The sequence below is a fragment of the Butyrivibrio sp. INlla14 genome (assembly GCF_900102515.1).
Lineage (GTDB): Bacteria > Bacillota > Clostridia > Lachnospirales > Lachnospiraceae > Butyrivibrio.
In genome coordinates, this window is sequence record NZ_FMVS01000018.1 from 16,842 (window position 1) to 74,512 (window position 57,671).

At 41.5% G+C, this 57,671-nt stretch carries 42 protein-coding genes and 2 pseudogenes (1 of these 44 only partly in view); 7 read left to right on the forward strand and 37 right to left on the reverse strand.

Translation table 11 applies throughout. The annotated features are described in order from the left end of the window. Positions 1-211: 211 nt before the first annotated feature. The 5 genes from mfd to BLO53_RS12220 form a co-directional block, all read right to left on the reverse strand. Positions 212-3,793 carry a transcription-repair coupling factor gene (gene mfd, locus BLO53_RS12200; protein WP_092062037.1) on the reverse strand — a complete coding sequence of 1,194 codons (3,582 nt, stop codon included), beginning with the start codon at positions 3,791-3,793 and terminating at the stop codon, positions 212-214. Positions 3,794-3,909: 116 nt separating this feature from the next. Continuing rightward, on the reverse strand, positions 3,910-4,485 hold the full coding sequence (gene pth, locus BLO53_RS12205; protein WP_026489947.1) for an aminoacyl-tRNA hydrolase: 576 nt from the start codon (positions 4,483-4,485) through the stop codon (positions 3,910-3,912). A 248-nt stretch (positions 4,486-4,733) separates the two neighbouring features. Then, a complete protein-coding gene (gene spoVG, locus BLO53_RS12210) occupies positions 4,734-5,024 on the reverse strand; it encodes a septation regulator SpoVG (RefSeq protein ID WP_026489948.1) in 291 nt (96 codons plus the stop codon). A 57-nt stretch (positions 5,025-5,081) separates the two neighbouring features. Continuing rightward, a complete protein-coding gene (gene glgD, locus BLO53_RS12215) occupies positions 5,082-6,200 on the reverse strand; it encodes a glucose-1-phosphate adenylyltransferase subunit GlgD (protein WP_026489949.1) in 1,119 nt (372 codons plus the stop codon). A gap of 1 nt (position 6,201) precedes the next feature. Continuing rightward, on the reverse strand, positions 6,202-7,470 hold the full coding sequence (locus BLO53_RS12220) for a glucose-1-phosphate adenylyltransferase (protein WP_092062039.1): 1,269 nt from the start codon (positions 7,468-7,470) through the stop codon (positions 6,202-6,204). A 210-nt stretch (positions 7,471-7,680) separates the two neighbouring features. Here BLO53_RS12220 and murC point away from each other — a divergent pair, with 210 nt between their 5' ends. The 4 genes from murC to BLO53_RS12240 all read left to right on the forward strand — a co-directional run bounded on the left by murC (position 7,681) and on the right by BLO53_RS12240 (position 12,880). Continuing rightward, positions 7,681-9,075 (forward strand): UDP-N-acetylmuramate--L-alanine ligase, encoded by a 1,395-nt coding sequence (gene murC / locus BLO53_RS12225; protein ID WP_092062042.1) that lies wholly within the window; start codon positions 7,681-7,683, stop codon positions 9,073-9,075. Positions 9,076-9,437: 362 nt separating this feature from the next. Next, positions 9,438-10,544: a DnaD domain protein gene (locus tag BLO53_RS12230; protein ID WP_051197271.1), complete on the forward strand. Its 1,107-nt coding sequence runs from the start codon at positions 9,438-9,440 to the stop codon at positions 10,542-10,544. Between the two features lie 135 nt (positions 10,545-10,679). Then, positions 10,680-11,663: an ATP-binding protein gene (locus BLO53_RS12235; RefSeq protein WP_092062045.1), complete on the forward strand. Its 984-nt coding sequence runs from the start codon at positions 10,680-10,682 to the stop codon at positions 11,661-11,663. Further along, complete coding sequence (locus tag BLO53_RS12240; protein WP_026489954.1) at positions 11,663-12,880, forward strand: ribose-phosphate pyrophosphokinase; 1,218 nt, start codon at positions 11,663-11,665, stop codon at positions 12,878-12,880. The genes BLO53_RS12235 and BLO53_RS12240 overlap by 1 nt, the downstream gene beginning before the upstream one ends. A gap of 114 nt (positions 12,881-12,994) precedes the next feature. Here BLO53_RS12240 and BLO53_RS12245 read toward each other — a convergent pair whose 3' ends face one another. The 5 genes from BLO53_RS12245 to BLO53_RS12265 form a co-directional block, all read right to left on the reverse strand. Beyond that, on the reverse strand, positions 12,995-13,645 hold the full coding sequence (locus BLO53_RS12245) for an HAD family hydrolase (protein WP_092062048.1): 651 nt from the start codon (positions 13,643-13,645) through the stop codon (positions 12,995-12,997). After that, positions 13,633-14,580 (reverse strand): CPBP family intramembrane glutamic endopeptidase, encoded by a 948-nt coding sequence (locus BLO53_RS12250; protein WP_092062051.1) that lies wholly within the window; start codon positions 14,578-14,580, stop codon positions 13,633-13,635. Before BLO53_RS12250 ends, BLO53_RS12245 begins: the two co-directional genes overlap by 13 nt. A gap of 68 nt (positions 14,581-14,648) precedes the next feature. After that, complete coding sequence (locus BLO53_RS12255) at positions 14,649-15,287, reverse strand: lactate utilization protein (RefSeq protein ID WP_092062055.1); 639 nt, start codon at positions 15,285-15,287, stop codon at positions 14,649-14,651. A 32-nt stretch (positions 15,288-15,319) separates the two neighbouring features. Further along, positions 15,320-18,454, reverse strand: coding sequence for a glycoside hydrolase family 2 TIM barrel-domain containing protein (locus BLO53_RS12260; RefSeq protein WP_092062058.1), 3,135 nt, complete (start codon positions 18,452-18,454; stop codon positions 15,320-15,322). Continuing rightward, positions 18,455-21,019 (reverse strand): hypothetical protein, encoded by a 2,565-nt coding sequence (locus BLO53_RS12265; protein WP_092062060.1) that lies wholly within the window; start codon positions 21,017-21,019, stop codon positions 18,455-18,457. Between the two features lie 81 nt (positions 21,020-21,100). On the opposite strand from BLO53_RS12265, the gene BLO53_RS12270 reads away from it, so the two are divergent. Further along, a complete protein-coding gene (locus tag BLO53_RS12270; RefSeq protein WP_092062063.1) occupies positions 21,101-21,589 on the forward strand; it encodes a DUF402 domain-containing protein in 489 nt (162 codons plus the stop codon). 1 nt (position 21,590) lies between these two features. Here BLO53_RS12270 and BLO53_RS12275 read toward each other — a convergent pair whose 3' ends face one another. The 6 genes from BLO53_RS12275 to BLO53_RS12300 all read right to left on the reverse strand — a co-directional run bounded on the left by BLO53_RS12275 (position 21,591) and on the right by BLO53_RS12300 (position 27,495). After that, complete coding sequence (locus BLO53_RS12275; RefSeq protein ID WP_092062067.1) at positions 21,591-22,790, reverse strand: cell wall hydrolase; 1,200 nt, start codon at positions 22,788-22,790, stop codon at positions 21,591-21,593. 7 nt (positions 22,791-22,797) lie between these two features. Next, positions 22,798-23,280 carry a deoxycytidylate deaminase gene (locus BLO53_RS12280; protein WP_026489962.1) on the reverse strand — a complete coding sequence of 161 codons (483 nt, stop codon included), beginning with the start codon at positions 23,278-23,280 and terminating at the stop codon, positions 22,798-22,800. 264 nt (positions 23,281-23,544) lie between these two features. Then, positions 23,545-24,174, reverse strand: coding sequence for a uracil phosphoribosyltransferase (upp, locus tag BLO53_RS12285; protein ID WP_026489963.1), 630 nt, complete (start codon positions 24,172-24,174; stop codon positions 23,545-23,547). A gap of 62 nt (positions 24,175-24,236) precedes the next feature. Then, positions 24,237-24,674, reverse strand: a complete 438-nt coding sequence (gene rpiB, locus BLO53_RS12290; protein ID WP_092062070.1) for a ribose 5-phosphate isomerase B — start codon at positions 24,672-24,674, stop codon at positions 24,237-24,239. Positions 24,675-24,717: 43 nt separating this feature from the next. Beyond that, positions 24,718-25,776: an L-threonylcarbamoyladenylate synthase gene (locus BLO53_RS12295; protein WP_092062073.1), complete on the reverse strand. Its 1,059-nt coding sequence runs from the start codon at positions 25,774-25,776 to the stop codon at positions 24,718-24,720. A gap of 3 nt (positions 25,777-25,779) precedes the next feature. Further along, positions 25,780-27,495 (reverse strand): glycosyl hydrolase family 18 protein, encoded by a 1,716-nt coding sequence (locus BLO53_RS12300; RefSeq protein WP_092062076.1) that lies wholly within the window; start codon positions 27,493-27,495, stop codon positions 25,780-25,782. Between the two features lie 754 nt (positions 27,496-28,249). Here BLO53_RS12300 and BLO53_RS12305 point away from each other — a divergent pair. Continuing rightward, positions 28,250-29,047 carry an adaptor protein MecA gene (locus BLO53_RS12305; protein ID WP_092062079.1) on the forward strand — a complete coding sequence of 266 codons (798 nt, stop codon included), beginning with the start codon at positions 28,250-28,252 and terminating at the stop codon, positions 29,045-29,047. A gap of 116 nt (positions 29,048-29,163) precedes the next feature. Here the strand turns inward: BLO53_RS12305 and nifJ are convergent, their stop codons facing one another. Continuing rightward, positions 29,164-32,694, reverse strand: a complete 3,531-nt coding sequence (gene nifJ, locus BLO53_RS12310; protein WP_092062082.1) for a pyruvate:ferredoxin (flavodoxin) oxidoreductase — start codon at positions 32,692-32,694, stop codon at positions 29,164-29,166. A gap of 422 nt (positions 32,695-33,116) precedes the next feature. On the opposite strand from nifJ, the gene BLO53_RS12315 reads away from it, so the two are divergent. After that, positions 33,117-33,287 (forward strand): DUF362 domain-containing protein, encoded by a 171-nt coding sequence (locus BLO53_RS12315; RefSeq protein WP_092062085.1) that lies wholly within the window; start codon positions 33,117-33,119, stop codon positions 33,285-33,287. An 88-nt stretch (positions 33,288-33,375) separates the two neighbouring features. Here the strand turns inward: BLO53_RS12315 and dnaB are convergent, their stop codons facing one another. The 20 genes and pseudogenes from dnaB to BLO53_RS12410 all read right to left on the reverse strand — a co-directional run. Then, entirely contained in the window at positions 33,376-34,719 is a 1,344-nt protein-coding gene (gene dnaB, locus BLO53_RS12320) for a replicative DNA helicase (protein WP_026489970.1), read from the reverse strand. 1 nt (position 34,720) lies between these two features. Beyond that, positions 34,721-35,167, reverse strand: a complete 447-nt coding sequence (rplI, locus tag BLO53_RS12325) for a 50S ribosomal protein L9 (RefSeq protein ID WP_026489971.1) — start codon at positions 35,165-35,167, stop codon at positions 34,721-34,723. Positions 35,168-35,170: 3 nt separating this feature from the next. Continuing rightward, positions 35,171-37,222, reverse strand: coding sequence for a DHH family phosphoesterase (locus BLO53_RS12330; RefSeq protein WP_092062087.1), 2,052 nt, complete (start codon positions 37,220-37,222; stop codon positions 35,171-35,173). Positions 37,223-37,351: 129 nt separating this feature from the next. Continuing rightward, positions 37,352-42,574 carry a CehA/McbA family metallohydrolase gene (locus BLO53_RS12335; RefSeq protein ID WP_092062090.1) on the reverse strand — a complete coding sequence of 1,741 codons (5,223 nt, stop codon included), beginning with the start codon at positions 42,572-42,574 and terminating at the stop codon, positions 37,352-37,354. A 28-nt stretch (positions 42,575-42,602) separates the two neighbouring features. Next, positions 42,603-43,766 (reverse strand): YibE/F family protein, encoded by a 1,164-nt coding sequence (locus BLO53_RS12340; RefSeq protein ID WP_092062093.1) that lies wholly within the window; start codon positions 43,764-43,766, stop codon positions 42,603-42,605. A gap of 128 nt (positions 43,767-43,894) precedes the next feature. Next, entirely contained in the window at positions 43,895-44,380 is a 486-nt protein-coding gene (locus BLO53_RS12345) for a hypothetical protein (protein WP_092062096.1), read from the reverse strand. Between the two features lie 9 nt (positions 44,381-44,389). Further along, on the reverse strand, positions 44,390-47,941 hold the full coding sequence (locus tag BLO53_RS12350; RefSeq protein WP_092062099.1) for an MFS transporter: 3,552 nt from the start codon (positions 47,939-47,941) through the stop codon (positions 44,390-44,392). Positions 47,942-47,946: 5 nt separating this feature from the next. Then, positions 47,947-48,978 carry a ligand-binding sensor domain-containing protein gene (locus tag BLO53_RS12355; RefSeq protein WP_092062103.1) on the reverse strand — a complete coding sequence of 344 codons (1,032 nt, stop codon included), beginning with the start codon at positions 48,976-48,978 and terminating at the stop codon, positions 47,947-47,949. Then, positions 48,975-49,580 (reverse strand): ATP-binding cassette domain-containing protein, encoded by a 606-nt coding sequence (locus BLO53_RS12360; RefSeq protein ID WP_092062106.1) that lies wholly within the window; start codon positions 49,578-49,580, stop codon positions 48,975-48,977. Before BLO53_RS12360 ends, BLO53_RS12355 begins: the two co-directional genes overlap by 4 nt. Then, positions 49,577-51,103, reverse strand: coding sequence for an ABC transporter permease (locus BLO53_RS12365; RefSeq protein WP_092062109.1), 1,527 nt, complete (start codon positions 51,101-51,103; stop codon positions 49,577-49,579). Before BLO53_RS12365 ends, BLO53_RS12360 begins: the two co-directional genes overlap by 4 nt. A 1-nt stretch (position 51,104) precedes the next feature. Next, positions 51,105-52,115 carry an extracellular solute-binding protein gene (locus BLO53_RS12370; RefSeq protein WP_176757269.1) on the reverse strand — a complete coding sequence of 337 codons (1,011 nt, stop codon included), beginning with the start codon at positions 52,113-52,115 and terminating at the stop codon, positions 51,105-51,107. 58 nt (positions 52,116-52,173) lie between these two features. Then, on the reverse strand, positions 52,174-52,587 hold the full coding sequence (locus tag BLO53_RS12375) for a hypothetical protein (protein ID WP_092062115.1): 414 nt from the start codon (positions 52,585-52,587) through the stop codon (positions 52,174-52,176). Then, the gene (locus tag BLO53_RS12380; protein WP_092062118.1) at positions 52,587-53,069 is read right to left on the reverse strand and encodes a zinc ribbon domain-containing protein; all 483 of its coding nucleotides are present in this window, start codon (positions 53,067-53,069) and stop codon (positions 52,587-52,589) included. Before BLO53_RS12380 ends, BLO53_RS12375 begins: the two co-directional genes overlap by 1 nt. A gap of 134 nt (positions 53,070-53,203) precedes the next feature. Next, the gene (locus tag BLO53_RS12385; protein WP_026489976.1) at positions 53,204-53,437 is read right to left on the reverse strand and encodes a Fur family transcriptional regulator; all 234 of its coding nucleotides are present in this window, start codon (positions 53,435-53,437) and stop codon (positions 53,204-53,206) included. Positions 53,438-53,562: 125 nt separating this feature from the next. Then, positions 53,563-53,922, reverse strand: coding sequence for a heavy-metal-associated domain-containing protein (locus tag BLO53_RS12390; protein WP_176757270.1), 360 nt, complete (start codon positions 53,920-53,922; stop codon positions 53,563-53,565). Between the two features lie 89 nt (positions 53,923-54,011). Continuing rightward, a complete protein-coding gene (locus BLO53_RS12395; protein WP_092062124.1) occupies positions 54,012-54,644 on the reverse strand; it encodes an acetyltransferase in 633 nt (210 codons plus the stop codon). 155 nt (positions 54,645-54,799) lie between these two features. Further along, positions 54,800-56,101: pseudogene (locus tag BLO53_RS12400) on the reverse strand (VirB4-like conjugal transfer ATPase, CD1110 family); the annotation flags it as partial. Between the two features lie 56 nt (positions 56,102-56,157). Further along, positions 56,158-56,661: pseudogene (locus tag BLO53_RS19660) on the reverse strand (DUF5688 family protein); the annotation flags it as partial. 260 nt (positions 56,662-56,921) lie between these two features. Next, positions 56,922-57,386 (reverse strand): GNAT family N-acetyltransferase, encoded by a 465-nt coding sequence (locus tag BLO53_RS12405; protein ID WP_092062127.1) that lies wholly within the window; start codon positions 57,384-57,386, stop codon positions 56,922-56,924. Positions 57,387-57,471: 85 nt separating this feature from the next. Continuing rightward, positions 57,472-57,671, reverse strand: the 3' end of a protein-coding gene (locus BLO53_RS12410) for a GNAT family N-acetyltransferase (protein ID WP_092062130.1). It continues 241 nt past the right edge of the window; 200 of the gene's 441 nt are visible here — the last part of the coding sequence; the start codon falls outside the window, past its right edge — the gene reads right to left on this strand; its stop codon occupies positions 57,472-57,474.

Here is a 57,671-nt window from a genome sequence, read left to right on the forward strand (position 1 = left end):
TGCATCATTCTACCGCATGCCTATCATGCAAATTCTTGCTTTTTGTTTCTTTTGCATGATTCTTACTGGCCTCCGTGATGCAAATCTTCTTTTTTCTTTTTCTTGCATCACTCTACCGCATGCCTATCATGCAAATTCTTGTTTTTTGTTTCTTTTGCATGATTTTTACTGGCCTCCGTGATGCAAAACTTCTTTTTTTCTTTTTCTTGCATCACTCTGCTGCCCAAATGTCATGCATCTTCTCGATGATGGCCTCAGTGTCCTCAAGAAGCTTTTGCTCTGCCTTGGCAGGGTTCTTGTCCTTGTCGTAAGTATAGACAAAGACAGGGACGCCGGCTGCGTGGAATGTCATCTTGCCCTTGTAGCTGGCAACAAAGCCAGGAATCTTGCCGGAGTCAATCTTGGCATTAGGATTAACCTTGATTTCAATCTTGCCATTGCCGCCCTTGATTTCTGGAATATAGAGGGCATGAGCTCTTGTGCGGAGTAGTGATATGCGAAGAAGGTTTATGGCGGTCTCAGGAACTTCGCCGAATCTATCTATAAGTTCATCCTTCATATCATCGCACTCGCCCTGATTCTCAAGGCTTGCAATTCTCTTGTATATTTCAAGCTTCTGCTCTTCGTTTAATATATAGTTATCTGGAATGAAAGCACTGACATCGAGGTCAATACTGGTATTGATGTCATCCAGAAGGTAATCTCCATCCGCCACAGACTCATCATTCTTTTTGCGTCTCACTGCCTCTCCCAGCATCTTGCAATACAGGTCATAGCCTACAGCCTGCATGTGTCCTGACTGCTTGCGGCCCAGAAGGCTTCCTGCTCCTCTGATCTCAAGATCTCTCATAGCAATCTTAAAGCCGCTACCTAGATCAGTAAACTCTCTGATTGCAGAAAGTCGCTTTTCTGCAACCTCTTTGAGCATCTTATCCTTCTTGTACATAAGGAAGGCATAGGCTGTCCTATTGGATCGTCCTACACGGCCCCTTAGCTGATAGAGCTGTGAAAGTCCCATCTTGTCTGAATCATGAATGATCATTGTGTTGACGTTTGGAATATCAAGCCCCGTCTCAATAATTGTAGTTGAAACCAGAACATCTATAGTTCCGTCAATGAAGTCATACATGATCCGCTCAAGCTCAGATTCCTTCATCTGTCCATGAGCAAAGGCAACGTTGGCCTCTGGCACCAGCTTCTGTATCTGAGCCGCCACGTCAGCTATAGTATTGACTCTGTTATATACATAGTAAACCTGACCGTTTCTTGCAAGCTCTCTTACAATAGCTTCACGGACAAGCTCATCGTTGTACTCCATGACATAGGTCTGGATAGGCATTCTGTCATTGGGAGCTTCCTCAAGAACACTCATCTCTCTGATGCCAACAAGCGACATATGAAGAGTTCTCGGAATAGGTGTTGCAGAAAGTGTCAGAACATCTATGTTTTCCTTGAGAGTCTTAAGTTTTTCCTTATGAGTTACGCCAAAGCGCTGCTCCTCATCTACGATAAGAAGTCCTAAGTCTTTATACTGAACATCCTTGGAGAGAAGTCTGTGGGTTCCTATAACAATATCCACAAGACCTTTCTTAAGGTCTGTCACAGTTTTCTTCATCTCAGCAGGTGTCCTGAATCTAGACATAAGATCAACTCTTACAGGGAAATCACGCATCCTCTGTGAGAAGGTATTGTAGTGCTGCTGAGCAAGAATTGTTGTAGGCACCAAAACTGCAACCTGCTTGCCATCCTGAACTGCCTTAAATGCTGCTCTGATGGCAATTTCTGTTTTTCCAAAGCCTACATCGCCGCAGACAAGCCTGTCCATGATAATAGAAGATTCCATATCACGCTTGGTATCTTCGATGGCATTAAGCTGATCCTCTGTTTCCTGATAAGGAAAGGCATCCTCAAACTCCTGCTGCCACACAGTATCAGAGCTGAACTGGTGTCCCTTAGCCTGCTGGCGCTTAGCATAGAGTTCAACAAGATCCTGCGCAACCTCTTCAACTGCTGCCTTGACCTTATTCTTGGTATGACTCCACTCAACACTGCCAAGCTTATTGAGCTTGGGCTTATGCGTAACCTCTGAATCGTCTCCACCAGAGGCATACTTTTGGATAACTCCAAGTCCTGTTGCCAGAACGTAGAGATTTCCTCCATCCCCGTACTCAATCTTTATGTAATCTCTGACTACATGGTCAGTTTCAATCTTCTCTATTCCGCGATAGATTCCAAGGCCATGATCTTCATGGACAACGTAGTCTCCAATCTTAAGATCTGAAAAGCTCGATATCTTCTCGCCCTGAAACTCACTCTTTTTCTTCTTTTTGCGCTTTTTGACATGCTCAGTAAAGATGTCACTCTCTGCAATTACGGCAAACTTGATCTCAGGATACTCAAAACCTTTTAAAATCCTGCCGTAATAGGTCATAATCTCGCCTGGTTTTAATACTCTTCCCGGATCTTCACTATAGAAGGCTGTAACAAGATTATCCCTAAGGTCATCAACAATTCTTTTCGCTCTGGTACGGGATCCTGACAAGATCAGGACTCTGTAGCCTTCCTTGACATATTTCTTAAGGTCAGACACAAGGGATTCAAAGCTGTTATTATAGGGCGCAATACTCCTTGCCCTGATGTCCCAGCTTTTTTCCGGAGCAAATAGATTCTGTGACTTTGGCATCTGAAGGCCAGATATCAGAACTCGTCTGCCATTTTCCATTCTGGCGATACAGTTATCAATAGAGTACAAAAGATCCATCTGCCCAGGAAGGATATATCCCTTCTCAGCCCTGTGGGTCATGCTCTCTTTAAACTCGGTTTCCACAGCCCAGGCATGCTCCTGAACACGCTGCGGCTCATCGATGAAGATGCAGCTTCTTCCCTTAGGGAACATTTCCTGCATGGTTACAGTATCCGGGTAAAAATATTTGATGTAACTCTCAAGGTTTACAAGGGATTTTAGTTCAAAGAGCTGCTCCCTTAGTTCCTCTGTCTGAGTCTTTAGCTGATGCGCCTCCTTGGTCTTGAACTCGGCGCGAAGTGACGTAACTCTTTTATCTGTATCCTCCTGGATCCTGTCCATTCCTTCTTCCAGGAGCTTGTCGTCCAGAATGATCTCAGATGCAGGATATATTTCAACAGACTCCAGTTTCTCAAGCGATCTCTGGGATAATATGTCAAAGCTTCTGATAGACTGGATTTCATCTCCCCAGAGCTCGATACGGATAGGGTTTTCCTCAGTAAGGTCAAAGACATCCACAATATCACCACGAACTGAGAATTCACCTGGGCCTTCAACCTGGTAATTCCTGATATATCCCATGGTAGTGAGTCTTTTTGCTATCTCAATCTCATCAATTGGCTTGTGCTTGTCTATTGCAAGGATATTGTCCCTTATGATCTCAGGTTTTATCTGAGGTGCCATAAGAGCTGCAAAGGTTGTGACAACAGTAACTGGCCTTCCCTCCAGGAGACGCCTCATGGTGCGGATACGCTGCCTTACTATCTCGTTACTATGAACATCAGCCTGGTAAAAGATAAGGTCTTTTGCAGGATATACTGTGACATTCCTGTCGTAAAACTTGTAGTCCTCATATATCTCTTTTGCCCTAAGGTCTGAGTAGGTAACTATTATTCTGTACTTAAACTCTGCTCCAAGACTGTCAATAAAATGGAGCTTCTGGGAGTCCACGCATCCTGTAACCTCTGCGCAGGCAAAGGGCTTTTCAAGATATTTATTTATTTCTTCAAATTGACTTAATTCATGTAAGGGAGTTTGTATCGCTCTCATATTTCTCCTATATAACCACAAACACACATATCAAGCTATCTGTAACAATATCAATATATACGCTGTCACTCGTAGCCACTTCTATTTAACATGCATATAATATATTGCTTCTGTCTTCAGTCCTTCTTTTTGGTGTTGTACTTGTTCATGGCAGAATCCACACCTGCAGTCATTATCTCCTCAACAGCAAGGATTGCTCTGTCTATTCCTTCCTTGATGTTAACAGCATCTTCGCCTTCAAAGTGGCCAAGAACCCAATCTACCATGTCCCATTCCTTGGGCTTTTTGCCAACGCCAACGCGAACGCGGTTAAATTCGCTGTGTCCAAGCTGGGCTATGATGTTCTTAAGGCCGTTGTGACCACCTGCACTTCCCTTAGGACGCACTCTGATGTTTCCAGCATCGAGCTCAACATCATCTGATATAACAATGAGTTCTTCCTTGGAATCTATCTTGAAGTAGTCGCAAATAGGTCTTATGGCCTCTCCGCTAAGATTCATATAGGTAAGGGGTTTAACAAGGATAACTCTGTCAGCTCCTATTCTGCCTTTTCCATAGGCTGCCTTGAACTTAGTCTCTGTAAACTCAATTCCGTATTTATCTGCCAGGGCATCTACTACCGCAAAGCCCACATTATGTCTTGTTCCAAAGTATTTCTTTTCCGGGTTACCTAGTCCCGCAATAACGTACATCTTTCCTGTTTCCTCTTCTTTCTCTTTTACAAACAATTTTCTTAATAGCTGTAACATGTTACCATTCCCCACAATTTCTTAATGTCATGACTTAATACTCTTTTTCGAGTCATATTTTTGCGCACGCACATATGCGCAGGAACCGTTTAATATGCCCCTGCGTATTATTTGTTAAAGTACATAATAACACAAGGGAGCCTAGAAATCTAAGCCCCCTTGATAATAATTTTATTAAATTTAATTTTGTATTATTCTACGACTGCCGAATCCCCCTCGGCAACCTCGTCTGCAGCCTTATCATAAGCTTCCAATATGGTGTCCTGAAGGACTTTTCTCATATCAGAATTGATAGGATGTGCTATGTCTCTGTACTCTCCATCAGTTGACTTCTTGGAAGGCATTGCGATAAACAAGCCTCTCTCGCCTTCAATCACCTTGATGTCATGAACAACGAATTCGTTGTCAAAAGTAACTGAAACTACTGCGCGCATCTTGCCCTGCTTGGTGACTTTTCTTACTCTAACATCTGTAATCTTCATAGTTGTAACCCCCTCTTGGTTAGTTAGACTAAAGTTGTCAGTGTTGCTATGAGTTTATCATAATACATATCTTTCATTGTTCTCAACGACTACCTTGATGCCGTTTTCCTCTTTATAATAAGAGTTTGCCTGGATTGTTCCATGGCTCTCAACAATGCAGTTCTCAATGTGTGAATTGTCCCCGATGTACACATCATTAAGTATTATAGAATTTTTGATGTAACAGTTATTTCCTATGAACGCCCCCTTGAACACCAGGGAATCCTCTACGGTTCCGTTGATGATGCATCCACTGGAAATAAGACTGTTTTTAACGTTTACCCCCACGTTATATTTAGCTGGCGGAAGATCTACTACCTTGGTGTAGATTCCTGGATAATCGCGGAAGAAGTAATTACGTACCTCAGGCTTTAAGAAGTCCATGTTGGTTCTGTAGTAATCTTCTACTGATGCGATGTTGTTCCAGTACTCTTTGATCTTGTAGCCATAGATTCGTTTCATATCCTTGTATCTTACAAGAATATCTCTAACGAAATCATATCTCTCTTCTGCCTCAGCTCTTTCGATCAGTTCGATGAGCTGACGTCTTCTGATAACATAGATACCACATGAAATTGTATTGGACCTTGATACAACAGGCTTCTCTTCGAATTCCTCGATCCTGCTCTCCTCATTCATGCGGATAGTTCCGAATCTCTCTGTATCAATGCTGGCTGGCATGTCCTTACATACCACTGTGATATCTGCCTGCTTCTGAATATGGTATTCAAGAAGCTTGGCGTAATCCATCTTGTATACACAGTCTCCTGAAGTAATGATCACGTATGGTTCGTGACAGCTTCTTAAGAATTCAAGATTCTGTGCAATGGCATCCGCTGTTCCTCTGTACCAGAGGTTTCCTGATGCCTTAACTGCTGGAGTAAATACGTACAAGCCGCCCTGCTTACGTCCGAAATCCCACCACTTGGAGGAACTAAGGTGTGTGTTAAGGCTTCCTGCATTGTACTGTGTGAATACGGCAACTGTCTGAATGTGAGAGTTGGTCATGTTACTAAGAGCAAAATCGATACTCCTGTAAAAACCAGCCACTGGCATAGCACATACTGCTCTGCGCTTGGAAAGTTCCTGCATTCTGCTACTGCTACCGCCTGCTAAAATTATGCCTATCGCCCTCATGTCAATCACCTGCCTTATCTAATGTTCTGCCGCTATCAAGGATTCCACCTGGGTAATCTTCCTTGGTAGTGTTGCCGGAAATCATTGTATTCTTGCCGACCTTTACGTCATCTGGAATAACTGATTTCTCACCGATAGTGCAGAGACCTTCACAATAAATACTGGGCTTGGTCTCATTTTCTTTTTCCTCGAAGGCACCAAGAGTTACTCTGTTACCAATTCTGGCCTTCTCAGCTATGATTGCCTTTTCAATATTGCAGCCCTCACCAATCTCTGTCTCATTCATGATGATAGAGTGGCTGACAACTGTGTCCTTACCAATCTTGACGCCAGGTCCAATAACGGAGTTATAAACCTTGCCGTAAATCTCGCATCCCTCACCTACGATGCTGCGCTCAATTGCGCTGTCCGGGCCGAGATACTGAGGAGGCTGAACGTCACTTGCAGTATATATCTTCCAGTATTCCTCATAGAGGTTAAACTCTGGAACAATATCGATAAGTTCCATGTTGGCTTCCCAATAAGATGTCAGGGTTCCAACATCCTTCCAATAGCCATCGAATTCGTAAGCATAAAGTGCCTGTCCCTGCTCCTTGCAGTAAGGAATGATATGCTTACCAAAATCAAGGCCTGCCTGATCTTTATTCTTTATAAGGGCTTCCTTGAGCGCCTTCCAGGAGAAGATGTAGATACCCATAGAAGCAAGATTGCTGCGTGGGTGCTCTGGCTTTTCTTCGAAATCAATGATCCTCTTGTTCTGATCAGTGATCATGATACCGAATCTGCTGGCCTCTTCCATCGGAACCGGCATAACGGCAATTGTAGCATCCGCGCCGCTTGACTTATGGAAGTCGAGCATTGTCTCATAATCCATCTTATAAATATGATCACCTGAAAGGATCAATACATAATCAGGATTATAATTCTCCATATATTCTAAGTTCTGGTAAATTGCATTGGCGGTACCGGTATACCATTCACTATTGGAGCTCTTTTCGTAAGGTGGTAAAACAGTTACACCACCGAAGTTACGGTCAAGGTCCCACGGAATACCTATGCCAATATGAGAGTTTAGACGAAGTGGTCTGTACTGCGTAAGAACTCCGACAGTATCCACTCCAGAATTAATACAATTGCTCAGAGGGAAATCGATTATTCTGTACTTACCCCCGAACGACACGGCTGGCTTAGCCATCTTGGCTGTCAGCACGCCTAGTCTGCTGCCTTGGCCCCCTGCCAAAAGCATTGCGATCATTTCTTTTTTTATCATGTTCCACCTCATTGCTGCTAAAATCGCTTTTTTTCCCTATATAAAAGTATAGCATAAATAATGTGCATTAATGATGTGATTTTGTGTTTTTTTAAATTTATATTTAGTTTATTTTATCTTTTTTGACAATGACTAAATAAGTGCTAGAATATAATCCGGTAAAAGAGATATTAATTATAAGTAGAATCATACTTAGAATCGAGGATTTTCATGTATCAGATAGATTTTAAAAAACCTGTACACGTATATTTTATGGGCATAGGCGGAATATCAATGAGCGGTCTTGCCCAGATTTTGATAGAAGAGAATTTTAAGGTCTCAGGTTCAGATAATAAGGAATCTGAAATGACAAGAGCTTTAGAGTCACGTGGAGTCAAGATTTTCTACGGACAGAAGGCCGAGAATATCGCAGCTGCAGGGCCAATCGATGTGGTTGTATACACAGCAGCTGTACACCCTGACAATCCAGAGTTTGTAGCTGTAAAAGAGGCCGGCATCCCAATGCTCACAAGAGCTGAGCTCCTGGGCCAGATCATGAAGGAATATGACCTTCCTGTAGCAATTGCTGGAACTCATGGCAAGACAACAACAACTTCCATGCTGTCCAAGATCCTTCTTGAGGCAGACACAGATCCAACGCTTTCAATTGGCGGTATTTTCAAGGATATAGGCGGCAATATAAGAGTTGGCAGGTCTGAATATTTTGTTACTGAGGCCTGCGAGTACACTAACAGTTTCCTTAGTTTCTTCCCTAAGATCAGTGTTATTTCTAATATAGATGCAGATCATCTTGATTTCTTCAAGGATCTCGATGACATCAGACATTCCTTTAGAAAGTTTGCACAGCTCCTTCCAGCGGATGGAAGCCTTGTGATCAACGGCGATATCGACAATGTTTCCGAGATCACAGATGGTCTTAGCTGTAGCATAATCACCTACGGCTCAGCAGATAATTTTGATTACTATCCAACTGATATCACCTATGATGCTCAGGGCAATCCTTCATTTGTAGCACATATGCCTGGAGGCGAAACTTTAAATGTCACTCTGGCTGTGCCTGGTATCCACAATGTTTACAATGCTCTTGCTTCTATAGCTGTTGCCAACATCCTTGGCATTGACAAAGAGCACATCGTATCTGCACTTTCAATGTTTGGCGGCACCAGCAGGCGCTTTGAGTATAAGGGTGAAATAGGCGGAGTTACTATAATCGATGACTACGCCCATCATCCGACTGAGATAAAGGCAACTCTTACAGCAGCACAGAACTATCCACATAATAAGATATGGTGCGTATTCCAGCCACACACATATACAAGGACCAAGGCCCTTTTAGATGAGTTTGCACAGGCTCTTTCCCTTGCTGATCATGTTGTACTTGCTGATATTTACGCTGCCAGAGAGAAAGATAACCTGGGAATCAGCTCCAGAACCTTAAGAGACAAGATTGTCGCATTAGGTCACGAGTGTAATTATTTTCCAACTGTTGAAAATTTTAGTGAAATAGAAAAATACCTTTTGCAAAATTGCACAAAAGGAGATTTGTTGATAACCATGGGTGCCGGTGATGTTGTGAAAATAGGCGACGAACTCCTAGGCAAATAACACTTATCCACATTTCCACCGTGGACAGGTCAAAATATTCAATCGATTTCGGTGGATAACAGCCACCCATTTTCCACTTCCATATTTTTGGAGGAAGGGCTGATGGGATGGCTGTTTTTTATTTCTGTCGTAATAAATAATCCACGTTATCCACATTGTCCACAATTGAGTCTAATCTCTCAGACTGCCCACAGGTGCTCAATTTCTTCATCACTTTTTCCAATATCATTTAAAAAAATGCCATGCTATAATTTCAATTGTTCAAGGGAGTTCAGGTGAAAAAAGCTTGTTTTACGTTTGGCGGAGGATCAACGTAATTTATACCTCAGAACATATCAATATTGTAAGAGGTGAACAGAAATATGATGGGGAAGGTAACTATCAGTCAAAATATGGGGGAGGATTCTACTTATGTTTCCAACATTTTCATTGATGAATACATGCAAGATGCAAACGATGCGCAGCTCAAGATTTACTTGTTTTTACTGCGTATGATGGCTTCGAATTTACCAACAAGTGTTCCAGATCTTGCTGATAAATTCAATCATACAGAGAAGGACGTTATTCGCGCCCTTAAATACTGGGAGAAGAAGGGTCTCATCAGTCTCGTATATGATCAAGACCAGAATCTTACCAGCATACATATGGAAGAGATAACATCACACAAGAGTCTTGGCAGAAGAAGGGAAGACAGCGTGATCAGAGCGCTTCCTTCTGTAAGGCCTAGTGTGTCTGACAACTCTGAAGTGGCACCAGGTAAGCCAAATTACACTGCTGCTCAGCTCAAGAGCTTCAAGGAGAATTCCGGAAGCGGTATCATGTACGTTGCTGAACAGTACTACGGCAGACCTCTTAATCCATCAGAGATGTCTACTATATACTACATTCATGATGAGCTGAAATTTAGTGATGAATTATTGGACTATCTGATGCAGTACTGCGTCGATAATCATAAATCTGATTTCAGATACATGGAAAAGGTTGCCATTAGCTGGAATCAGGAAGGCATCAAAACGCCTAGACAGGCTCGTGCGGAAAGCTACAAGCATGATGGGGATATCATTTCAGTTATGAAGGCCCTGGGTATGGAAAATGCACCTACTGTAACGGAAGGGTCCGTTATCAGTTCGTGGCGTGGGGAGCTAGGATTTACGATGGATATTATCATGGAAGCCTGCGAACGCACTGTCATGGCTACACAGAAGAATCGCCTTAAGTATTGCGACGGCATTCTTCGCTCCTGGCATAAGAGTAAAGTAGTGACAAGGGAGGATATTGCCAGGTTAGATGCAGAGCACACCGCTGACCTTCGCAAAAAGAAGGCAAAGGCTTCCGTAGCATCCATCGATATCAAAGCCCGCTTAGACGAATCATATATTCGTCCTAACGGTTCCCAGAACCGCTTCAATCAATTCCAGCAGAACACTTATGATTTTACTGAGCTTGAGAAGCAGCTTCTGGACAACTAATACACTTCTTTTATCTGATTGGGGAATCAGGTAAAGGCATCCAAAAACCCAGCCCTGTACTTTGGTTTGGCGGCGGCGTCTATAAACGCCTTCCCCGAAACACGTACAGGGCAAAATTATGCAAGGGAGAATATCATGGCATTAACAAACGCTCAGTATGACGAAATAATGCATGAATACGAAGAACTGCGCTCTCTCCACAGGCAGGAGCTTGAGGACAGACAACGTTATGTATATGAAAGCGTTCCTGGATACAAGGAACTAGAGGACCAGGTAGCAACCGCCAGTGTAGCCTTTGGTAAAAGGCTTCTTGCAGGCGAAAAGCTTGACCGCTCAGTTCTCAAAAATCAGCTGGCTGAGCTTTCCAGACAGAAAACTACTCTTTTAACTGAAGCCGGTTTTTCTTCAGATTATCTTGATATGGGGTATTCTTGCCCTGATTGCAAGGATACAGGATATATTGGCAATGAAAAGTGCCACTGCTTCAAGCAGAAAATTGTAGAATCTCTTTACAACAAATCAAATCTTAAAACCCTTACCAAATCTGCAAACTTTAAGCTTCTTTCAGACAAATACTATTCTGGAGAAGATCTTAGAAAATTTCAGGGTGCTGTTCGTAACAGTGAAGATTTTGTTAAGAATTTCAACTCTGACTACCAAAATTTATTTTTTTATGGTACAGTGGGTACTGGCAAAACGTTCCTTTCAATATGTATTGCCAATGAATTGCTCAAGAAAGGTCATTCAGTCATATATTTCAGTTCCCTGGGGCTGTTTACCATGCTAGGTGAATATGCCTTCGACTACAAGGCGAAGCAAGAGCTCCACAGTATTTATGAAGATCTTTATAACTGTGAACTTCTTATAATCGACGACCTTGGTACGGAACGTCCAACTAGTTTTGTGTTATCTGAGTTCTTCTCCTGTCTGAACGAAAGGGATCTCAGGAAGAAATCAACTATCATAACTACAAACCTTTCTCTTGAAGACTTACAGGCTATTTACTCTGACCGTATTTCATCTAGAATAATCAGCAATTACAAACTTCTGAAGTTATCCGGTCAGGATATTCGTAAATTAAAAAAGATTGCAAGAAAAGAAAGTGAGGATTTGCAGTAATGCCAAAGAGAGAAGAGAAACGTAATCTGGAGACAATTCCTGTTGGGTCACTTGGAATTATTCCCCTTAAGGGAGTAAGGACACTGGCAGAAAAGGTTGATTACTATCTCGTAAAGTGGAGAGCTGAGAGAGAAAACGAACACAAGGGTAGCCTTGCATTTACAGGCTATGAGAGACCATCCTATATTCTGGATGCTGAGGTTCCAAGATTTGGAACTGGTGAGGCCAAGGGTGTCATCAAGACCTCTGTTCGTGGAGATGATCTCTATCTTCTTGTTGATGTATGTAACTATTCACAGACCTATTCTCTTTTTGGTCAGGAGAATCACATGTCTCCTGATGATCACTACCAGGATCTAAAAAGAATAATCGCAGCTGTCGGTGGTAAGGCAAGACGTATCACTGTTATCATGCCTTTCCTCTATGAATCAAGACAGCACAAGAGAAGCTCTAGAGAATCTCTTGACTGTGCTATTGCTCTTCAGGAACTGGTTAACATGGGTGTTGATAATATCATTACCTTCGATGCTCATGATCCACGTGTTCAGAATGCTATTCCTCTTAATGGATTTGAAACTGTCCGCACTACATATCAGTTTATCAAGGCACTTCTCCGTAACGTCTGGGATCTTCAGATTGATTCAGACCATATGATGGTCATCTCTCCAGATGAAGGCGGAATGGGAAGAGCTATCTATCTTGCCAGCGTACTTGGTCTCGATGTAGGTATGTTCTATAAGAGACGTGATTATACACAGGTTGTTGATGGTCGTAACCCTATCGTTTCACATGAGTTCCTTGGAACAAGTGTTGAGGGCAAGTCAGTTATCATCGTTGACGACATGATCTCATCAGGAGAATCTCTTCTTGATGTTGCAAGAGCTCTTAAAGAGCGCAAGGCTGCCAGAATATATGCTTTCTCAACCTTTGGTCTGTTTACAAGTGGACTTGAGGAATTTGATAAGGCTTATGAGGAAGGCCTCATTGATAAGGTTCTTACAACAAACCTTATTTATCAGACACCAGAGCTTTTGTCCCGTGAATGGTACATTAGCTGCGATATGAGTAAGTATATCGCTTACCTTATCGATACACTTAACCACGATGCTTCTATCAGCGATCTCTTAAATCCTGTAGAACGTATCAATAACATTATTGAGCGTTACAAGAGCGGTGAGCTTCGTGCATCTCTTGAAGCTGAGAAGAAAATCAACTGATTACATTTTAAATAGTAAAATAAGTGCATTGCAGAAGTGTTTACTATCTACTGCAATGCACTTTTTCTTTTTATCTTTTAGTTAATTTAATCATATTCTGTATAGCTGATAGCTTTAGCATAAGGTCTTAATATCCACCAGCGAGGGGACACATGCGTATAGTTTCTTACTAAGTTCCTCGTCTGGCTGAGTAAGATCAGGGACCATGACAACCTTACATCCAGCAAGATATGCACTGGTCACGCCATTTGGCGAGTCCTCAACTGCCAGGCATCGCTGTGGTTCAAGGCCCAGTTGCTGACAAGCATAGGAATATATGTCAGGAGAAGGCTTTCCCTCTTTTACCATATCTGCACAGATTATCTTATCAAAATGATCAAAGAGGCCAAGGCGCGTGAGATACCCTTTTGTTCTCTCAAAGTCATTGGCTGTTGCAAGAGCTGTCAAAATGCCATTTTCCCGGAGCCATACTAGGATTTCCTTCGCACCCGGCTTAAGAGGGATCCCCTGCTCTTTTATCATATCTACAACTATGGCTTTCCTATACTCTCTTACTTCATTGTAGTCAAAGGCATCTCCAAACCACTTTTTAAACTGAAGCGGAGCAAAAGGGCGTCCTAGAGATCGCAGTTCAAGTGGCATCCACGGTTCGCACTTGTAACCAAAATGCTCAAGTGCCAAAGGCCAGGCCTTTTGGTAGAATTTTTCAGTATCTGTCAGTGTTCCATCAAGGTCAAATATACAGGCATCTACTACTTTTCCCAATTTTGTTCCTCGTTCCCATAATTATTTACTTCATTGAAAACAGGCCCTTCTACAGGCTGAATCTGCTCCTGCACCTGTCTCTTTGGAATAATTCCCTTCTTTATAAGGATTATTACCACGATCAGGAAGAGGCCATCTATAAATGTAGACTCGATGATAGACATAAACTCCACTTCAGTTGAAATAGTCTGAAATCCAAAACCATTAAGCCAAAAGATTGTAATATTGTTCAAAAAGTGCGCTGCACTTGAAGCCTCAAGGCCGTCTGTGATGTGGGCTACTGTACCCAAAAGAATCCCTGCTATGAATACTTCAATTACTCCGTATATGCTATATGGGTGGCCAGACGCAAAGATAACAGCCTGTATGATTATTGCAATTATGGCATTTCTGGTCCATCCTCCAACGGTCTGCATTATGAGTCCTCTAAACACGTACTCTTCTGCCATACACTGAAACAGCGTCAATGCTGTGCAAACTATAAATCCTAATACAGTAAATTTTATCTCTCCAGTATAATCTGCACCATAGATAGTAGATAAGGCGCATGGAAGAGCTACCGGCAATATTCCAACCAGAAGCATCTTCCCAAATAACTTTATATCAAATCCTGGACAAACACTTCCATATGTGGAAAACTTTCTATCCTTTACTATTAATGATGCCAGCAAGATCGCTGGAATAAACATCGCAATGCTGCCTAACATATATAGCGCACCTTCAGGTGAATAAACATCCATAGTATCGTATCCGCCTGTGATTATACCCATAGCATCCAAAAGAGTTATTCCATTGCAGATTTTGATCAGAAAGTAAAGCACTGCTAGTATCACACTCGCGCAGGTCTGGAAAAAGAATGCAAGCAATAATACCAGAATTGGCTTAAACCACTTATATCCCTCCATATCCCTTGTAAAAGTTGCATATCTTTTCATTAATCTCCTCCATACAAATACATTTCTTTTATATTTTATATTTTTGGCATAATCGCCTGAAAAAATATTTAGAATCCAAGATCATCGTTAACAAGGATTACATGTATTCTATCCTTGTGTCTGGAAAATCTAGTTATCAGAAACTGGCAGCATATTGTATCTGGAGATTTGCAGTTCATGCAAGCACCAGTCTTGGAGCAAGGGGTGCTAAGACCAAATCTCTGAGCATTTATTGGTGCTGCTACGTTTCTGGCCCTTTTCATAGCACCATCAATATCACCGCATATCTTATTCATTCCGACAATAAAAAGAACATGCTTGGGTCCTTGAGCTATCATGGATACTCTGTTTGAATTACCATCAATGTTTACAATAACACCATCGTCTGTCATTGCATTAGCACTAGATAAAAAGAAGTCTGCATCATAGCCTTTTAGCATGGCTTCTCTCTTCTCCTCAGGAGTTTTAGCAGTCTCCCTGTCGATAAATGTATAACTGCCATTTTTAATAGCTTCCACAAGGCCGATTTCATGAGCGCTCATGGTTCCGCCCATTGTTACGCTGCTGCCCTCTGGGATGATCTCAAGTGCCTTCTTAAGCGCCTCCTCTTTGGTTGCAGCATAATATCCAGTCATATTTCTGGATTCAAGCCCCTTTATAACCTTTTGTGCCAGTAACTCATTTCTCTTTACCATTGCCTCATTCATAGTCTGCCTCTCCTACATCTTTTTTTAAATTATCAGATTCCCTTAAAGCTCATAACAAATGTGAGTTTTTCATCCTTTGGAAGGAGGAATTCCGGATGGGTCTTGGATCCCCAGGTGTCATCTCCTGCAATACCCATCTGCATTGCACTGCAGCGAACAACGCTCTTGCAGAAGCGAGGAAGTTCAAATGGATGTTCTGCTGCCTCCAGCTCATCAGGAGTATATGGAAGTGCACTAAAGTTCATGGTATCAGGTGCTTCGAATAATAAGCCTCTTCCCTTGTAGTCTACAAGCTTAGCCCAGCGCACGCCGGTTCTGTTACCTGTTTCCTGAGGGCGGATGTAACTCTCCATAGCGTCCTCTACCTTGTACTCATAAATTCCAAGCTTAGCGCCCTTATTTCTGTCAACATAGTTTTCCTCAGGACCATTACCGTAGAATATAACTCTGTCAAAGTCTGCGTTGAACTTGAACATCATTCCAAACTCAGGCATCGGAGTAAGACCTTCTACTGGCTCATATTCCTCTTTTATCCATACTCTGCCATCACCTGTAACATTGTAGGTCAAAAGTACGCTGGATGCAGGTGTTGTAGGAAGGTAGTGCTTGAAGGTAATTGAAACGCTGCACTCATCCTCCTGAATAATAGGATATATTTTTCTGTCATCCCAGCTGCCATTTACATAACCTGTGCTGTCCTCAATAATAGGGAACGGACTGGAATAAAGGCTTGCTATTTTCCACTGGGCATATCTTGCAGGCATATTGTTGCCTCGGTCATTGTCTACAGGTGCTCTCCAGAAGTTTGGCTTTGGAATTGACTCAATAAGTTCTCTTCCTCCATAACGGTAAGATGTAATATTCCCTTTATCACGGTTAAAAAGTACAGAGAAGTGATTACCTTTAACTCCGATGTTGTAGTCGCCCTTAATGACTTTGAGTTCTCCACAGGCTATGCAGGTAGAAGCTGCTGTCTTGAAGACTCCCTGACCAAAAGCAACTTCATGACCTCTCTCTGCCCAAATTGTATCATCGCGAAGCCTGAATGAGACTGTTACACAATACTCATCAAGTGGGAATGGGCCATTTTCGTCGAATGGAGCTACTCCCATGACTGACATTTTTGCTCTGATAGCTTCCGGAAGCTCGTACTCTTTTTCAGAAAGAGGAGCAACATCTGTTGCCATGCGCTTTTCCAAGATTTTTACTCCATCTCTTTCTAATATAACAAAGCAGTCATACTCGCTTGTAGCTGTGAAAAGAGAGTTGTTTATTATCTTAACCTTATCCATATCCACCAAAACTCTGATGTTCTGGTAGTTGAATTTAACATCCTGCATCTTGGCATAGGACTTTCTCTGACCATCTACAATTCCGTTTCCGCTAAAGTTGTAGTCTGTTGGTCTCTCGCCATGGTCTCCACCGTAAGCCTGGAAATCTTCGCCGAATCGGTTCTTTTTCCTAATGGACTGATCTACATAATCCCATATAAATCCGCCCTGGTAGCGTGGTTCCCTGTCTGCAAGATCAGTGTATTTGAACATTGCTCCACAGGAATTTGCCATGGCATGGGTGTACTCACAACAGATAAATGGTTTCTCTGGGTGCTCAGACAGGAACTTCTCTATAGCTGTTACAGGAGGGTACATCTGGCTCTCCATGTCACTTGTATCGTTGTATGTTCTGTCGTGGCAGACTCCCTCATAGTGCACAAGTCTGTCTGTATCGAGCTTTCTAAATAGCTGTGACATTTCATAGGGCACTTTTCCACCGTGGGACTCATTACCAATAGACCATATCAGGACTGATGGGTGATTTTTATCAAGCTGATAGGTAGAATTAACCCTGTCCAGCATCACTTCCATGCAATTCTCCCTGCTGCCTGGGATTGCATATGGAATAGCAGGCTCATCTCCAAGATGTGACCAGCTGCCATGAGTCTCCATGTTGTTTTCTGCGATCATGTAAAGGCCATAGATGTCACAGAGCTCATAAATAGCTGCAGAGTTCTGATAATGGCTGGTTCTGATGGCATTTATATTGTTTCTCTTCATGTTGATGATATCAGCACGAGTTTCCTCGTAGGATACCACCCTTCCTGTATTGCAGGAGAATTCGTGACGGTTAACTCCCTTAAAGACAATTCTCTTGCCATTAATGAGCATAAGGCCATCCTTCATCTCAAAGCGTCTAAATCCAACATTCTGGCTCACTACTTCCTGAACATTGCCCTCTTTATCCACCATTTTGATGATAAGCTGGTAAAGCTGCGGATCCTCAGCACTCCAGAGTACCGGGTTATACACTTTCTCTTTTACCACATTAAGTGATACAACCGGGCCGTCAGAGTTGGCCTCATCTCCAATTACTGCACTGCCCTTTACTACCTGATGATTATTGCGGTACAGAGTATACTCAACATTTCCAGTTCCCTGAGTTTTAAATGTCAATTCAAGGTCCGCTTCTGAAAAGTCGTCGTTTAAAAGAGTTCTGATCTTGACATCTTCAAGGTGAGCAGCGGGAATAAGCTGCAGAAATACATTTCTATATATTCCAGAGAATCTAAAGAAATCCTGGTCCTCCATCCAGCTTGATGAGGTCCACTTAAATACCTGTACAGCAAGTTTATTAAGGCCTTCCTTGAGGTAAGGTGTAAGGTCAAACTCAGAAGGAGTAAAGGTATCCTCGCTATATCCCACATACTGGCCATTAAGCCAGAGGGCATAGCCGCTCTCAACTCCATCAAAAACTACATGAACATTCTGTCCATACCAGTTGGCAGGAAGATTAAAATACTTAACATAACTTCCTACTGGATTAAACTCCTCCGGAACCTGGCCAAGCTCTATTTTCTCGTGACCATCCCATGGATACTGAACGTTGATATATGCCGGGATATCATAGCCTTCCATCTGCATATGTGCTGGAACACGGATGTCATCCCAAAAATCGCAGTCATATTCCTCTTTTTCAAATCCAGGAACTACTGCTCTGTAATTCTTGGCATAGTGGAATTTCCATAATCCATTTAAAGATATTCTAAGGGATGTGTCCCCCTCTGAAAGCTCGTCCTCAGTGGCAAAGCTCACAAAATCGCCATGCGCTGGAAGTACATTATCCTTAAAAAATTCAGGATCAGCAATCTTTTTGTACTCAAATTCCTTCATTTAGTCTTCCTCCGTAATATAGGTAATGAAATGGTTACCATTTTCCTCAAAAAGCTTTTCTGAGTCATTCATTCCGTATTTATAAACTGTTCCTGTCTCAGGATTCATAAGAACAGTGTTAAGATCATTAAATCCTATGATGAGAACAGCGCTTCCATCGTTCATCATAGCCATAACCGGAATATCCTGATTAACATAATAGAGCATAGCTGACATAGGACATCCATCAAGATCCAGTATCCTTGCATCCGGAAGAGACGAAGCAAGTATCTGTCCAGCGCCTTCTCCTGCCTGTAAAAGAGTTTGAACATTTCTGTTCACTCCCTCAAAAGTAAGGATAAGATTCAGGCAGACAGCTACAGGATCCTCGGAGGTCATATTCTCATAGTTCTCGGCTGTTCTTGTTATAGACATGATCTGGTTGGATCTAAGCAGATTTCCCTTGTACCATACATATCTGTTATCATCTCCAACTACTACTGCAGGCGCCGCATAAGCAACATTTACAGCATCTGCAGGATCACTGTATACTCCATTTAGTCCCATGAGGCCATATACATAGTAAAATGGCTTCTCGCTCTGGTCTCTCTCTGACTCTATTACTACGTTCCTGTCTCCCTCAAATAATGTCTGGGCCGGAGTCAAGACTCGTATCTGCTTGGTCTTTATCTCGCTCTTGGCAGCTATCTGAACTATCTTTTCATATATATCAACAGAAACTACAGAAACCACGTTGCTGCCACTTTCAGCCTTAAGTGTGCTCATGATCTGGTCGTCATAGGTGCTGACATACTTGCCTGATTCCTCTTCCTTGACAACTCTGGTCATCCTGATCTGATTGTCACTTATAGAAACATCTGTGACATAGATTCCTTCCGGATGATAGTTCTCTAATATATTTCCATCTCCGTCCTGAATCTTTATGTTGTACATAGCATAAACAGGATTGCCCATCTGATCCATCAGAACATCTGACTCATGAGCAAGACCAAATACCATGTCCTCTCCCATAAATCCAAGAACACGTATAAAGTCTCCATCATCTGCAGCAACCTCAGAAATAGTCTTGGTTCCAAGATTCATCATCTTAAGGCTCTTTAGATCATCGCTCTGCCATGCAATTGTACTCATGGACTCGGAAATCTTGTACTCACCTGCGCCAATTCCATCCACAACCATAGTCCAGGTTCTGTCATTTAAATCTATGGCATAAATGTTCTGATCCAGCATTACATAAAAGACATCACTGGTATTGGCATACACTATTGTTTCCACATATTCCATGAGAATCTGTGGGTCACTTGTACTCTTTATAAAAGCCTGCTCTTCAACGGCATTAATGCTGGCATTATAGTCGTAAACAGCAATTCCAACCTGGCCTTCATGTGCTCCCCGGTTCATATAACCGGCAACTGCAAATTTAACATTTCCTGCTTCATCAACTCTAAGGATTTTTATGGTATTGCGATCCCATCTGGTTCTGATATCATCGTTCTTGTCATCATAAAAGCCAAAGAGATATGCCAGCTTGTTTTCTGAATTGTTGAGCATATAAAGCCTGTTCTCGCTGACAAAGGCAAAAGCACTACCACTGCTACTCTCAACAAGCTGCAATTCCGGGTCTGAAATGCTAAGTCCAATAACATTCTTGGTTATTGAAAAAGCATTGGTGTCAAAAATGTAATTCATAGTCCTCTCAAAATTGAGAAGATAAATTCTGTCTGAAGTGTATCTTACCCTGTAGGCTTCGCACACATTATAGCTCTTGTTAACAGCACCTTCCTTGATATTAACCCTATACTGCAGATAAAAACTGCCTGTCTGGCCATGGATATCTGTGACGTATATATCTGGTTCTGTGTGCTCGGTAATGTCGAGATCTCCCCAGGTTACCTGGTTAAAGCTGCTGTGAATATTTACTTTGTTAAAAGAGGTGTTATCACCCTCAGAATTGGATTCAAGGTATTTTGAGTACTCTGAAGCTATTTCTTTGTCAAAGGTAGCATTTGAGAAGTTTCTTACAAAATCTATCTCGTCGTCCATGTGATATCTACTCTCATCGCCTGTCCACACGATTCTGCTATAGTATCTGGCAGTTCCGCTCTCTGTGTCCATGAGCATTACCAGCATGTACTCTTTTCCTGAAGTTATCAGGTCCTTTAGCTGGAAGGAGCCTGTAATTGCATCAGCGCTTTCCTTGTAGTCCTGAAGATTTGTATTCTCTACAAGTCCCACGCCATCTATATTCCTGACCTCAAAGCGAAGATTTGTAATATTTCTTCCATAGGTTCGTATCTTAAAAGTTACGTCTCTGTTACTTCCGATAGGGAGGATCGTTCCCCTCAAATGGCTGATGTCCATTTCATCTGTATAGCCATGAAGCGGATTTATCTCCTTGTAATTGCTAAGGAAAGACACTGTAGGCAGAGTTGCCTCAGACATCTGTGCTGTCATATCAGCATTATCATCGCCTGAAAGCCTGCTAATGACAAAAATAGCGATAACAAAGACCAATATAGCGTATATTATTTTAATAATGGTTAGTTTAACTGATTTTCCCTGCATAATTGACTTTCAATTTGAATAATAGTAAGATTTTGATAATACAATTTAGGTTGTTTACTGTTTTCTCACAAAGGAGTTAATATGGAGCATCCAATCTTGTACCGCAGACGATTCATTCCAGATGAATGTGTCCAGCTAAAGGACGATGTAATCCTGGAATGTAACGATAAAATAATCATAACCAAGTGGAAAACTCTTCATGACAGATGTGATCTGTCTAGCGGTTATTCCTGCTATTATCTTGATCGCGGTGTTAAGGTCAGCAAATTCCTAAAAGCCGATGGCTCTCTTTTGTGCTGGTACTGCGATATCATCACCTCAGAATATGATCCTGAGAAAAATTCCCTGCTCGTAATTGATCTTCTTGCTGATGTAAAAATATATCCCGATGGCCGTCAACGCGTAGTGGACCTGGATGAGCTCTCAGAGGCCTTCGAAAAAGGGCTTATAGATGAGACTCTTCTTAAAAAGAGCCTGCTCTCACTGAACAAGCTCCTTAATGATCTGTACGAACACGGCATATTACAACTGGCAGAGCCCATAGAAGAGCTTATCGCCAAGGGCCTTTGATTTAATAAAATACATGTCCACCTATATTGATTCCAGTAAGTCCCGGAACCGGGGTTCTAAAGTATACGCAGTTTCCTACATTTGAATATCCACTCATTGCTTCATCAGCAGCCTGATAGCAGGATGCTGTTGCCTTGCCTTCTGCAAGTGCAAGAGCAAGTCTTCCACTTCCCACGGGTGAAAACTGCTTGTTCTGGTATATTACTCCCACAACTGTATCTGGATACACTGAACTTAAGACTCTGTTGATAACTACTGCACCAACAGCGACCTTTCCCTCATAGGGCTCAGAACCCGCCTCACAATAAATAAGATTCGCCAAAAGATATCTATCACCCTCGGCAAATGTAACCTCAGAAATGTTTCTCCAGGAGGAGGATGCTGCAAGCTTGGACAGACGCATTTCTTCTGCAAGCTTGGCTTCAAGACTCTTGATATCGGCGTCCTGAGCCTTTATCTGGTCTTCCAAGGCCTGTGCCTTGGCTTCTGCATCAGAAATATCATTGGCATACTGCTTGATACTGCCTGATGTCTGATTAACAAGGCCTGAAACTCTGCTCTGTTCAGCCTGTGCCTGAACCTTATACTCATCAAGTTGTTTCTTTTCCTCTTCCAGAGTTGCTTCCTTAGCCTCTATGCTCTTTCTGGTCTCGATGTATTTAAGAAACATCTTTCTGTCATAGGCTGAGAGCTGCTCAATATAATTATTCTGATTGAGGAAATCTGCAAAACTTCCCGATCCAAAGAGCATCTCGATAAGGACAAAATTCTGCTTTTCATAAATGAACTGCACTCTCTTTTTCATGGAAGCATACTGAGTTTCCTCAGTTTTTCTGGCAACTTCCAGTTCTGCAAGAGTGTTCTCTATTTCTGTTTCTTTGTTATCAATCTGTTCTTCCAGGTTCTCCAGGTTATTACTTACTTCTGTCAGCTGAGTGTTCAGAGTATTTAATTGACCCTGAAGCGAGGATTTCTCCTCATTCATTTCAGCTATGTTGTCCTTGGTGTCATTTAAGTCACTTTCGGATTGTTTCTTTTTCTCCTTGGCCTCCTCCAGCTGTTTCCTGGTGGATTCCGTAGCATTTACTGTAACAACCGGAACAGATAAAAAGCATATAACAAAGGCACACAAAAGCGCTATAGAACGCCTTGATGACTTCCTAAATATTGAGTTTATTCCTAGTTCCCCCACATTTTTCATAGTCTGATCAAATTGTTATCTTAATATTTCTGCCACTAGGCTGGTACTGATAATATCTGACTCCTGCCGCATCGAACATTTTCTTGGATGCTCTGGTGCTGGCTGAGGTGCCATATTTGTCGCTATCATACACAACGGTGCGGATTCCGGCCTGGATTATGGCCTTGGCACACTCATTACAAGGGAAAAGAGATACATATATCTTGGCACCTACAAGGCTTCCACCTCTGTAATTGAGGATCGCATTGAGCTCACTATGTGTCACAAAAGGATACTTGGTGGAAAGTTCGTCCTCGCCATCCCTTTCCCATGGAAACTCTTCATCAGAACAGCCCTTAGGAAAGCCATTATATCCCATAGAGAGTATGTTGTTGTCTTCACTCACGATGCAACTTCCAACCTGAGTGTTGGGGTCCTTGGATCTCATGGCAGCAAGCTTGGCAACTCCCATAAAATATTCATCCCAGGATATATAGTCTTCTCTTTTCATATGTCCTCCGTTGTGATTATATACTCCGTGATATACGGATTGCTCCGTGTTGTGAACAAAATACGCATTAATATGCTCCGTGATATACGGATTGCTCCGCGTTGTGAACAAAATACGCATGTCTCCGCTTCGCTCTCAACATGCTACATCAATTCGGAAATCGACATACTCATTCCATTCGTATGTCTTTTTTCCTCATCGATGTTTTGTCTTCAAAGTTACAAATATATACATGCAAGCATGTATATTTGTAACCTTGAATCCTTATTTTGTTCCGAAGATTCTATCACCGGCGTCTCCGAGACCTGGTACGATGTAGCCGTGGTCGTTGAGCTGCTCGTCAAGTGATCCTACATAGATATCTACGTCAGGATGTGCCTCCTGCATAGCCTTAAGTCCCTCTGGTGCTGCGATAATGCACAGGAAGTGGATGTGCTTGCAACCTCTGTCCTTGAGCATCTGGATAGCAGCGATAGATGAACCACCTGTAGCCAGCATAGGATCAACAACGAAAATTTCTCTATCAGCAACGTCTGCTGGCATCTTGCAGTAATACTCAACAGGCTTAAGTGTTTCAGGGTCTCTGTAAAGTCCGATATGACCTACCTTGGCAGCTGGGATAAGTGCAAGCATTCCGTCTACCATTCCAAGACCAGCTCTTAAAATAGGTACTACACAGAGTTTTCTGCCCTTAAGCTCTTTTACAGTTGTCTTGCAGATAGGGGTCTCAATCTCTACATCCTGAAGCTGAAGATCTCTTGTAGCTTCATAACAGATAAGTGTTGCTATCTCGCTGATAGTGTCTCTGAAATCCTTTGTACCTGTATCAATCCTTCTGATGTATCCTATCTTGTGCTGAATAAGTGGATGTTCCATAATAACTACTTTTGCCATACTGTCCTCCTAAAACGCTCTATATTTGAATTTTTATTTATGTGCTAATGTTTGTTCTGAGATTATTTCTCAAGTTCCGAAATCTTTGAAATTCTGCGGCTATGCTTCTCAAGCCCTGAAAATGGTGTATCAAGGAATGTATCAACAATCTCGTTGGCAAGAACAGGTCCTACAAATCCGCCGCCCATAGCAAGAACGTTAGCATCATTGTGCTCTCTTGTAAGTCTTGCTGTTGATACTTCTGAGCAAAGGGCACATCTTATGCCCTTTATCTTATTGGCTACGATTGAAATGCCGATTCCTGTTGTGCAGATCACGATGCCTTTTTCACACTGGCCATCAGCTACTGCTCTTGCTGCCTGTGCTCCAAAATCTGGATAATCGCAGGAATTAAGGTCATAGGTTCCAAAGTCCTTAAATTCAAGACCTCTTTCCTGTAGATGCTTCTTGACTGATTCCTTAAGTTCGAATCCGCCGTGATCACTTGCTAATGCTATCATTTTATTCACCTCACACTTTATAATTATACCGCAAAAAAGGCAATCACAATACTATGATGTGATGCCCTGCTGCTTTTAATAACCTATTCATGATTGCCTGGCCAATACCACTATCATCAAAGCTTTCTGAGAACATAACATCCACATTCTCATCATCAAACTCTCTTAAAACCTTAAAGAGTTCATGGGCTATTGTGCTCTCATCTTCTCTGTTCCCAACGCTTTTTACTATATGTGCCTGATAAAGAGATTTCGTTTCATCTGTAGCAATTACGCCAACTCGCTTGCCAGAAGCCTCTGCCTCTTTAGTCTTGCCGTTTATATAGTCTACCACCTGCGATTGACTTCCCTGGACGATCATAAGATCTCCCTTAGGAGCATAATGCCTGTATTTCATGCCAGGAGCCTTGGGACGCTCTGTTGATGAGCTGTCAATAATGGTCTTGTCAATACTGATCTCTCCTAGTACATCCTCAAGCATCTTAGCTGTGATGTATCCAGGACGAAGGATCATGGGAACCTGACTTGTAAGATCAACAATAGTTGATTCAAGGCCAATTCCTACTTGTCCGCCATCTATTATCATTTCTATCTTGCCTGAAAGATCCTCAACACAGTATCTTGCAACTGTAGGACTGGGTCTTCCTGATGTATTGGCGGAAGGAGCTGCTATATAGCCTCCTGACTGTCTGATAAGTTCAAGGGCTATTTCGTTATTGGGCATTCTGATTGCCACTGTATCAAGGCCGCCTGTTGTTTCATAAGGCACCTTTTCGTTTTTATTCATGATCATTGTCAGAGGACCTGGCCAAAACGCGTCAGCAAGCTTCCTTGCTGCATCCGGCACCTCTTGCACAATAGCCGCCAGATCATCCATATTTGCAACATGCACAATAAGTGGGTTATCGGATGGTCTTCCCTTGGCTGCATATATTTTCTTGGAAGACATTGGATTTAATGCATCGCCTCCAAGACCGTAAACAGTTTCTGTCGGGAAAGCTACAAGTCCGCCATCCCTTATGATCTTACCAGCTCTTTTAAGATTGTCCCTGGCCTTTTCATCTATATTTTTTTCTTCTATTACTACTACTTCTGTTTCCACTTCTTATCCCTCGATATACGCTGAAATTACATCCCAAACATCTGATGTTTCCATTCCAAGAGACCACTCTGCAATACCAGCTATGTTCTGAGCCTTCATAGCATCGATTTTCTGACCGATTGAAGCGGCATCCTCAACCCATATCTGGTTAATGGTTCCATCTGCTCCTGTATATTCGCCATAGTTCTGGCCAGCTTCTGCATCCCAGGTCAGACTAATGCTGTGATTGGCGACATAGTCGTTTGCTACCTTCATTGACACCGCCTCACTAGAAAGAGTTCCATTTGAAGTATGCCAAATTCTGGTATAGAAAGGAACTGCATTGATAACCTTGGATGGATCAACCTTGGCCACAGTGTTCAAAAGTCCATTTTCCACATAGCTAAGAGATGCTACACTTCCTGCCTCAGCAGATCCGGCATAGTGCTCGTCATATCCCATAATAATGACGTAGTCTGCAACTATGCCCTGCTCTCCAATTTTGTAGTGATCATTGAAATTCATGGGAACATAGTTGTCTATTGAATAAACAAGGCCATTTTGTCTGCATGCGATAGATAGTTCTCTTACAAACTCAACATATGACTGACCATCTTCTGAACTGATAGTTTCAAAGTCAAGATTAATGCCGTCAACCTCATGCTGGGCAGCCAGGCTCATAAGCTGGTCAATCGCATTTTTTCTGCTGGAATAGTGCGATAAAAACTCCGATGTGGAAAATTCTCCTGAACCTGTAAAATTATCCACAAGAGCCCATACTTCTATTCCCTTCTCATGGGCAGCTCTAGTATAAGCGGTTGAGCCAATTGATGCAATATCTCCATTGCTGGAATTAAGCTTGTACCATGTTGGAGAAATAACGTTAAGGCTCTTAGTTCCTGCAACATAGGATGAAAAGGTATCATTACCAGCAGCTCCTCCTATATTGTGGAAGCCAAGGTTGATCTTGTGATCTCTCCTGATACTGGTGTACTCCTCCGGAACATAGTCAGTAACCGGAATAGGACTCTTAGATGCTACATCTGAAAGTCTCTTATTCTCTACATATCCTATGTAAGAGTCAGCTGTCTTGACCTTACTCCAGTTCTCCAGTTCCTCCAGGACAACTACCTCATCTCCCTTGGATAAATCTTCCAGAATTTCGCTCTTAACACCGCCTCTTAATCTAAGCTCTGTATTCTTATTAATAGTAGCTACTGTCTCATCATCCCAGCTTGTTGTAAGCTGCATGTGGTTAGGCTCTGTAAATCCTTCGTAAAAGAAATTTGTGTACTTTTTGATGTAATCAAGTGCCACAATAAGGATTTCTTCTCCATTATTCTGAGTTGTTCTGGATATTACATATCCCTCATCTGCGGATTCCCCATTGGAATCTGTCCAGGTTGAAGTTCCCACCTCTGACATGAAGACCTTAGTTGCTGTAGTATAGAATAATGTATTGTCTGCTATTCCATAGTAAAATCTGTCATTTAAATATTTCTGAACAGAAGCAAAATCCATATAATAATGGCCATCTATAAGATAGGCCCTCTCTTCTATCCTCTCATTGCCCAGAATAATAGCAACGTCTGTATCATCTTTTATATCAAAATAGCTGTCTAAATCTGCACGTTCAGTGCTATAGGAATAATGCTGATAGAGAATCTGCCCAGCATAAATTCCTCCTATAATAAAAATAAGGGCGATTATAATAATCGCCGGAATCACTTTCTTTTTCATGTTCTAGCTCCTTTACAATCGCCCTTTATTATAACAGACTATTAAGTTTACGTCATTATCAAAGTACTGGTGAAAAACACTGCTGCAAGCTGTATATGTCAAGGCGGGGTCCTCTCAAATATATTCTTGAAAAACTGTATTAATGCAATTACTTGAAGTTGATAGTTTTTACCCACTTTTATAACTCGAAATTGTGTCATCTTTGGAACCAAAAGGTTCTATACATGTGATAAATTCTCCAAAATGTGCTTTGATGACACTTTTTCTTTTGACGTATATTAATATTATGAGGCGCCACAATCCAAGTCCATGTCTTTTGATGCGTGTCGTCGCACCAAATATGGTATAATAGTATTAGGAAAATACTACAAATTGTCTATGCGTTATTTGTTGTGAAATTAATTTAAGAAACTTAAACCGAAAAATCTTAGTAAGACATTCCACAATCATGTGGAACAATGAATTAAAGAAAAAACCGATTTTGTTTCTGAAAGCTCGCCTCCTTCCCGGACTATAATCTGGGGCAGGCGCCTCACAAAAAATATAATATCAGGAAATTCTTAAGATTTACCATCGAAATTTCTTAAGATTTTATGTATATCAAATATTCGTTTCTTTATTAACCATCATACGCATAAACCTCTGGTAGCTTGTATCAAATTTAATTTTTTTATAAAATATGACGATACATGTATTGACATAGAATACCGTTTAAATTAGTATCTATGTATTCCAAAGTCAGGAGGTAAGCATCATGAAAATTGAAAAAGTCAATGATCATCAAATTAGATGCACACTTACCAAAGATGACCTTGCGAAGCGCGACCTTAAGATTACAGAGCTTGCATATGGAACTGATAAGGCTAAAGAGCTTTTCCAGGACATGATGCAGCAAGCGAATTTACAATATGGCTTTGATGCTGAGGATACTCCTCTTATGATCGAGGCAATTCCCATCAACTCTGAATGTATTGTTCTTGTCATCACCAAGGTAGACGATCCGGAAGAGTTGGACACTCGTTTTTCCAACTTTGCTCCTTCAGTTCATGAGGAAGATGAAGAAGATGAATACGACTACGATGAAGATGAGGAATACGAGGAGGACGACGAGGACGAGGATGTAATGGGTCTTTTCAAGAGACTCCAGCGCAGCAATTTGAATGACTCTCTTGAGTCAGCAATGAGCAGTCCTTTTTCAGATTCAAAGAAGCTTAAGGAAAAAACTACTAACCCCAAGAAGAAGGAAACTCCGGGAAGAAAGGGTTCCAGAATCTTCTCATTTGATTCACTTCACGAGGTTACTAGATTCGCTGCTATCGTAAGTAGGAAATTCGATGGTATCAATACCCTGTACAAGAATGAAGTAAATGGTAAGTTTTATCTGATACTTCACCAGGGCAATCTGGAAGATAATGTATTTGCAAATATCTGCTCTCTTCTTACAGAATATGGTAAGACTGAGGTTGGTTCTACTGCTGAAGAGCAGTATCTTGCAGAGCACTACACTACTCTGGTCAAGGACAATGCAGTACAGGCACTTTCCAGAATTTAATATGCATCTACAGGCAGGAGACAATTTGTCTCCTGTTTTTTTATTTTTTATAGAAAAAGGGCGGTCCAAAGCGGACCGCCCTAAATTTCTTTATTCGTTCTAACAATCAGTTAGAATTAGTTCTTGCCATAGAGAGAAACAAGTTTCTCAAGGTAAGCTCTGTGCTCCTTAGCATGCTCTGCAGCAGCAGCATTAAGCTTAGCTGCTCTCTCAGGATTCTTGAGCTTAAGTGAAAGGTATCTAACCTCACCATCAAGGAAGCTCTGGAAGTCTTCTGTAGCTGGCTTAGAATCAAGTGTGAACTTGTTCTCTGCCTGAGGATTGAATCTGAACATATCCCAGTATCCTGTAGCAACAGCCTTCTTCTCTTCGTCCATAACCTTGTTCATACCAGCCTTAAGTCCCTGGTTGATACATGGAGCATAAGCGATGATAAGTGAAGGTCCTGGATAAGCCTCAGCCTCTTTGATTGCATTGATTGTCTGCTGCATATTTGCACCCATAGCGATCTGTGCAACATATACATAGCCATAGCTCATTGCGATAGAAGCAAGGTCTTTCTGCTTGATCTCTTTACCGCCTGCAGCGAACTGTGCAACAGCACCTGTAGGAGTAGCCTTAGATGACTGTCCACCTGTATTTGAGTAAACCTCAGTGTTTACAACGAGAACGTTAACATCCTTGCCGGAAGCAAGTACGTGGTCAAGACCACCAAATCCGATATCGAATGCCCATCCGTCACCACCGAAGATCCACTGTGACTTCTTAGCAGCAAAGTCTTTATTCTTAAGAACATACTTGGCAGCGTCTGAGTTGTCGCCTTCAAGTGCCTTAACAAGAGCATCTGTAGCAGCTGTGTTCTCAGAACCAACGTTGAATGTATCAAGCCACTTCTGAGCAGCGTCCTTAGCAGAACCGCCTGCAGCTACGATTTCTTCTACCTTCTCCTTGATAGCATCACGGAGTGCGTTCTGAGCAAGTACCATACCCATACCAAACTCAGCGTTATCCTCGAACAGTGAGTTATCCCAAGCTGGACCACGGCCCTGAGCATTTACTGTGTAAGGTGTTGAAGGTGAAGAGTTACCCCAGATTGATGTACATCCTGTAGCGTTTGCAACGTACATTCTGTCACCAAAGAGCTGAGTAACAAGTTTAACATAAGGTGTCTCACCACAACCTGCGCAAGCGCCTGAGAACTCAAGGAGTGGCTGCTTGAACTGTGAGCCCTTGATTGAAGCTTCGCCAAACTTAGCAACAACATCTTCCTTGATAGGAAGTGTAACTGCATAATCGAAGTACTTCTGCTCGTCCTTGTTAGCTGCGATAGCACCCATCTTAAGTGTCTCGCCCTTGTTGTTACCAGGACATACATTTGCGCAAGATCCGCAACCTGTACAGTCAAGAGCAGAAATAACAACTGAATACTTGTATCCGTCCATTCCTGCAAGTGGCTTTGTCTGAAGTCCTTCTGGAGCCTTAGCGATCTCGTCATCTGTCATAGCTATTGTACGGATAGCTGCGTGAGGACATACAAGTGAACAGAATCCACATCCGATACATGTTGTAGCATCCCAAGCTGGAACGTTTACAGCAATACCTCTCTTCTCGAATGCAGCTGATCCTGAAGGTGTATCACCAGCAACATAAGGAAGTACATCTGATACCTTAAGAGTATTACCTTCCTGAGCGTTAACCTTTGTCTGGATGTTGTTAACGAAATCAACAACGTCTTTTCTTGATCCTGTAGCTGTCTTGAAGTCAAGACCTTCGTCCTTGGCATCCTTCCAGCTCTCTGGAATCTCAACCTTGATGAGGTTCTTAGGATCTGCACCAGCATCGATAGCATCCCAGTTCTTCTTAACAACATCTTCACCCTTACGGCCGTATGTCTTCTGAGCTGCGTCCTTCATGAACTTGATAGCATCAGCTTCAGGAATGATCTTTGTGATGTTGAAGAATGCTGACTGAAGAATTGTATTAATTCTAGTAGGTCCCATTCCAACCTCAACACCGATCTTAGAACCGTTCATGATGTAGAAGTTGATCTTGTGATCGTACATGAATTTCTTAACCTGTCCAGGGATCTCAGCCTCGAGCTGATCAACTGTCCATGGGCAGTTAAGAAGGAATGAACCTCCATCAACAAGTTCCTGAACCATGTTGAACTTGCGGATATATGAAGGATTGTGGCAAGCTACGAAGTCAGCCTTCTTGATGAGGTAAGTTGACTTGATAGGCTTCTTACCAAATCTAAGGTGAGACATTGTAACACCACCAGACTTCTTAGAGTCATAATCAAAGTATGCCTGAGCATACATGTCTGTGTTATCACCAATGATCTTGATAGAGTTCTTGTTAGCACCAACAGTACCGTCAGCACCAAGACCCCAGAACTTACAGTTTGTTGTTCCCTCTGGAGTTGTAACAAGTGGAGCACCAGCATCAAGTGAAAGATTTGTTACATCATCCTCGATACCAATTGTGAACTCTTCCTTCTTGTCGTTCTCGAATACAGCAACGATCTGTGCAGGTGTTGTATCCTTAGAACCAAGACCATAACGTCCGCAGAATACAGGAACTGACTCGAACTTTGTTCCCTTAAGAGCTGCGATAACATCAAGAGCAAGTGGCTCACGATATGAACCAGGCTCTTTTGTTCTATCAAGAACTTCGATTCTCTTAACTGATGCAGGGATTGCATCAACGAGAGCCTTAGCTGAGAATGGTCTGTAAAGACGAACCTTTACAACACCAACCTTCTTGCCCTGCTTCTCAAGGTAATCGATAGTCTCTTCAATTGTATCGTTTACAGAACCCATAGCTACGATAACTACCTCTGCGTTAGGATCGCCGTAGTAGTTGAAGAGCTTGTAGTCTGTACCAATCTTAGCATTAACCTTGTCCATGTACTTCTGAACAATTTCAGGAAGCTCGTTGTAACCTGTGTTACAAGCTTCTCTTGTCTGGAAGAAGATATCAGGGTTCTGAGCTGAGCCCATCTGGCATGGGTGGTTAGGATTAAGAGCGCTAGCCTTGAAAGCATCGATTGCTTCATGGTTAACCATCTCGTCGAGATCCTTGTAGTCCCAAACCTCGATCTTCTGAATTTCGTGTGATGTACGGAATCCATCAAAGAAGTTAATGAAAGGAATTCTTCCCTCGATTGCTGCGCAGTATGCAACAGGTGTTAAGTCCATAACTTCCTGTACGCTAGAATCGCAAAGCATTGCAGCACCTGTCTGACGGCAAGCATAAACATCTGAATGATCACCGAAGATGTTAAGAGCGTGTGAAGCTACGCAACGAGCGGAAACGTTAAATACTCCAGGGAGTCTCTCACCTGCAACCTTGTAGATATCAGGGATCATAAGAAGAAGTCCCTGTGAAGCTGTGTAAGTAGATGTAAGAGCACCTACTACAAGTGATCCGTGTACAGCGCCTGCTGCACCAGCCTCAGACTGCATCTCTGTAATCTGTACTGTACGGCCGAAAATGTTCTTCTTTCCGGCTGTTGCCCATTCATCTACATGCTCAGGCATAACAGATGAAGGTGTGATTGGGTACATAGCAGCAACTTCAGTAAACGCATATGATGCATATGCGGCTGCTTCGTTACCGTCCATGGTTTTCATGTTTCTTGCCATTTCAATTCCTCCTACCTTTAAATTTTTGGATTATTTTGGCTTTTATATTAAGTTGTATAGAAAACCTAAGAAACCGCGCAAAAATTCCGTTCACACTATTTCCCTCCCAAGAAAACAAGATGTGACGGATATTTCACTCGTATTCTGCCGTATTCAATAGTATCATCAAATCCATACTGATGTCAATGTTTACAAGGGTTTGACGACAATTTGTGTAAGCGTTTACATTTACCGGTTTCATCCCTATTGTCAGTTTATTTATATTTATTTAATCATTTCATCTGATAAAAGTTTTCGTTAAGAGTATTGCACATTGGGTTTTGTTATATTATCATTATCATGTATCAAAGGTTGGTGCCGGCTACACCAGCTTATATTTGTTACAATTTTAGGCATTCTATTTGATGGAAGGAGATTTTATTATGGCATACGTTATTAGTGATGGTTGCATCAGCTGCGGTTCTTGCGCTGCTCAGTGCCCTGTTTCAGCTATTTCTCAGGGAGATTCTCAGTACGAGATCGACGCTAACACATGTATCGATTGCGGTTCATGCGCAGCTCAGTGTCCTGTATCTGCTATCTCACAGGGTTGAGACCAAGCGACAAAAATAATAAAAAGTGCAGTTTCGAGCTTGCTCGAATAACTGCACTTTTTTTATTTTTTGCATTTGGCGAAGCCCCTTAGTGCCCCTTCTCAAGGTTTGCAAACTTCGTATACTGTGGAAGCCACAATAGCTCTACAGTTCCAATTGGGCCGTGTCTTTGCTTGGCAATGATAACTTCTGCCACACCCTTTTTCTCAGTATCTTTATTGTAATAATCATCTCTGTACAGGAACATTACCATATCTGCATCCTGCTCGATGGCTCCTGACTCACGAAGGTCAGATAGCATAGGTCTGTGATCAGGCCTCTGCTCAACAGCACGGGACAACTGTGAAAGAGCAATAACCGGAACATTTAATTCTCTGGCCAGAGCCTTTAAAGATCTGGAAATTTCTGAAATCTCCTGCTGCCTTGATTCTGATGCTCTTCCAGTTCCTCCGGACATAAGCTGAAGGTAGTCGATCATGATGACCTGAAGGTCAAATTCCATCTTATACTTACGGCATTTTGACCTGAGTTCCTGTATTGAAATACTAGGTGTATCGTCTATTATAAGCTTGGATTTACCAATGACATCTGCTGATTCAATAAGCTTTTCCCAGTCCATATCAGACATGTTACCTGTTCTGATATGCTGTGAATCAACGTGGGATTCCATGGAAAGGAGACGGTTTACAAACTGCTCCTTGGACATTTCCAGTGAGAACATGGCAACGCACTTATTATCATGAAAAGCCATATGCTCAGCTATGTTCAGAACAAATGCCGTCTTACCCATAGCAGGTCTGGCTGCTATCAGGATGAGGTCAGATGGCTGGAATCCGGCTGTATTATAGTCAAGATCAGTAAAGCCTGTTGAATGTCCTGTGACATTGCCTTTCATCTTACTGGCAACCTCAATTCTGTTCAGAGCATTCATAACCACCTGGTCTATAGAAACGAAATCGCCGGTGTTACGCTTCTGGGTAATCTGGAAGACTTTTTTCTCAGCGTCATTCAAGACTCCTTCCATGTCATCAGCTCCAGAATAGCAGTCATTTATTGTCTCTTCACTAACGTGGATAAGCTTTCTCAAAGTGGATTTATCTGCAACGATCTGAGCGTAATACTTGATATTTGCAGATGTAGGAACCGCATTGACAAGATCACCAATGAATTCAACACTGCTGACCTGTGGCGGAACATTCTTTTCCCTGAGCCTGTTCTGCAGGGTTACAATATCCACCGCACTGCCTTCTTTATTAAGTTCAACCATTGTTTCAAAAAGAGTTCCGAGCTGCCTGTCATAGAAGTCCTCTGGCGTTACTATTTCTGCCGCGATTTCTATGGCATCCTTGTCCATCAGCATAGCGCCCACTACAGACTGCTCAGCCTCAAGACTGTGCGGAGCAACTCTTTTTAACAGTGCCTCTTCTGCCATTTTACTGTTCCTTTACGCAAACTTTAATTGTGGATGTAACCTGTGGGTGCAATTTAACTGGAATCTCATAGGTTCCAAATGACTTTATAGGCTCAGGCATCTGAAGTTTTTTCTTGTCGATATCAAAGCCAAACTGCTGCTTGGCAGCTGTAACAATTTCCTTGGTGGATACAGAACCAAATACTCTTCCGCCCTCTCCTGCTTTCATTGTAAGCTGTATTGTTTCCTTGCTGATCTTCTCTCCGTAGGCTTTAGCCTCATCAAGCTGCTGCTGAGCTACGATTGAATCTCTCTTCTGCTGGTTCTTGAGCTCATTTAAGTTCTTCTGAGTAGCCTCTACTCCAAGCTTTTTAGGGATAACAAAATTCTTGGCATAGCCGTCGCTTACCTTTACAACTTCACCTTTTTTACCAAGTGTCTTAACATCTTCTAACAAAATTACCTGCATTATTTAAAGTTCTCCTTCTTCTATCATTTTATCCAGTGTCTGCTTGACTATTTCTATAGCCTGCTCGGCACTTACGCCCTCCAGCTGGCATCCGGCAGAACTCATATGTCCGCCTCCGCCAAGTTTCTCCATGATGACCTGAACGTTGACTTCATCAATTGATCTGGCGCTGACATATACCTGATTCTGGTACTCAGTACAGATAAAGCTGGCTCTGACGCCCTTAATATTAAGCAGTTCATTGGCTGCCTGAGCGCCTATTATAGTAGGGCTCTGGATTTCATCATTTCTAAGAACAGATATTGCATATCTGTCACGGTAAACTACTGCCTGACTGACAACATCAGCCTTGGCCTTGTATTCTGTAGCATCTTCTCTAAAGAGCTTACGTACTCTTGTTACATCGGCGCCATTCCTCCTGAGGAAAGCTGCTGCCTCAAAGGTACGTACACCGGTCTTATTCATGAAGTTGTTGGTATCAACTATCATTCCTGAATATAGACTGTCTGCCTCTTCATTTCTTATCTTGACGTTTTCTCCAATGTACTGAAGAATCTCAGAAACCATCTCGCATGCAGATGAAGCGTATGGCTCTACATAAGAAAGTGTAGCATTTTCAATTATCTCTGTTCCTGCTCTGTGGTGATCAAGAACGACTATAGTCTTACAGAAACGAAGAAGTTCAGGACACTCTGTAATACTAGGCTTATTTACATCTACCACTACCAAAACCGCATTACTGCTGGCCATGTCTATAGCCTGCTGATTGTTTATGATCATGTCTTCCTCATATTCAGGATTACTCTTGAACAGATCAACTAAAGGCTGCATGGATGTAGTCACATCATTGAGAACGATATGGCATTTTTTATCGAGTGTCTTGGCTATTCTATAAATACCTACAGAGGAGCCAAAGCTATCTACATCACCAATCCTATGTCCCATAACGATAACTGTATCTTTACCTGAGATAATTTCTCTAAGGGCATGGGCCTTAACTCTGGCCTTAACTCGTGTACTCTTTTCAATCTGCTGGCTCTTACCGCCGTAGTAAGAAATATTGTCTGCACTCTTGACTACAGCCTGGTCGCCGCCTCGGCCCAGGGCAAGGTCTATGGCATTTCTGGCAAATTCATAATTCTGAGCATAGGACAGACCATCAAGTCCAATACCAATACTGAGCGTAACTGCCATCTCATTACCAATATTTACAGTCTTAACATCTTCAAGGAGGTCAAATCTCTGCTCCTTGAGCATTTCACAGGACTTCTTGGGCATTACCACAAAGTACTTGTCCTTCTCGATTTTCTTGGCAATACCATTGCAGGAAGCAATATACTTATTGATCTTACGATCTATAAGAGCTGTCAAAAGAGATCTTCTGACTTCTTCTACACTATCAAGAGCCTCTTCATAGTTGTCCAGGTATATGAGTCCTGCTGCCAGTGACTGGTTATCAACTTCGTCAATTGCAAGCTTTAATGCAGTTACATCAAAAAGATAAACCGCAATTAGACTGCCTTCGTAGTCCTTGGCATCTATTATGTCACTATTAACGGCCATTTCATGAAGAGATATTCTCTTAAGCTTCATGGTATAATTGCCGTTTTCATATTCAAGTTCATAGGAAGCTTCTTCATAACCTTCTGGGAACTTATCAGGAGTTATAGCCGGAAATACAGATGTGATGGATTTTCTAAAGCTCCTGTCTATGTGGGTGATCCTCTCAAAGGCCTGGTTAGTCCATACAACTTTTCCTGTATCATCCAGGATTGCATGGGCAAGATCCAGCTCTCGAAGGAGCTTCTTTTGAATCTGACCATACTCCGTAGCAAAGCTTACCAGTTCATTCATAATAATGGGTTTGTTATAGAAATTAAGATACAAAACCGCTATGAAATACAGACCGGTAAAGGCCAGAAGAATAAGGCCTGCAGTTATATCAACTGTAAATACGGCTGCATTTATAAGAACAAGTAGTATTCCCAGATATGAGAATATACGTAGATATGTCTTTAATTTCCCCTTTAGCTTGACTCTATTCTTGTTAGGCATTATCTAAGTCCTCTTCCCCAAATTTATGGACAAATTATCACTTACTATAGTATAGCACAAAACTCCGTGATAGAAATAAGTCTCTATCACGGAGTTCATTTTTAGTTAAATACTATTTAATTGTAGTTATTACTTAATAAGAACGCCGTTCTCATCAAATGTGTATTTCTTTGTCCACTTTGTGATTGTCTCGTTCTTGGCAAGAGTGTAATCACCCTTTGCATAGTACTTGTTTTCACCAACTGTGATCCAGCTCTGCTTTACCACAGTGCCGTTTTCCTTAGCATAGTAGTCTTTGCCATCTAATGTGAAGAAGCCTGTATAAAGAACTCCATTCTCATCGAATGCGTATCTGTTAGACCACTTATCTACAAACTCGTTCTTGGCAAGTGTTCCGTCAGCCTTAGCATAATACTTGTTTCCATCTACTGTGATCCAGGTTGTCTTCTGCATTACGCCTCTAGCGTTGAAGTAGTACTCATTACCATCGATAGTCTGGAAGCCTGTGAGCTTTGTTCCATCCTCTGTCACATAGTAAGTTGAACCCCACTTTGTAACGAGAGTAGCCTCTGGCTTTTCAGGGTCTCCTGTAGCAACAAGCACAATTTCAGCTCTGTCACGAACACGCAGGCAAGGGCCATCTGGATTGTAGTATGAAAGACCAACAGCACTTACTGTGTTACCTACTACTGCATCCTCTGCAATTGTGTCATTTCCGTCAGAAGCAAGGATATAACCATCGATAAATACTCTTGTCTCTACACCAGTCTCATCTGCTACGTAGAAGTAATCCACTCCTGTTGAGTTAGTTACAACCTTTGTAACCTTACCTTCAACCTTTAAAAGTGATCCGCCAAGTGCTTCGTAATCAGCAGCTTCCTTAGTTGTTACCTTCTTGGGTTCAATCACTTTCTTTTCAGCATCGAGAACTTTGTAGTTGTAGATCTGGATTTCCTTGTCTCCCTGATATCCATCTACAAATCCAGTCACTCTTATCTTTGTTCCAAGTTCAATTCCTGTTTCAGCGATAGGGAATACTGTTGTACCAGCTGTCTCATCCTGAATATAGATTGTGTCAAAGAACTTATTGCCTTCTACTGCTGTTCCTGCTGTTACATATCCTTCAACTGTAAAGATGTCTCCAGGCTCTCCCTTTCTCATCTCAGCAATTGTGCTTACTTCTACTTCCTTCTTATTATTTGAAAGGAAGTTAAGGAGGATATTGCGGTTAGAGTAGTACTCCTGTCCGCCGTAATCAAGCTCTGACTTAACTTCAAAGTTTGAAAGGAATACTGTACCTGTAATGATAACTTCTGATCCGCTTGCAAGTTCTTCTCTTGCTGCAGCAACTACGCTTCCCTTAGGAACTGCAACATACTGATCATCAAGCTGTTTGCAGTCTTTTGTATATGTTGTTTCATGTCCATATACGATTGCCTCAGCCTTGCCTGCTGCAACTGCTGACTCATCAAGACGAACTGAGCATGCACTGTATGCGCTATAGGTCTGAGTATCTGTTACACCCTTTGTAAGGTAACAGTCTCTGTTGTGGTTAGTAAAGTAAAGTCTGTACTCCTGACCACCGTTCTTGTCATTATCAACTATCTCATCTGAGTTAAGTCTAGTTGTAGCACCAATAGCAGTAAGGAGCTTATTGATTTCTACTGATGTCTGACAATCAGCTGTATCCTGGTAATCAGCGATACCGCAAACGATAAGATTTCCTCCATTTGCCACATACTCTTTTACCAGCTCAAGGAAAGAATCCTCGAAGTGCTTAACTTCGCCATACTTGGTGTTTCTGTTAGGAGCAGAAATCACAAATACAGATGCATTTGCAAGTGTTTCTCTTGTAATCTCTGTCTTAACTATGTCTACCTTTACATAATCAGCTGCTGCGATATCTGCAAAGTTTCCAACGTTTCCAGCATAGTAGCCAGCTACGTAGTCATTGAGGTGAGATGCATCTACAACAACGTGTGTAACCATATCTGGTGATACATACACAAGTTCAAGTGCAGATGTATATCTCTTTTCAAATCCATTCAGGTAACCAAGAAGTGCCACTTCTATGTTCTGCTTGCCGGCCTTATCACATGTAAATGAGAAAGAATCGTTAAGCTCGCCCTGGGACTTGATCACAGCGTTATCACCAGAAACATCTGTTACGTGGATAATTTCTCCGTTTGCTGTGTAAACAATTGATCTTACGTCAAAGTCAGTTGTCTCGTTATTAAAGAATGTTGCGTTGATATTAAGTGCTTCTCCAGCTACTGGAAGTGATGTGTCTGTTGTAAGAGAACCAACTCCTACAGCCTCAACACTTGATATCCATACTGGAGCTGTAACTGCGATGTTTCCGTCTGCCTGTGTAACTCTGATATAGTAGTAGTTCTTGTCTGGATAAAGAGTGAAGTCTGCCTCTCCAGATGCTGCTTCTACCTTCTTGGTTGCTACAGCAAGACCACCGTTTGTGATAACTTCTACAGTCATCATTCCGGAGTCTGTTGGGTCATTTGTCTTTACTTTGATGTTAACCTCTGAAGGTGTCTCATCAAGTACAGTACCCATTTCCATACCATTTAATGTGTAGTAGATCTTAAGGTCGTTATCCTCAGTTGCGTATACACGCATGTTGCGGATAGCATCATAAATATTTTCACGAGTAAGGGAATCTGCAAGGATTACAGTTCTACCTGTGTTTGCATCTCCCCATCTGCCCTTGTGGTTGTCCTGGTTGTTTGCAGGAGCCACATGCCATCCCTTATCAAGGGCTCTTGTGTAATACTCATATGAAGGGAAATATCCTGAACTTCCAATTGCGCCTTCACCGTTACCAACCTCGATAAGTGTGATCTGCTGGTCATTTGCCTTTGAATAATAAGCAAAGTCATAGAAATCACCGAAGGTTGTTCCTGGGTGGTTGAACATGCTGATTGACTCAGGTGTGTTAACAAGCTGTGCGTAGTAGTTCTGAAGAGCTACACGTGACTTGCTCTCATAACCTGCCATGTTACGGCTCATGAATCCGCCTGTGTTAAAGGTGTTCATGTGTCCAGGAGCTCCGCCTGACCATGTCATCTCATATCCATAGATACCTACGAAGTCGCTAGATGTGTACTTGTCTGCAAGTTCGTGTCCTTCTACCCATTCAGATGAAGCTGATCCATCTGTAATTGTTGCCTTTGTATCGTTGTCAAAAGAGTTAGAGTGATCTGTTACTGCAAGGAAGTCAAGGTTTTCAACTTCATTAGCAGCGTGATTGAACGCCTCATTACATGTACCAGCACCATCTGAATAGTTGGTGTGTGAGTGAAGCTGTCCAAAGTAAATATTGTATTCTTCGTTAAGTCTTTCTGTAAATTCAAATGTAGCTACTACACTTTCCTCATAGCCTTCGCATGTAGCCTTAGCCATAACTGTGGCTGGAAGCTCTGTAAGCTTGAATGGATCTGTGTATTCTACCCAAGTCTCGCCCTTATCAAGTGAGTACTCGATCTTGGCACCTTCTGTAGCAGTCTTAAGTGTTACAGGGCTTGACTTTCTGATAGCTCCGCCATTTGGACTTGCCTTTACAGTGGCAACCTTGGCTGGTGTATAAATAAATTCCTTCTTAACACTATCCTTACGTCCTTCTGCTGTTGCATAGGCAACTACCACTGCCTTCTTTACTACATCTGTTTCAGATGCTGCAACGAAGCTTTCTGGTGTAAGTACAGGCTTATTTGCATCATCATATACTGCAAACTCGCCTCCATTTATTGAATAGTAGATTGTAGCTCCTGTTGTATCAGAAGACATTGTAAGCTCCTGAGTCGTTGGAACTTCGCCTGCTTCTGGAGTGATATCTACAGCTGATGTGATATCAGGAGACTTTACAGGGCTTCCTGTAACCTTGATTGTTGTAAATCTGTTAACTCCACCACTTGCAATCTTTTTTCCATTGATAGAAGTGTCATCAGCAGGTCCTACTCTGAAGTAGAGCTTGTCAACATGCTTAACGTCAGCAGGAACAGAGAAAGTAATACCATCCTTCCAGTTTGTTCCTTCTAATGAGAACTTATCTCCAATGGTCCTGTAATTCTCATTATCTGTACTGTAGGAGACAGTCCAGTTCTTGGCTCCTGTGTTTGAGCCTTTCATGTCAAAAGAGAGTGTGTAAAGACCATAACCAGTACCAGAAACAGTAATCTGATAATAGTCGCCAGCCATCATTCCCTTTGAGCCAATGATACTTGATGTATTTCCGCTACTGGAATATGTGTAAACAGGAGTTACCTGCTTGCCGCTCTGATAAGCAGTGATCTCATGCTCTTTGTTGGCGCAGTCATTAGCTGCTGATCCGTCAGCATATACAACAAGGTCCCCATCATGTGCTGACAGGTCAGTTCCTGCAAATGAAGCGATGTCCATTGTAACTGAATCATCAACTTCTACATCTGTAGGATCAGGTTCTACTGGCTCTTCAGGAGTTACAACCTCTACCATCTTGTGTGTATCATCAGAGTAGAGAACAACCTGAAGTCCCTTATAATCGCTAACAGCTGCTGTTACGTTAACCTTGGTTCCCTCGGCAATATCTCCGAAAGCATTTTTAATATTGTTCTTGTCATACACAAGGACTGTAGATGTTCCAGAAGAAAGAGTAACCTTACCCTTTTCAATGTCTGCCTTGGATGAAACAGTCACATTCTTAAGGATTACTCTCTGGCACTCGTAGTCATCATGGTTTGCTACAAGTGTTGCAACCTCATCACCATCAAAGGTTGTAAAACCATAATCCTTGGTGTTTGTCTCATCTTTTTCTATGAGTGTTGCACCTGACAGCTCGAGAAGTCCATTATAATCCTGGAAAGTTCCCTTAGCTGTAACAAGGCTTCCTACCTTAAGTCCGCTGATTCCATAAAGGCAAATAGCACCTGTATCGTCCTGTACGTAAGCATTTTTACCATTCACATAGTTAACAACGCCCTGTACTGTAAATTCGCCAGAAGCTTTCTCTTTTACTTCCTTGATAGTAGTAATAGTAACTTCTGCCTTTACCTCAGCTTCAGTTGCGGCTGCTTCTGCATCCTTTGAAGCTTCATCTACTGGCTTTTCATCTGTCTTTTCAGTTTCTGATTTTTCATCAACTACTACATCAGAAACAGTCTCGTTAGTCTTTCCAGTACTGCTGTCCAAGCTAGCTGCTTCTGAAGGCAATTCAGCCTCGGAAGTTTCCGTGCTAGCTGCTTCAACAGACATTTCAGTTACATCTGTAGCAAACGCCACAGCGCTTGTTGTCTGAAACGCTGTTGTTACTGACAAAAATCCCGCAAGGATCATAGCCAGTATACGCTTTCTGTTTTTCATACGCTCCCACCTTTCTTTTTTTCATCTCTCATTTTAGTGTTTCTATTCTGGCAGAGAGGATTGCCACAATCGGTACAGTGAGTACTATTCCTATGCTACCTGACAGCCCTTGTATCACTTCCCTTGCAACCATATCGGTATTCATAAGTTGCGTAAAAGAGATGTTGTAATAATAGATTAGTAAAAGAAGTGTAAAGGATGATCCGGCAAATGCCAGGATCAGGGTATTAGCCATAGTCCCCATAGCATCCCTTCCTATGTTCATACCAGAACGGAATAGTTCTATGGCAGTCATCTTCTCGTTAACCTCATGAAGCTCATGTATGGCAGAAGCAATGCTCATTGCAACGTCCATAACTGCTCCAAGAGATGCGATAAGAATACCCGCTGTAAAGAGACCTTTGAGTTTCATCCCATGGTCTGTACCGATCAATAATAATTCCTCAGCTTCGTTTGTCTGAAAACCTGAAATATGTGATAATGCACCGGCGATTGCCGCAAAAACACTGGCAATTACAACTCCGGAGAGAGTTCCAAGTGCCGCACTGATTGTTTTTTTGTTGATTCCATCAATTAAAACAAATGTGAATACTGTTGTATAAAAGACAATAAGAATAGTCACAAGTATAGCCGGAAAGCCATACTCAATAAGTGGGAACAGAATTCCCACCACCGATATCAGTATAAATACCAGCGATAATAGAGACATTGCCCCCTTCCCTCTTCCTATCACTATAAGGGCTAAGGCAAATATCATAAATAACCCAAAGAGGATCCAGGTCCTGTCGTAGCTGTATATAAAGGCGCTATAACCATCGTCCTCACTTCTGGGGTCAAGTCTTACAATAACTCTTGTTCCTTCCTTGCAGTTTATATTAAAGAGCATGCTCATGTAGTTGGAGGTCTGGTATTGTTTGCCCCTAAACTGGCCTGATGTAACCTCGACGATCACCTCCTGAGAGCCTCTGCGAAGCCCTTCTGTAGTTTCGTCTGCCTGTGTATTATTTATTATCAGCGACACTACCTTGGCTCTTACAAAATGTGACGTAGATTTATTCTCGTCTTTTTGAACCAATCCGAAATGGATAAGAAAATAAGATAACACAAAAATTGCTACCAAGATAATGATGGCAGCAATCCTCGTACTATCCCATTTAGAATTAGTAGATTTGTTCCCCCGAACATTCCCCATTTTTAAGAACCAACTCCAAAAAGATAATTACCCCAATTTTTGGGGTGCGTATTCAATTCTAACAGATAACAAACATATTTACCACACAAAAAATACACAAAAAATACACAAATTATTCAGTGCATATTTCAGCCCAAAAGTATGCCATATTTTTCTTTTGCGTACTTTTTATATCGCGCGATCCAGTCTTCATAGCCTTTGCTTTGGCTAAATTCCTCATTCTTTTCACGGAGCTTTTCATTGATGTGGTTAAGAATCCTTCCCCTTTCAATAGAAAAGGCTGCATTCCCTTCTTTTTCCAGTTTGAGCTCATAGAAAAATATATCCAGCACAATACTCATTGCTTCTACTTTGTTGGCTACACCTGCCATATATATAAGCCCGTCCTGAAAGCCCTTATCATACTGCTGACTGCTGTCTTCTCTATAGCATTTATGAATAGCCCTGACTACAACATTACTGTTGTGGCCATTTCCGGCGTGTTCAACTTTATAAGGTCCCATTCCAACCAGCACTACAAAGTATGCTATTTTTTTACCAGAGAGATACTCTTTATTTACGATCTTAACAAGGCCCATTGCCTCTTTTTCCATACTCTCAATAATATCGCTCATATTATTCTCCTAATCGCACATTCTTATAATCTCAAAATCTATTCCGTCAACAGTTCCTACCAGCTTATCACCAGTATCTGTAGCTGCGCCAAGGACATTTTCAAGGGGATGGATTGTGACCTCCGTTCCACCGCTTAGCAAGTGACCTCCAGATACAAACTGTTCCAAAAATGCACTGCGGTTATTAACTGATGGCATACCAAGATTACGTCCGTTTAAAGGCACTCTGGTCTTTATCATGTATGCTCCATCCATATTGTTAAGCTTAACTCCAGATAATACCTCATCTCCAAATGTGGCATAATCAGTAATTACAAACTTGCCATTTTCCATTGTACAACATGAGCTATATTCCTTGGCATAAACTTCCAAATTAGAAACAGGCGAGCAAAACGTACCTCCACCACCTGGAACATCATATCTGATATCTCCAAAATTACCACCGAAGGTCTCAAAATTAGCTGCACCAACCTGCGCATTTTGGAATGTTACAAACTCTACAGAAACAGGATTCTCATATAGCTCATTAGCAACTTCTTCCAAGGTGGTGCACTTTGCCAGGTTAGCATTATCAGGGCAAAGCGTCTTAACATAATCTATTACTGCTTCATCGCTTATAAACTCATCTGCTCTTGGAAGCATGTCGCCGTGGGTAATGGCTGAATAATCTTTCGGACCTGCGTTTTTATTAAGCTTGAAATCCATAATCTGATCAAGTGTGTATGAAGAATCATATACGCCTTCATCAAATCTTTTCGAAGTTTCCATCAAGTTCTCAAGCGCATCTTTTTTGCCCCTGGTCATAGCACTAAAGGCTGCATCCTCGTTTGATGCCATCTCTTCAAAAAGCTCTCTGTCAGCGTCGCTTAAATCCCAGTAGCCATCTCCCCAAATTTTACTACTTACATCTGTTATCTGATGCTTGTCTATCTTTTCAAGGTACTCATTTATTGTTTCCTCAGAATATCCTGCCTCTTTACCGTATTTTCTTATGGCGTCTGAAATTTCTTCGTTAGCCTTGATACTGTTACCAGCAGCTAGAAGATTATCTGCATTGTATTTAGCATCTTTAATTTTATACGGGTCAACGCGAGGCTCCACATCCTGTTTGAGGACAGCTGATGAAGCTTCATCAGCATGTTTGCCGCCTATCTCCGCCATATCATCCATGTGCTTGCCGCCAACTTCAGCAAGATCATCCATATGCTTGCTGCCCGTTTCCGCCATGTCTGCCATGTGCCTTCCGGCTGTTTCTATCATTTCTTCAACTTTGCTGTTGCCACCCAAAACAATATCATCTATATTTTTGCCACCAGCAAGTCCCAGATCATCCAAATGTGTGCCTGTTTCTGACACAAGGTCCACAACATCGTCAGAATGTTTAAGCAAATCTCCTACTTCTCCGGATAATCCGTGCACATCAAGGGCAAGTCCGAAGGAATCAAGAACAAGAGACATATAATCGCCTTCCTTGATGTCATAGGAACAGTCTCTTATACCTGTAATAACGCCAAAGGCATCTCCAAAACCTGGTACCAAAGAGACTCCTAAGCTCAGAAGTTCAGCAATTTTTGAATCTCCGCCATATTTACTATATTTGCCCCAGATAAAGTCATAGGCTGTTTTTCTTCCTGTCTCTGTAAATGTAGCAAAACTTGCCGCCGTACCAAAAGTAATTGCAGAGGCTCCAAGTACCACAGCTGTACCGAGCCCAAAAGTCAGGCATCCAACAGCTACCGCTCCTGCCAGGACAAGAGAAAAGCCAAAAATAGTTGGCCAGCCATAATTCTGCATAAGTCCGGCAATTGTTCCACCAGATTCTGTCCAGCCGCCGTCGTCAGCAAGGGCTATAAGTGAAGCTTCTTTGGTTGCAAGGAAAGCACCTATAGCAATTAAGGAAACTATAAGGAATGACGCTGCTGCCGGCTTACCCACTTTGATAATTCCGAGCTTCATCAAAGCAAAAACAAGAAAAACTGCGGAAATAGCAAGTCTTACCCAGAAATTAAAGTCGAGAGCAAACCATAATACCCAATTGAGGACTGAGCACAGCAAAAGACCTACTGATACTCCAAACAGCTTTAGCTGGTAATCTCCAAAAAGTGGCATTTTCCCTTTACCGCTCATAACGCTCTTATAGCGGATGCAGGAATTAAACATCATGAGGAAAGGTGTAAACGCGCCATCCTCACACTTCATGCAGGAAAAGAGAATCATCAACGCCAGTAACAGAACTGTAAAGGGGTTGAATATCAAAAGGTTAAGGACCACAGATACAGCAAGTCCCATCCAAATATAAAAGCCAAGGCTCTTATCGACTGCTGTAGTATAGTTTTTAAGATTAGTTCCAAAAGAAAATACGTGCCTGGTATTGTTTTTGGCTTTTCCCGTTACTATATCTCTTGCCAATGACTTTACAGCAATCGCCAAAAGAAAATACAACAAAGCCGTGATCGTAACTGTATTAACAGTTTTTAAAAAGGGTGGAAATCCTTTGATCCATGTAGTATCTGCAACTCCAGCCAGAATATAAGCTGTAGCATCTCCAAAAATAGCTCTATCGTCTATATTAAAGGTGTCATTAAGATAGCAAAGCGCAAAAAGGTTCCATACAAGAGTCAGCACCGTCATCAGTACTGTTGCTAGTATTTTCTTGATAAGTTCCTTCCAGTTTGTAAAACTCTTGATAAAGTTTACAAGCATCATCTTGAGAAAGCCTGGAAATCCCTTAGGAAAGGCCTCGCTTTGAGTAAGCTTCATAAAGCTGAGTCTTGTGTAGAACTCAGGATCAGAATTCTTTTCATTTACTGGCTCATCGGCCTTTATCTTCTTGTTTGGTCCTACCGGAAGGTTTCTGTTAATATAACTTTCGATGACATTTTTTAGCTCTGAACTGCCTTTTCTTTCAAGGCCTGAAACCTTCTGATTTTCATCAAGCTTTATTTCCTCAAGCTCTTTTTTTCCAACGTGGATAAGTTCGTCTACTGGCAATTTGTGCCCAGTTCCATTATCCAGAGTTTGCAGGAAAATACGATTAACTGGAGTAACCTCTAGACTAACATCGCTTCCGTTATCTTTAAATGATTTGTTTACATTCTTTAATTTGAAGCTTCTATCAATATCTTTTTTCTCAATTTCACTTTGGAAATAGTCATACAGTGCATCCAGATCATCATCGGCAGCAAGTATGATCTTATCCTTGGAAGCATCCTGAAATGTAGCAAGGTACAGTCCTTCCACTCTGGCAAAATAGATTGCTTTTTTATCGGAAAAGCTTGCCTTCTTGATTCCAACCACACTTGGGCTGTGAGCCCATGCATTAATACAGGTCAAAACAACTTCATTTATCGTAGTGTTGTTTCCATCTTTTATCAGCATCCCATGTTTCTGGGCATCATTCACAAGCTGCTCAAGTTCAGCATCTGTTGGCTTGGCATATAATAACGGCGCGTTTACAAAGCCTGTAACATGCGCACACTTTGCATTCTTCATATAATACTTGAAAACAAGTATATAGTCGTTTAATGATATTTCGTTGAGAATAGCTAATTTCTGTTTCATCTTTTTCACCAGTTAAAAAATGATTTTGGAATGACTGTTAGTCCATATTTACCGCCCAGAAGATAATAATCATTCACTTTTATAATACACTTTATTTCATTATCAGAAAGTCCCATTTTCTGATTCAAGTAAATACATTCTGACGAATTCTGTTTTTTTACCAGAACCCCGTCATACTCTGTAGTAATCCAAAAGCTCTCATCATCCATGAAAAGAAATCTCACCTTTTCGCCTGGGATTCCATCTGCCTTTGTATAAGTATCACCAATCACATAGGTATTTCCTTCTTTTTTTAGATTAAAAAGACCTCCATCTCTCATATAACCTGTACCAACCCAGATATAGCCCAGGCTATCCTCTATCATTGAGGTAACATAGGGGTGCACAAGGCCATTTTCAGCATTGTAATAGGTTATATTTCCATCGTTATCAACATATGTAAGTCCGCCCTGAGTATCCAGATATGACCCAAAGAAAATGCCTGATTCCACCGGCAATATTACATTGACGCTATCGCTGTAGAGACCATCTTTTTTACCGAGTACTTTCTGAACTGTCCACTGGCCACTTTCCTTTGTGAGGACTGCTGCTCCATTGTAGGTTCCGCAGTATAGGATTTTGTCCCTCATTGCCACTGTGTTAACGCGCCCTTCAGGAATCTGCGGAGCTTTAAAATGGGTCTGTTTATAGTCTGCATCAATATGTGTCAGACCATCTTCATGACCTACAAATATTCCACCTTCTCCATCTGAAACAATGCTAGCGGTATAGATCATTCTGATATTGTCGATGGTATCAAGAAGTTCCAGGCTGGCAGCATCGTATATGTGGATACCTTCATTGGTTCCAACATAGATTTTTTCACCGTCACTGTACAAGGCGGATATTTCTGAATCTTTTTCCATAATAAGAAAATTATAGCTCTGAACGTCTTTACTCTTGTCCTCTGACTTAAACCTGCTGCCCAGGATCAGGATAACTACGATTGCCACAGCAAACATGCTATTTATAAAAATGCTGATACCTTTTTGTTTCATATTCTCATTTCCATCACTTCAAAAGGAAGGCTTCCAATTTCATCCTTGTCATGAGTAATGTACAACACACATTTCTTATCCAGATATTCCTGTTTCAAAAAATCTAATATTATTTCTTTGGTCTTTGGATCGACGTTAGAAAGTGGCTCGTCTAATAGCAGATTCTTTTTCCCGGATAAAAGAGCTCTCGCAAGCGATACTCTCTTGGCCTGCCCTCCTGAAATCTCTTCAGGATATTTTTTGAGTAATTCCGCAATCTGCAGTTTTTCTGCTAGCAGTTTAAGCTCTTGCATATTCTTTTTTTTCATCCCATAAGCAAGGTTTTGTTCAACACTCATATGATTCCAAAGGGTAGGTTCCTGGAAAACTATAGCTATGTTCCTGTTTCTAGGTTCTAACTCTTTTTGTATTTCTGTCCCATCGATCAGGATCTGACCGGAGTAGTCTGTATCAAATCCTGCAAGTATCCTGAGAAGAGTAGTCTTTCCACATCCGCTGGGGCCTGTAATGAATAGTCCTGTATTCTCTCCAACTTCAAAAGACATATCTTTAAAAATCTGCTGCTCATCATAAAATTTCGTTAATTTAGTAGCTCTGATCATTTCTGTTTAATACCTCTTATAGCTCTGCTTAGCAGAACCACAGCCCCCTCTATTCCAAACACAAAGATAATCACCAGTACAGAAAAAGCTGACACATACTCTGACGCTCCGTAGTGGAGATAGTTGTATATCTTGACTGTAATAGTTTCTTTTCCCGGTGCCATAAGGATAAGCGGAATGCTCTCCTCCGCAAACGTCAAAAAGAATGCCGTTCCAAAGCAAACCATATAGGATGGCATAAAGGTTCTTATCTTTATCTTTAATGCGTCAATAGGATCCACAGCATAAATATTTGCCATTTCAATGGGCTTATAGTCTGTACGGAGCTTTGCAATCAAGAGAATAATAATTGCAAAAGGCGCTGCTCTGAGAGCACAACCAACTGCAGTCAGGAGAATTGTCCTTTCCATAAAAACAAGCCCCAGCCAATTATTCATCTTAAGAAGCCCCATTGCCTGAATCGCCCCGGGAACTACCATGGCGTATATAATAATATAGGGAGTTTTCTTAATATTTCGTCTTAAAAAAGCAGCCATGATCATTGCCAGCGCAAGACATATTAATCCGCTAACGAAGGCTGTCACAAAAGAATTCTCGAGTTCATCCGCTATCATGATCCATGATTCTACTATTTGCCTGTATCCACCTGCAGTAAATACAAACACTATCAAAGGAAATAATATCTGTATCATTGATATCAAAAAAGCAGCCATGCAAAGTCCCTTAACTGGTCCGGATAATCTTAATCTGTAGCTTGGCCTGCAAGTTCTTTTTATGCTAAAGTTTCTAAGCCCCTTAAACACCCAAATCATAGGGATAATAAGAATAAATAACAGTGGAACGCATTGAATGTAGGCTGTCAGCGCGCTTCCTGTTCTACTATACACCGAAAAAATATCAAGTGCATAGGTGTTGTACTGAAACATAGAAGGAACTGAGAACTCAGTCATCGACATTATCGCGATAAGACCTGCTGCGGATAGCCCATAGGGCCATGCAGATGGCATAATTATTCTAAAGACTGCCCTGTTATCACTGCCGTAAACTCCTGCAATCCTCAAAATGTCTTCGTTAATGTTTTCAATTCCAACCAGTATAAATAGTGCCGTAACTGGTAAAAAAGCCAACGTCTCAACAAACACGCAGGCTCCTATTCCTTTAATGGAGAATCTGACCAGATCAGGCCAAATTAAAGATAATGCTCTTATGATATACATCCAGCTCAGAGCATAGATATAATATGGAATTGGCATCATTGCTACTAGATAATACTTCTGCCATATCTGTCTTTTGCCTAAGCTGAAAATAAATAGCGCACAGAAAAAGCCAAGTAGCAAATCAAGCATAACCACTAGGAAAGCAAGTTTAATACTGTTTCCTAGCAGAAATGCCTGCCTGATACCAAACGAAATATTTAGTTTTCCGTGGTGCTGCAGCAATGCTCCGCAAAGGGGCATCAATGTGATAAGCACATAGAACACTGCCCCAATCGATAGCATTTTTCTTTTATTGTTATTCTGCATTTTAGTGTGCTACTGAAAATAACTCTTCCATATCCTTTGCAGACTCATCCATGAACTCATATATCTTTTCAAGGCTTATAGTCATTCCTTTTATTCCGCCCTTGCCTGCATCTCGTATGGACACATCAAAAAAACCATCTGCTACAAGTTCTCTCTCAGTACTCTCCCTCAAAACAAAATCTATAAATAACTTGGCATTGTCCTCATTAGGAGCTCCCTTTATCATTGCCACAGTGCTTGGAGTAAGGAGTGTTCCCATTTGGTCTTCACCCTGGTCAGGATAAACCATTGTTACGTTGGCTCCATCCTCTATTGCTTCACGAGCATCATCAGAATCAGTAAATCCTATGGCAACCTGTCCACTGGCAGCCATATCCTTTGTCACAGAATTACCATCAACAACATTAACACCAAGATCCACTACTGTCTGAAAATATTCTTTTCCCTTTTCTGGTCCCCACTGAGCATAAAAAGCAGCTGCCATAGTCTTAGTGGTTCCAAACATAGGATATGCAATTGCCAACTGATCACCTGTATACTTACCGCTTACAAAATCACTTACAGAAGTTGGAAAATTCTCTTTTGCCAAAAGATCATTATTTACCAAAAGAACTCTGGCTCTTCCTCCAAATGCTGTCCAGCAGTTATCTGAAGCCTTGTAATAATCTGGAATATCCTCTGCTGATGGTGATTTATAAGGCTGTAAAGCGCCTTCTTCCTCAAGCTTTATGGTCTGAATAAATTCATTGTTCCAAAAGACATCACATACAGGGTTGTCCTTTTCAGCAATGATTCTGTTTACAAGGCCAGTTGTTTTGTTGGCCTCAGTATCATATACCACATTAACCTTGATTCCGGTTTCTTCTTCAAACTCGTTAATTATTTTTTCGCTAAACACTTCATCAACTGCGGTATATACTACCACTTCCTGGGACTTACCTTTTCCACAGCCTGCTATAGCAAGAATTCCTGTTATGATAAGTCCTAACAATATTGTACTTCTTTTTTGCATACTACTCTCCAGAAAAAAAACCAGCCACAAAGTGACTGGTTTATAAGATTTAAAATAATTACATGTACTTCTCAACAATGCCATCAACAACAGGAATCTTGATTGTTCCCTGGTTAAGTGACTTGAAGATAAGACCTGCAAATACAAGATCCTCAAGAAGGCTTACAACTCTTGATAATACATTAAAGATGTCTGTAATAAAGCTGAAGCTTACTGTCAATCCAAATGTACGGAGAAGTGAAGAAATAACACCAAACGCATCTGGAATAAGGCCTACAAGAAGTGATAAGAAGCTAAAGAAAGCAAGTGTAGCAAGTGCCTTCACAGCTGTCTTCTTGAGCCATTCGTTAGACTCCATAAGAAGTACATAACCTACAAGAATAGTTGATGCTGTATATCCTCCGAATAATGCTGCTGCATAAATAAATGCGCCAAATACAGCTACTGATACGCCAAGACGAGTCTTTTCCATTACTGCTGTACCTCCTCAAGCTTAGTACCGCAGTTGATGCAGAACATGTCACCAGCCTTAAGAACTGTGCCGCATGTAGGGCAAGTCTTTGTAGCCTCTTCCTGAACTGGTGCAGCCTGAACTTCTGGCTGAGGGATTGCTGTTCCACATGATGTACAGAATGCTGCTCCCTTAGGAACCTCTGCTCCACAGCTAGGGCACTTTGTTACGCCCTTGATCTCTACGATCTGCTGCTCGAATGTAGCAATCTTCTCAAGAGAAGCCTTGATATTTCCAACAAGCTCTCCATATCCTTCCTCGAAATCTTCTGCATGAGACTCAAAGTACTTCTTACCAATCTCTTTATAAGCTGCATTGATCTTGTTCTTCTCATCTGCAATGTTTGAATTAAGTTTAGCTATATCTGCAAGGTCCTTTCCCTTTGCAATAGCTTCCTGGCTGGCTGAAGAAATCTTCTTACCGAAATCATCTAAAAACCCCATAGTTTCCTCCTAATAAAACTTTTTTCTCGCTTTTTTCTACAAAAAAGCTACTTCATTTTACATCGTTCCTAATATTTATACAACCGTTATTCGTAAAATGATGCATTCATATAAAAAGTTTTTTTAGAAATTATTTAATGGAGTTTTATCATATCAATCCGCTCGACTACCCCGATATCTTCCAGTACCTTTATCATTCTATAAACAGTAGCTGTTCCTATTGATTCATCGCTTTTTCTTACCATACAGCATATATCTTTGCACGAGGCACCATCATTTTCTGCAATAATGTCAGCAACTATCTTTCTTTGCTTCGTTATTCTCATTCCCTCTTTCCTAAGTGCATCAATAATCTGTTCGTTACTCATCGCGTTTCCCTTCTGAAATTAACTAGTTCTCGTTATTTTGTTAGCGACTGCTAACACATTTCTCAGAGAAAACCCGCTAGAAGCGGGTCGTTAATCTGTTGCATTTTTATACAATTATGCAGATATCATTTGATTTCAATTACCTTATATCCAAGCCCTTCTATTTCTGAAGTTAGAACTTCGTCTGCTACTTCTTTTTCGTACTGGACTACTGCCTGTTTCTTCCTAAGGCTCAGTTTAGCAGATACTCCATCTATCCTGTTGATGGCACGTTTAACCCTGTTTGTACAGTTCTCACAGTGCATACCATCAATCTTAAAAATCTTGGTTTTAATTATTGGCCCATTCAGCTTTTTATCAGCTTCCTTAACTATAGAATTTCCACCGCCACAGCAACTACCCTGACCTAAAAGATGCTTTATAGAGCCCCTTAATGCAAAAAACAAAATGATCACTAAAAAAATAATTATAAAAGCATTTATCATAATGTAAAAAACCTCGTGAAAATAGTTATCATTATGCCTCGAACACAATGTTAGCATCTGCTAACTATTTTTTCAAGTGTCTAGATCACTTATTTTATTTTTTTCGCCGGGACGCCAACGTACACTCCAGATTCTTCTATATTTTTAACAACACACGCGCCTGCTCCAACTATGACTGCCTCCTTGATGCTCAGCCCCTGAATTATTCTCATGCCTGTACCTAATTCCACGCGCTCTTCAATATTGCAACAACCTGATATATTAACGCTTGGATATGCTGTTACAAAGTCAGAAATCACATCATCATGCCCTATTGTGCAATCCCAATCTATACTTACATGATTTCCTATGGTCACATCGACAGAAATTATTGTCCCAGCACAGATTATAGTGCCTTCCCCAATCTTTACGTTTCTGGACATTATAACTGACGGATCTATCAAAGTTGCATATTGCAAAGCATACTTTCTCAACTTTTGTATTATTGCATGTTTAGTATCTGCATTTCCAATGGCGCAAACAACGTAAGAATCCTTGCATTTTTCTAAATAACTTATTCCTCCCAACACAGGATAGTCATATATTTTCTTGTTCCACAATGATTCATTGTCATCAACATATCCAACTATACTCCATGTTGGATTTACCTTATTGATTCTCTCTACAAGCCATGCTACTTCTTTGCCAAATCCACCTGCACCAATAATATATAAATCTTTCATTTACCGTCCTCACCCTCTCTATATAACTAAAAAGTCAAATAATTATATCATAATCACGCCAACCACATCCATAGTGAAGCATTTTCTCGTATTAAATGAAATCGAGTAGAAGACGGTCAGTCTTCCTACTCGTCTGCGAGCCGCTGGTCAGCTTATTCTGACTCCGGATCGCTGATAATGATGTCATCGTCTGTTACAAGAAATAGGTTTGCTATTTCTCTTTTGGCTGAAAATGATTTACCAGAGCCAGGTGTTCCAAGAATAAGTCCATTAGGATTCTTTAAAAGCTTTCTATCCACCATGATTAGGTTATTAGATAGTGCGTTAAGCCCATAATAAAGAGCTCCTCTGTGATCCTGGAATAACTCCTGCGTAGTAAATGGAACAAAGATTGCTGTGCTTGAAGTTGTCATGCCTCGCTGAATATCTACCTCGTTATAAGCAAGCGGTAATGTACTCACAAGTCCCTGCTCCTGCTGAAAATCTAATCTGATAAGATTACAGTTGTGCTTCTGTGCAATGGAAGATGCCTGAAAGATATTGTTTTCAAGCTCCTGCATTGAGCGTCCTGTATTAAGAACCATGAATGTCAAAAGAAACATTCTCTCATTCTGCGTCTGCAGCTCTTTTAACAGAGCCTTGGCATCCCTGCCATAAGTAGCAAGGTCTGAAGGAATGATTTCCATATCGTACCCGGCTCTTACTGCCTTCTTCTGTTCCTCAATCTTGGAACGGTCAAGCTCAGTGATAGTGTGCTTGATTGTCTTGATAGCTTCATTCTGATCTACTGACTGAATGTGCATGGTAACAATCTGTGTAGACTCCATACCAAGGAAGTCTGCAAGCATTCTGTCGCTGATATCTGATGCATCTATTGATAAAAAGCTCATAGCACAGAAAAGATCTCCAATCTTGAAGTATCTGCCTGTAGGAAACTCAAATCCGCTAGGTGCAATGAAATCTTTAACAGATAAGCCGCTGCCAACAAGATATTTCCAATCAAAATGGAATCTTGCCTTATCGCCCATATGAAGCTGTCTGTGCATCAGCGCAAGTCTCTGGTATCCATCAAGTGTCTCTGCCACAACTCCAAGTCTTTTGAAGTTATTGAGCAGATCCATCTCAATATGAATGAGTCTTGGCTTTGCTGACTTCATAGAGTCTGCATGGATTCCAAAGGTTATGTACTTGGTCTTGGTAAGACCATTGTTTCCAGCCTCCATCTGCTTCAAGAGCACTGTAGAATACTCATCTCTCACATCATTGAAGCCATCCTTCTGATGAGGAATCGCAATCTTTCTCTCAAAGTCTGTGGCATCCGTAGCCAGATTCATGAAAGAAAGCTCGAAGTGTACTGAGCTGTCAAAGAAGTTAAGAAAACTGCACCACTCCTCAAAAATCTCTGTTTTATCCTCCTGCTGTGCAAGCTGATAATTGATGTCCTGAAACTGAATTGTTCACTCATGCCCTGAATAACCGCAGGTCTTACCTCAGGAGCAATAGCCATTGCATCAGCATGAAGCTGCTCTGCAGTAATTCCATAAGTCTCAAGCATCTTGTTTGTCACAAGAATTGAGCTTCTGCCCTCGTCTGAGGAATCAAGGACAAGGCGGTAAACAATTGCCATATCCTCCATATTCTTATGAGGAACATTCTCAAGGAACTCTGCATTTCTCTCAGCAGACACAACCTCCATGGAAAGCTTCTGCTTCATCTGCTCATAGTCGCTGATTGCATCAAGATTGAAATCCGGTCTGTTTGTAATTGCATTCTCTGCAGCATTTGCAGCCTGCTTGGCAATGAGATCAAAGTCCTTTCCATTCTCATACTCTTCAAAGAGCTTACCGGCATTAAGGTTCACACCGATATTGCTGGTCTCAGGCTTAACTGTGAGAGCATCATAGGTCTCATTTGCCTTATCAACCTTGTTGATTTCAACAGTGTAGTTGCCTCCGTTCCTATCAAGCTGCTCCTTCACGCTATTCGCAAGCTCTTCCTTAAAAGTTTCAAAATTCATTTTTCATCCTCTTTTCTTTAGATTGTTTTTGGACGCAAAAAACGCCAGCCGAAGGCTCTAAGCCCAAGCTGACGTTTCTTAGTTCTTCGTATTCTTTTGCAAAAGAGATGTACCTGCAAGCGATGCATCACTCATATTCTTTGGTACATTATAACAATATCACAGGTTTTTCCCCTTTGAAATTCACAATCCATAACGTGAGGATAACAAAACATAACGCACGGATAACGATGTATAACCATTATCTTCGGATATAATGCTCATCCCAACAAACAGGAATCTGTCTGTTCCAATGCCATCTCGATCTCTGCGAGTTCATCTGTAATCGCGTTGATCCTTCCGGTTTTCGTGAAGCCCATACGGCGATATAGCCTTTCCGCGTTAACATTGTTCTCAAGGATCCATAACGAAGGAGTATCCGGACATTGACCGACTGCAAACTGCAGCAATTCCGTTCCATATCCCATATTCTGTTTTTCCGGAAGGACATAAAGATCCTCGATCAGGTTTTCTGTCACCGAAACGACACCCACAGGAGCTTCATCCACAAGCATAAAGAACCTGGTTCCTTTATCCATCTTATCGCGTATATACCTTAGCTGTCGTTCGGGTGAATGGATCTCTATGAATTCCGGAGTGCAAAAATCTCTGTGTGATTCTCTCCAGGATATGGAATGAATAATTGCCGCATCCATTATATTCTGTTCGTTTACAGGAATTATCATCATTGCCTCCGCAAGCTGGAATTGAACAAAATCGCTGCGCGATGGCCTGCCTAGGCTGTGTGCAGTGATTTTGTTCAATTGCGATTTATATATCAAACCTATAGATTTTTACTTTTCGTTTACCCTCAGCATACATTTCATTGTCTTCTGGAATATTTGCTGTCTCAATAAATATACCGCCTGCATACTCGCATGTTTTGTAAGAAGCTACATTAGCCGGATCACAAGTAATAATCAAATAATCCAAGCCATGTTTCTTCGCCTGTTGAAACAGAAGTTTACATG

Excerpts from the sequence above, each read along its gene's own strand:
- BLO53_RS12220 (WP_092062039.1), bottom strand. The coding sequence starts at position 7,470 with ATGATAAAAAAAGAAATGATCGCAATGCTTTTGGCAGGGGGCCAAGGC.
- BLO53_RS12350 (WP_092062099.1), bottom strand. The coding sequence starts at position 47,941 with ATGAAACAGAAATTAGCTATTCTCAACGAAATATCATTAAACGACTAT.
- mfd (WP_092062037.1), bottom strand. The coding sequence starts at position 3,793 with ATGAGAGCGATACAAACTCCCTTACATGAATTAAGTCAATTTGAAGAA.
- BLO53_RS12360 (WP_092062106.1), bottom strand. The coding sequence starts at position 49,580 with ATGATCAGAGCTACTAAATTAACGAAATTTTATGATGAGCAGCAGATT.
- murC (WP_092062042.1), top strand. The coding sequence starts at position 7,681 with ATGTATCAGATAGATTTTAAAAAACCTGTACACGTATATTTTATGGGC.
- BLO53_RS12275 (WP_092062067.1), bottom strand. The coding sequence starts at position 22,790 with ATGAAAAATGTGGGGGAACTAGGAATAAACTCAATATTTAGGAAGTCA.
- BLO53_RS12345 (WP_092062096.1), bottom strand. The coding sequence starts at position 44,380 with ATGAGCGATATTATTGAGAGTATGGAAAAAGAGGCAATGGGCCTTGTT.
- BLO53_RS12390 (WP_176757270.1), bottom strand. The coding sequence starts at position 53,922 with ATGATAAATGCTTTTATAATTATTTTTTTAGTGATCATTTTGTTTTTT.
- BLO53_RS12300 (WP_092062076.1), bottom strand. The coding sequence starts at position 27,495 with ATGAAAAAGAAAGTGATTCCGGCGATTATTATAATCGCCCTTATTTTT.
- BLO53_RS12280 (WP_026489962.1), bottom strand. The coding sequence starts at position 23,280 with ATGAAAAGAGAAGACTATATATCCTGGGATGAATATTTTATGGGAGTT.
- BLO53_RS12355 (WP_092062103.1), bottom strand. The coding sequence starts at position 48,978 with ATGAAACAAAAAGGTATCAGCATTTTTATAAATAGCATGTTTGCTGTG.
- BLO53_RS12370 (WP_176757269.1), bottom strand. The coding sequence starts at position 52,115 with ATGCAAAAAAGAAGTACAATATTGTTAGGACTTATCATAACAGGAATT.
- BLO53_RS12405 (WP_092062127.1), bottom strand. The coding sequence starts at position 57,386 with ATGATAATTCCTGTAAACGAACAGAATATAATGGATGCGGCAATTATT.
- BLO53_RS12340 (WP_092062093.1), bottom strand. The coding sequence starts at position 43,766 with ATGGGGAATGTTCGGGGGAACAAATCTACTAATTCTAAATGGGATAGT.
- BLO53_RS12265 (WP_092062060.1), bottom strand. The coding sequence starts at position 21,019 with ATGCAGGGAAAATCAGTTAAACTAACCATTATTAAAATAATATACGCT.
- BLO53_RS12375 (WP_092062115.1), bottom strand. The coding sequence starts at position 52,587 with ATGGAAAAGACTCGTCTTGGCGTATCAGTAGCTGTATTTGGCGCATTT.
- BLO53_RS12335 (WP_092062090.1), bottom strand. The coding sequence starts at position 42,574 with ATGAAAAACAGAAAGCGTATACTGGCTATGATCCTTGCGGGATTTTTG.
- BLO53_RS12240 (WP_026489954.1), top strand. The coding sequence starts at position 11,663 with ATGCCAAAGAGAGAAGAGAAACGTAATCTGGAGACAATTCCTGTTGGG.
- BLO53_RS12260 (WP_092062058.1), bottom strand. The coding sequence starts at position 18,454 with ATGAAGGAATTTGAGTACAAAAAGATTGCTGATCCTGAATTTTTTAAG.
- BLO53_RS12365 (WP_092062109.1), bottom strand. The coding sequence starts at position 51,103 with ATGCAGAATAACAATAAAAGAAAAATGCTATCGATTGGGGCAGTGTTC.
- glgD (WP_026489949.1), bottom strand. The coding sequence starts at position 6,200 with ATGAGGGCGATAGGCATAATTTTAGCAGGCGGTAGCAGTAGCAGAATG.
- rpiB (WP_092062070.1), bottom strand. The coding sequence starts at position 24,674 with ATGATAGCATTAGCAAGTGATCACGGCGGATTCGAACTTAAGGAATCA.
- rplI (WP_026489971.1), bottom strand. The coding sequence starts at position 35,167 with ATGCAGGTAATTTTGTTAGAAGATGTTAAGACACTTGGTAAAAAAGGT.
- nifJ (WP_092062082.1), bottom strand. The coding sequence starts at position 32,694 with ATGGCAAGAAACATGAAAACCATGGACGGTAACGAAGCAGCCGCATAT.
- upp (WP_026489963.1), bottom strand. The coding sequence starts at position 24,174 with ATGGCAAAAGTAGTTATTATGGAACATCCACTTATTCAGCACAAGATA.
- BLO53_RS12380 (WP_092062118.1), bottom strand. The coding sequence starts at position 53,069 with ATGGGGTTTTTAGATGATTTCGGTAAGAAGATTTCTTCAGCCAGCCAG.
- BLO53_RS12305 (WP_092062079.1), top strand. The coding sequence starts at position 28,250 with ATGAAAATTGAAAAAGTCAATGATCATCAAATTAGATGCACACTTACC.
- BLO53_RS12255 (WP_092062055.1), bottom strand. The coding sequence starts at position 15,287 with ATGAATGAGGCAATGGTAAAGAGAAATGAGTTACTGGCACAAAAGGTT.
- pth (WP_026489947.1), bottom strand. The coding sequence starts at position 4,485 with ATGTACGTTATTGCGGGACTAGGTAACCCGGAAAAGAAATACTTTGGA.
- BLO53_RS12235 (WP_092062045.1), top strand. The coding sequence starts at position 10,680 with ATGGCATTAACAAACGCTCAGTATGACGAAATAATGCATGAATACGAA.
- dnaB (WP_026489970.1), bottom strand. The coding sequence starts at position 34,719 with ATGGCAGAAGAGGCACTGTTAAAAAGAGTTGCTCCGCACAGTCTTGAG.
- BLO53_RS12330 (WP_092062087.1), bottom strand. The coding sequence starts at position 37,222 with ATGCCTAACAAGAATAGAGTCAAGCTAAAGGGGAAATTAAAGACATAT.
- BLO53_RS12315 (WP_092062085.1), top strand. The coding sequence starts at position 33,117 with ATGGCATACGTTATTAGTGATGGTTGCATCAGCTGCGGTTCTTGCGCT.
- BLO53_RS12385 (WP_026489976.1), bottom strand. The coding sequence starts at position 53,437 with ATGAGTAACGAACAGATTATTGATGCACTTAGGAAAGAGGGAATGAGA.
- BLO53_RS12270 (WP_092062063.1), top strand. The coding sequence starts at position 21,101 with ATGGAGCATCCAATCTTGTACCGCAGACGATTCATTCCAGATGAATGT.
- BLO53_RS12230 (WP_051197271.1), top strand. The coding sequence starts at position 9,438 with ATGATGGGGAAGGTAACTATCAGTCAAAATATGGGGGAGGATTCTACT.
- BLO53_RS12395 (WP_092062124.1), bottom strand. The coding sequence starts at position 54,644 with ATGAAAGATTTATATATTATTGGTGCAGGTGGATTTGGCAAAGAAGTA.
- spoVG (WP_026489948.1), bottom strand. The coding sequence starts at position 5,024 with ATGAAGATTACAGATGTTAGAGTAAGAAAAGTCACCAAGCAGGGCAAG.
- BLO53_RS12250 (WP_092062051.1), bottom strand. The coding sequence starts at position 14,580 with ATGAAAAGATATGCAACTTTTACAAGGGATATGGAGGGATATAAGTGG.